This window comes from Streptomyces sp. NPDC042336 (assembly GCF_055581985.1).
Genome location: NZ_JBVJEA010000020.1, coordinates 1 through 54,762 on the forward strand (window position 1 = coordinate 1; position 54,762 = coordinate 54,762).

The 54,762-nt window shown below is 71.9% G+C and carries 52 protein-coding genes and 2 pseudogenes (1 of these 54 only partly in view); 29 read left to right on the forward strand and 25 right to left on the reverse strand.

The features are described from left to right. Nucleotides 1-241: 241 nt before the first annotated feature. On the reverse strand, nt 242-1,417 hold the full coding sequence (locus tag ACZ6IM_RS31610; protein ID WP_469561198.1) for a GntR family transcriptional regulator: 1,176 nt from the start codon (nt 1,415-1,417) through the stop codon (nt 242-244). Nucleotides 1,418-1,808: 391 nt separating this feature from the next. On the opposite strand from ACZ6IM_RS31610, the gene ACZ6IM_RS31615 reads away from it, so the two are divergent. Next, on the forward strand, nt 1,809-3,698 hold the full coding sequence (locus ACZ6IM_RS31615) for a right-handed parallel beta-helix repeat-containing protein (RefSeq protein ID WP_052841023.1): 1,890 nt from the start codon (nt 1,809-1,811) through the stop codon (nt 3,696-3,698). Nucleotides 3,699-3,850: 152 nt separating this feature from the next. Further along, nucleotides 3,851-6,280, forward strand: a complete 2,430-nt coding sequence (locus ACZ6IM_RS31620; RefSeq protein WP_469561201.1) for a glycoside hydrolase family 95 protein — start codon at nt 3,851-3,853, stop codon at nt 6,278-6,280. Between the two features lie 22 nt (nt 6,281-6,302). Here ACZ6IM_RS31620 and ACZ6IM_RS31625 read toward each other — a convergent pair whose 3' ends face one another. Next, nucleotides 6,303-6,827: a diadenosine tetraphosphate hydrolase gene (locus ACZ6IM_RS31625; RefSeq protein ID WP_469561204.1), complete on the reverse strand. Its 525-nt coding sequence runs from the start codon at nt 6,825-6,827 to the stop codon at nt 6,303-6,305. Nucleotides 6,828-6,867: 40 nt separating this feature from the next. Between ACZ6IM_RS31625 and ACZ6IM_RS31630 the strand changes: the two genes are divergently transcribed. Continuing rightward, nucleotides 6,868-7,446 carry a hypothetical protein gene (locus tag ACZ6IM_RS31630; protein WP_052841020.1) on the forward strand — a complete coding sequence of 193 codons (579 nt, stop codon included), beginning with the start codon at nt 6,868-6,870 and terminating at the stop codon, nt 7,444-7,446. Nucleotides 7,447-7,566: 120 nt separating this feature from the next. Here the strand turns inward: ACZ6IM_RS31630 and ACZ6IM_RS31635 are convergent, their stop codons facing one another. Further along, the gene (locus tag ACZ6IM_RS31635; RefSeq protein WP_469561207.1) at nt 7,567-8,133 is read right to left on the reverse strand and encodes a TetR/AcrR family transcriptional regulator; all 567 of its coding nucleotides are present in this window, start codon (nt 8,131-8,133) and stop codon (nt 7,567-7,569) included. A gap of 119 nt (nt 8,134-8,252) precedes the next feature. On the opposite strand from ACZ6IM_RS31635, the gene ACZ6IM_RS31640 reads away from it, so the two are divergent. Continuing rightward, complete coding sequence (locus ACZ6IM_RS31640) at nt 8,253-9,371, forward strand: saccharopine dehydrogenase NADP-binding domain-containing protein (RefSeq protein ID WP_469561210.1); 1,119 nt, start codon at nt 8,253-8,255, stop codon at nt 9,369-9,371. A 67-nt stretch (nt 9,372-9,438) separates the two neighbouring features. Here the strand turns inward: ACZ6IM_RS31640 and ACZ6IM_RS31645 are convergent, their stop codons facing one another. The 4 genes from ACZ6IM_RS31645 to ACZ6IM_RS31660 form a co-directional block, all read right to left on the reverse strand. Beyond that, on the reverse strand, nt 9,439-12,579 hold the full coding sequence (locus ACZ6IM_RS31645; protein WP_469561213.1) for a discoidin domain-containing protein: 3,141 nt from the start codon (nt 12,577-12,579) through the stop codon (nt 9,439-9,441). Between the two features lie 112 nt (nt 12,580-12,691). Then, entirely contained in the window at nt 12,692-13,147 is a 456-nt protein-coding gene (locus ACZ6IM_RS31650; RefSeq protein WP_469561216.1) for an SRPBCC family protein, read from the reverse strand. A 182-nt stretch (nt 13,148-13,329) separates the two neighbouring features. Further along, the gene (locus ACZ6IM_RS31655) at nt 13,330-14,133 is read right to left on the reverse strand and encodes an SAM-dependent methyltransferase (RefSeq protein WP_052841016.1); all 804 of its coding nucleotides are present in this window, start codon (nt 14,131-14,133) and stop codon (nt 13,330-13,332) included. A gap of 67 nt (nt 14,134-14,200) precedes the next feature. Next, complete coding sequence (locus tag ACZ6IM_RS31660) at nt 14,201-14,740, reverse strand: GNAT family N-acetyltransferase (RefSeq protein ID WP_469561219.1); 540 nt, start codon at nt 14,738-14,740, stop codon at nt 14,201-14,203. Nucleotides 14,741-14,919: 179 nt separating this feature from the next. On the opposite strand from ACZ6IM_RS31660, the pseudogene ACZ6IM_RS31665 reads away from it, so the two are divergent. Continuing rightward, nucleotides 14,920-15,609 (forward strand): annotated as a pseudogene (locus tag ACZ6IM_RS31665) (phosphatase PAP2 family protein); the annotation flags it as partial. Here the strand turns inward: ACZ6IM_RS31665 and ACZ6IM_RS31670 are convergent. Further along, a complete protein-coding gene (locus ACZ6IM_RS31670; protein ID WP_052841014.1) occupies nt 15,601-16,281 on the reverse strand; it encodes a response regulator in 681 nt (226 codons plus the stop codon). The pseudogene ACZ6IM_RS31665 and the gene ACZ6IM_RS31670 sit on opposite strands and share 9 nt — an antisense overlap. 7 nt (nt 16,282-16,288) lie before the next feature. Continuing rightward, nucleotides 16,289-17,755: a sensor histidine kinase gene (locus ACZ6IM_RS31675; RefSeq protein ID WP_052841013.1), complete on the reverse strand. Its 1,467-nt coding sequence runs from the start codon at nt 17,753-17,755 to the stop codon at nt 16,289-16,291. Nucleotides 17,756-17,908: 153 nt separating this feature from the next. Here ACZ6IM_RS31675 and ACZ6IM_RS31680 point away from each other — a divergent pair, with 153 nt between their 5' ends. Beyond that, complete coding sequence (locus ACZ6IM_RS31680) at nt 17,909-18,400, forward strand: DUF2975 domain-containing protein (protein WP_469561224.1); 492 nt, start codon at nt 17,909-17,911, stop codon at nt 18,398-18,400. After that, nucleotides 18,400-18,657, forward strand: a complete 258-nt coding sequence (locus tag ACZ6IM_RS31685) for a helix-turn-helix domain-containing protein (protein ID WP_052841011.1) — start codon at nt 18,400-18,402, stop codon at nt 18,655-18,657. The genes ACZ6IM_RS31680 and ACZ6IM_RS31685 overlap by 1 nt, the downstream gene beginning before the upstream one ends. Before the next feature lie 28 nt (nt 18,658-18,685). On the opposite strand, the gene ACZ6IM_RS31690 is transcribed toward ACZ6IM_RS31685, so the two are convergent. Then, on the reverse strand, nt 18,686-19,537 hold the full coding sequence (locus tag ACZ6IM_RS31690; protein WP_052841010.1) for a helix-turn-helix transcriptional regulator: 852 nt from the start codon (nt 19,535-19,537) through the stop codon (nt 18,686-18,688). A gap of 136 nt (nt 19,538-19,673) precedes the next feature. On the opposite strand from ACZ6IM_RS31690, the gene ACZ6IM_RS31695 reads away from it, so the two are divergent. After that, the gene (locus tag ACZ6IM_RS31695) at nt 19,674-19,952 is read left to right on the forward strand and encodes an Atu4866 domain-containing protein (RefSeq protein ID WP_052841009.1); all 279 of its coding nucleotides are present in this window, start codon (nt 19,674-19,676) and stop codon (nt 19,950-19,952) included. Continuing rightward, nucleotides 19,949-21,424 carry an MFS transporter gene (locus ACZ6IM_RS31700; RefSeq protein WP_469561229.1) on the forward strand — a complete coding sequence of 492 codons (1,476 nt, stop codon included), beginning with the start codon at nt 19,949-19,951 and terminating at the stop codon, nt 21,422-21,424. Before ACZ6IM_RS31695 ends, ACZ6IM_RS31700 begins: the two co-directional genes overlap by 4 nt. A gap of 88 nt (nt 21,425-21,512) precedes the next feature. Here ACZ6IM_RS31700 and ACZ6IM_RS31705 read toward each other — a convergent pair whose 3' ends face one another. Then, nucleotides 21,513-22,154, reverse strand: a complete 642-nt coding sequence (locus ACZ6IM_RS31705; RefSeq protein WP_052841008.1) for an MBL fold metallo-hydrolase — start codon at nt 22,152-22,154, stop codon at nt 21,513-21,515. An 88-nt stretch (nt 22,155-22,242) separates the two neighbouring features. On the opposite strand from ACZ6IM_RS31705, the gene ACZ6IM_RS31710 reads away from it, so the two are divergent. Then, on the forward strand, nt 22,243-22,668 hold the full coding sequence (locus ACZ6IM_RS31710) for a MarR family winged helix-turn-helix transcriptional regulator (RefSeq protein ID WP_052841007.1): 426 nt from the start codon (nt 22,243-22,245) through the stop codon (nt 22,666-22,668). A gap of 316 nt (nt 22,669-22,984) precedes the next feature. After that, nucleotides 22,985-23,416 (forward strand): VOC family protein, encoded by a 432-nt coding sequence (locus tag ACZ6IM_RS31715; protein WP_052841006.1) that lies wholly within the window; start codon nt 22,985-22,987, stop codon nt 23,414-23,416. A gap of 45 nt (nt 23,417-23,461) precedes the next feature. On the opposite strand, the gene ACZ6IM_RS31720 is transcribed toward ACZ6IM_RS31715, so the two are convergent. Then, on the reverse strand, nt 23,462-24,433 hold the full coding sequence (locus ACZ6IM_RS31720) for an SDR family NAD(P)-dependent oxidoreductase (RefSeq protein ID WP_052841005.1): 972 nt from the start codon (nt 24,431-24,433) through the stop codon (nt 23,462-23,464). A gap of 62 nt (nt 24,434-24,495) precedes the next feature. On the opposite strand from ACZ6IM_RS31720, the gene ACZ6IM_RS31725 reads away from it, so the two are divergent. Next, nucleotides 24,496-25,071 (forward strand): TetR/AcrR family transcriptional regulator, encoded by a 576-nt coding sequence (locus ACZ6IM_RS31725; protein ID WP_469561235.1) that lies wholly within the window; start codon nt 24,496-24,498, stop codon nt 25,069-25,071. Here the strand turns inward: ACZ6IM_RS31725 and ACZ6IM_RS31730 are convergent. Continuing rightward, nucleotides 25,024-25,689, reverse strand: a complete 666-nt coding sequence (locus ACZ6IM_RS31730; RefSeq protein ID WP_469561238.1) for a sugar O-acetyltransferase — start codon at nt 25,687-25,689, stop codon at nt 25,024-25,026. The two genes, ACZ6IM_RS31725 and ACZ6IM_RS31730, sit on opposite strands and share 48 nt — an antisense overlap. A gap of 202 nt (nt 25,690-25,891) precedes the next feature. On the opposite strand from ACZ6IM_RS31730, the gene ACZ6IM_RS31735 reads away from it, so the two are divergent. Continuing rightward, nucleotides 25,892-26,545: a maleylpyruvate isomerase N-terminal domain-containing protein gene (locus ACZ6IM_RS31735; RefSeq protein WP_052841002.1), complete on the forward strand. Its 654-nt coding sequence runs from the start codon at nt 25,892-25,894 to the stop codon at nt 26,543-26,545. A 37-nt stretch (nt 26,546-26,582) separates the two neighbouring features. On the opposite strand, the gene ACZ6IM_RS31740 is transcribed toward ACZ6IM_RS31735, so the two are convergent. Beyond that, a complete protein-coding gene (locus tag ACZ6IM_RS31740; RefSeq protein WP_052841001.1) occupies nt 26,583-28,091 on the reverse strand; it encodes an FG-GAP repeat protein in 1,509 nt (502 codons plus the stop codon). A 627-nt stretch (nt 28,092-28,718) separates the two neighbouring features. Between ACZ6IM_RS31740 and ACZ6IM_RS31745 the strand changes: the two genes are divergently transcribed. After that, the gene (locus tag ACZ6IM_RS31745; protein WP_052841000.1) at nt 28,719-30,230 is read left to right on the forward strand and encodes a carotenoid oxygenase family protein; all 1,512 of its coding nucleotides are present in this window, start codon (nt 28,719-28,721) and stop codon (nt 30,228-30,230) included. An 84-nt stretch (nt 30,231-30,314) separates the two neighbouring features. Here ACZ6IM_RS31745 and ACZ6IM_RS31750 read toward each other — a convergent pair whose 3' ends face one another. After that, a complete protein-coding gene (locus ACZ6IM_RS31750) occupies nt 30,315-31,313 on the reverse strand; it encodes an aldo/keto reductase family protein (protein ID WP_469561242.1) in 999 nt (332 codons plus the stop codon). A 255-nt stretch (nt 31,314-31,568) separates the two neighbouring features. Continuing rightward, nucleotides 31,569-32,072: a DapH/DapD/GlmU-related protein gene (locus ACZ6IM_RS31755; RefSeq protein WP_052840998.1), complete on the reverse strand. Its 504-nt coding sequence runs from the start codon at nt 32,070-32,072 to the stop codon at nt 31,569-31,571. Nucleotides 32,073-32,350: 278 nt separating this feature from the next. Between ACZ6IM_RS31755 and ACZ6IM_RS31760 the strand changes: the two genes are divergently transcribed. Further along, nucleotides 32,351-33,124, forward strand: coding sequence for a glycosyltransferase family 2 protein (locus ACZ6IM_RS31760; RefSeq protein ID WP_469561246.1), 774 nt, complete (start codon nt 32,351-32,353; stop codon nt 33,122-33,124). Between the two features lie 42 nt (nt 33,125-33,166). On the opposite strand, the gene ACZ6IM_RS31765 is transcribed toward ACZ6IM_RS31760, so the two are convergent. Further along, complete coding sequence (locus tag ACZ6IM_RS31765; protein WP_052840996.1) at nt 33,167-33,772, reverse strand: dihydrofolate reductase family protein; 606 nt, start codon at nt 33,770-33,772, stop codon at nt 33,167-33,169. A gap of 103 nt (nt 33,773-33,875) precedes the next feature. On the opposite strand from ACZ6IM_RS31765, the gene ACZ6IM_RS31770 reads away from it, so the two are divergent. Continuing rightward, entirely contained in the window at nt 33,876-34,469 is a 594-nt protein-coding gene (locus tag ACZ6IM_RS31770) for a helix-turn-helix domain-containing protein (protein ID WP_052840995.1), read from the forward strand. A gap of 14 nt (nt 34,470-34,483) precedes the next feature. Here the strand turns inward: ACZ6IM_RS31770 and ACZ6IM_RS31775 are convergent, their stop codons facing one another. Then, nucleotides 34,484-35,506, reverse strand: coding sequence for an SMP-30/gluconolactonase/LRE family protein (locus tag ACZ6IM_RS31775; protein ID WP_469561251.1), 1,023 nt, complete (start codon nt 35,504-35,506; stop codon nt 34,484-34,486). A 173-nt stretch (nt 35,507-35,679) separates the two neighbouring features. Here ACZ6IM_RS31775 and ACZ6IM_RS31780 point away from each other — a divergent pair, with 173 nt between their 5' ends. Together ACZ6IM_RS31780 and ACZ6IM_RS31785 are read left to right on the forward strand one after the other, a co-directional pair. Continuing rightward, a complete protein-coding gene (locus ACZ6IM_RS31780) occupies nt 35,680-37,488 on the forward strand; it encodes a flavin-containing monooxygenase (RefSeq protein ID WP_469561254.1) in 1,809 nt (602 codons plus the stop codon). A 256-nt stretch (nt 37,489-37,744) separates the two neighbouring features. Further along, the gene (locus tag ACZ6IM_RS31785; RefSeq protein WP_469561257.1) at nt 37,745-38,923 is read left to right on the forward strand and encodes a Cmx/CmrA family chloramphenicol efflux MFS transporter; all 1,179 of its coding nucleotides are present in this window, start codon (nt 37,745-37,747) and stop codon (nt 38,921-38,923) included. Nucleotides 38,924-39,085: 162 nt separating this feature from the next. Here the strand turns inward: ACZ6IM_RS31785 and ACZ6IM_RS31790 are convergent, their stop codons facing one another. Both ACZ6IM_RS31790 and ACZ6IM_RS31795 read right to left on the reverse strand, forming a co-directional pair. Next, nucleotides 39,086-39,517, reverse strand: coding sequence for an RNHCP domain-containing protein (locus ACZ6IM_RS31790; protein WP_052840993.1), 432 nt, complete (start codon nt 39,515-39,517; stop codon nt 39,086-39,088). Between the two features lie 19 nt (nt 39,518-39,536). Next, entirely contained in the window at nt 39,537-39,917 is a 381-nt protein-coding gene (locus ACZ6IM_RS31795; RefSeq protein ID WP_052840992.1) for an RNHCP domain-containing protein, read from the reverse strand. A gap of 342 nt (nt 39,918-40,259) precedes the next feature. Here ACZ6IM_RS31795 and ACZ6IM_RS31800 point away from each other — a divergent pair. The 6 genes and pseudogenes from ACZ6IM_RS31800 to ACZ6IM_RS31825 all read left to right on the forward strand — a co-directional run. After that, a pseudogene (locus ACZ6IM_RS31800) lies at nt 40,260-40,635 on the forward strand (hypothetical protein); the annotation flags it as partial. 49 nt (nt 40,636-40,684) lie between these two features. Further along, the gene (locus ACZ6IM_RS31805) at nt 40,685-41,197 is read left to right on the forward strand and encodes a hypothetical protein (protein ID WP_052840990.1); all 513 of its coding nucleotides are present in this window, start codon (nt 40,685-40,687) and stop codon (nt 41,195-41,197) included. Beyond that, nucleotides 41,194-41,532 carry a transcriptional regulator gene (locus ACZ6IM_RS31810; RefSeq protein ID WP_052840989.1) on the forward strand — a complete coding sequence of 113 codons (339 nt, stop codon included), beginning with the start codon at nt 41,194-41,196 and terminating at the stop codon, nt 41,530-41,532. Before ACZ6IM_RS31805 ends, ACZ6IM_RS31810 begins: the two co-directional genes overlap by 4 nt. 50 nt (nt 41,533-41,582) lie before the next feature. Beyond that, nucleotides 41,583-42,428: an ABC transporter ATP-binding protein gene (locus ACZ6IM_RS31815; protein ID WP_469561430.1), complete on the forward strand. Its 846-nt coding sequence runs from the start codon at nt 41,583-41,585 to the stop codon at nt 42,426-42,428. A gap of 11 nt (nt 42,429-42,439) precedes the next feature. Next, nucleotides 42,440-43,291: an ABC transporter permease gene (locus ACZ6IM_RS31820; protein ID WP_469561263.1), complete on the forward strand. Its 852-nt coding sequence runs from the start codon at nt 42,440-42,442 to the stop codon at nt 43,289-43,291. Between the two features lie 952 nt (nt 43,292-44,243). Beyond that, nucleotides 44,244-44,843 (forward strand): hypothetical protein, encoded by a 600-nt coding sequence (locus ACZ6IM_RS31825; protein WP_052840985.1) that lies wholly within the window; start codon nt 44,244-44,246, stop codon nt 44,841-44,843. 72 nt (nt 44,844-44,915) lie between these two features. Here the strand turns inward: ACZ6IM_RS31825 and ACZ6IM_RS31830 are convergent, their stop codons facing one another. Beyond that, the gene (locus ACZ6IM_RS31830; RefSeq protein WP_469561266.1) at nt 44,916-46,358 is read right to left on the reverse strand and encodes a helix-turn-helix domain-containing protein; all 1,443 of its coding nucleotides are present in this window, start codon (nt 46,356-46,358) and stop codon (nt 44,916-44,918) included. Nucleotides 46,359-46,588: 230 nt separating this feature from the next. Between ACZ6IM_RS31830 and ACZ6IM_RS31835 the strand changes: the two genes are divergently transcribed. Continuing rightward, nucleotides 46,589-47,212, forward strand: a complete 624-nt coding sequence (locus tag ACZ6IM_RS31835; protein WP_052840983.1) for a hypothetical protein — start codon at nt 46,589-46,591, stop codon at nt 47,210-47,212. A 202-nt stretch (nt 47,213-47,414) separates the two neighbouring features. Here ACZ6IM_RS31835 and ACZ6IM_RS31840 read toward each other — a convergent pair whose 3' ends face one another. Together ACZ6IM_RS31840 and ACZ6IM_RS31845 are read right to left on the reverse strand one after the other, a co-directional pair. After that, the gene (locus ACZ6IM_RS31840; RefSeq protein WP_469561270.1) at nt 47,415-48,758 is read right to left on the reverse strand and encodes an MFS transporter; all 1,344 of its coding nucleotides are present in this window, start codon (nt 48,756-48,758) and stop codon (nt 47,415-47,417) included. Between the two features lie 214 nt (nt 48,759-48,972). Then, entirely contained in the window at nt 48,973-49,656 is a 684-nt protein-coding gene (locus ACZ6IM_RS31845) for a GntR family transcriptional regulator (RefSeq protein ID WP_052840981.1), read from the reverse strand. A gap of 107 nt (nt 49,657-49,763) precedes the next feature. Here ACZ6IM_RS31845 and ACZ6IM_RS31850 point away from each other — a divergent pair, with 107 nt between their 5' ends. Next, nucleotides 49,764-50,930, forward strand: a complete 1,167-nt coding sequence (locus ACZ6IM_RS31850; RefSeq protein WP_052840980.1) for a mandelate racemase/muconate lactonizing enzyme family protein — start codon at nt 49,764-49,766, stop codon at nt 50,928-50,930. 153 nt (nt 50,931-51,083) lie between these two features. Further along, entirely contained in the window at nt 51,084-52,436 is a 1,353-nt protein-coding gene (locus tag ACZ6IM_RS31855) for a cation:dicarboxylate symporter family transporter (RefSeq protein WP_052840979.1), read from the forward strand. Nucleotides 52,437-52,476: 40 nt separating this feature from the next. On the opposite strand, the gene ACZ6IM_RS31860 is transcribed toward ACZ6IM_RS31855, so the two are convergent. Beyond that, nucleotides 52,477-52,866 carry a hypothetical protein gene (locus tag ACZ6IM_RS31860; protein ID WP_469561274.1) on the reverse strand — a complete coding sequence of 130 codons (390 nt, stop codon included), beginning with the start codon at nt 52,864-52,866 and terminating at the stop codon, nt 52,477-52,479. Between the two features lie 68 nt (nt 52,867-52,934). After that, nucleotides 52,935-53,942, reverse strand: coding sequence for a LysR family transcriptional regulator (locus tag ACZ6IM_RS31865; protein WP_469561277.1), 1,008 nt, complete (start codon nt 53,940-53,942; stop codon nt 52,935-52,937). Nucleotides 53,943-53,959: 17 nt separating this feature from the next. Between ACZ6IM_RS31865 and ACZ6IM_RS31870 the strand changes: the two genes are divergently transcribed. Then, a complete protein-coding gene (locus ACZ6IM_RS31870; protein WP_052840976.1) occupies nt 53,960-54,451 on the forward strand; it encodes a pyridoxamine 5'-phosphate oxidase family protein in 492 nt (163 codons plus the stop codon). A gap of 9 nt (nt 54,452-54,460) precedes the next feature. Next, on the forward strand, nt 54,461-54,762 hold the 5' portion of the coding sequence (locus tag ACZ6IM_RS31875; RefSeq protein ID WP_052840975.1) for a dihydrofolate reductase family protein. It continues 256 nt past the right edge of the window; only the first 302 of its 558 coding nucleotides appear in the window; the start codon lies at nt 54,461-54,463; the stop codon falls past the right edge of the window.

Genomic DNA, 54,762 nt, shown 5'->3' on the forward strand with positions numbered 1-54,762 from the left:
CTTCGCCGTCAGCTCCTCGCTGCTCAAGTCCCAGGCCACGCCCGAGCGGGTGGCGGCCCTCGCCGCACTCATCAAGGGCGTCGTACGACGGATGGCCGGAGCGGCCTGAGCGCCTCCCGTCCGCCCGCGGCTCACGTCCGTCGAGCCTCACACCACCTACCGACGGGCCCGTGACGGACCGGAGCGGCCTGCGCGGGGCGTGCGGTGACCCGGTGAGCCGGAACCGGTGGCGGCGGTCGTCTCACCGGCCGGGGCCGGCGGCGGGCCCGGACCGGTCCGGAAGGTAGCGGGCGGTCTCGCCCGCGGCGTGGTCGGCGAACATCCGCCCGGCGACGTCCGGGTCACCGCAGCGCAGGACGTCCAGGAGTTCGGCGTGGTGCTCGGCCATCGCGCCCCAGCCACCGGCGTAGCGCGGATCGCCGAGCACGTGCAGGTCCCACAGGCTGGACTCGATCATGCGCCACAGGCGGATCAGCGCCGCGTTGCCGGCCGCTTCGCACACATGCCGGTGAAAGGACATGTCCGCGTCGCGGAAGGCACCGATGTCGTCCTCGGCCGCGGCCCGGCGCAGCCGGGTCACGTCCTCGGAGAGCAGCCGCGTGTGCGCGGCGTCCAGCCGGCCGGCCACCCGGCGGGCCGCGTACTCCTCGAACATCACCCGGATGTCCCTGACGTCCTGCGCCTGCCGCTCGGAGACCCGCGCGACGTAAGTGCCGCGGTGCGGCTGGGAGATGACCAGCCCCTCGTAGGCCAGGCGCTTGATCGCCTCACGGGGCGGTGCCTGACTGGTGCCGAAACCGCGCGCGATCTCCGATTCGACGAGGCGCTGACCGGGCGCCAGCCGGCCGCCCACGATCCAGTCGCGCAGCAGGGTGTACACATGGTCGGAGAGCAACTGCCGCGGCATACGCGGCGTACCCGGCACCGGACCGTCCTGGGCCCCGCTCGCACCCCCGCCCGTCTCCCCCCGCGGTCCGCCCGGGCGCGCGACCGGCGGATCGGGCAGCTCGGCCTGCTGCTCCCGCCAGATCCGGGCGATCGTGGACTGCGACAGACCGAGCGTGTCGGACAGTGAGCGGGTGGAGGGCACCGGGGCACCGGCGCGGGCCTGTTCGAGCACCGCCGCCACCCGGGCCTCCGCCTGCCGCCGGTCCGCGCTGCGGGGCCGTCCCGAGCGAGGCGCGTCGTGCAGACCGGCGATGCCCCGCCGCAGATAGCGCTCCCGCCACTTGGCCACCGTGGCGGGGCTGACCGTGAGCCGCCGGGCCACCTCCGCGTTGGTCAGCCCCTCGGCACAGGCGAGGACGATCCGGCCGCGCAGCCGGAGACCGGCCGGCTGCTGCCGGGCGAGGTCCGTCAGGGCCGCCCGCTCCTCGGCAGCGAGCTGGGGAAACGCGGGCAGGTCGGGATCGGTCATGGCACCGCGCTTCCTGGGATGCGTGAACTTATGACTCACGGGCCGTGCGTCCGTCGCCCCTCAGGTCATCAATTTCAGGTTCAGCCTCGCGTATTGACGACACCACGGCACGAACATATTAACTATCGTTGCTCGATCAGTGACCCACTAGTCACGTACGGCGATGCCGTGCGGGTGCTCCGCCGGAGCGAGCACCCCGGGGGCGGGCTCCGCCCCCTCCGGGCCCCGGGCCCATCGGCGGACGGCGCGAAGCCTCCGGACGGCGCCGACGCCCCCGCACCAGGAACACGAGCCCGCGCGGCACCAGCGCCCGTGACGGCACGGAACACACCGGCCGGCCCACAGGAATCCGGACCACGACATCACGCACTCCACGCGGCAAGGAGACCTCGTGCCAACCACCCAGGTACGACCAGCACGACGAAGGACCAGAAGACTGCCCCTGCTGCTCGCGGCCGGCGCCCTGCTGGTCGGCGGCGCCACCCTGGACACGCCCGAGGCGAGTGCCCAGGCCGCCGGCTGCAAGGCCACCGAACTGTTCGTGTCCCCCGACGGGAACGACCAGGCCAAGGGGACCAGGAGCAAGCCGTTCAAGACCGTCGAGAAGGCCCGCGACCACATCCGCGACAAGGGTCTCAACCGGCCTGGCGGGATGCGCTGCGACATCCACGTCAACCTGCGCGCCGGCGACTACCCGCTGAGCCGCACCGTCGAACTCGACGACCGCGACTCGGGCACCGACGGCCACCAGGTCGTCTACCGCTCCTACGACGGCCCCGGCAAGGCGCGGGTCATGGGGGCCCAGCCCGTCACCGGATGGGAGGAGTACAAGGACGGCATCTACCGTGCCGACGTCGGCACGGACAGCCCCTTCTACACCCTCTTCGAGGACGGCCGGCGCGCCACCACCGCCCGCTACCCCAACCGCAAGTCCGACGACGAATGGGCCCCGTACCTCACCTCCACCCTGCCGGAACCGGAGAAGGAGGCCGTCCACCAGTGGCTGTACTCCAACCCCGGTGACTGGGACGCCACCTGGGACCTCAGCAACGCCCAGGCGGTGGTCTGGTCCGGCGGCAGCTGGAGCTGGTTCACCGACACGGTCCCCGTCCGGGACTGGAACCCCGCCAAGAACCAGATGACGCTCAAGTACTGGACCCGGTACGCGCTCAACAACTCCGGCGGCGGCTCGCGCTACTTCCTCCAGAACTCGCTCGACTTCCTCGACCAGGCCGGCGAGTACTACCTGGACTTCAAGAAGGGGCAGCTGTACTACAAGCCCCGCGGCGACATCGACGACGTCACCGTGCTGCGCCCCACGGTCAAGACCCTGTTCGACTTGGCCGGCGCCGACCCCGACCGACGGGTGCGGGACGTCACCCTGGACGGACTCGCCCTGCAGTACAGCGACTTCGTCGACTGGTACCGCAACGGGTGGATCAGCGACGGCGACTCCGGCGAGGTGCACAAGTACCCGGAGTACGACCGGCAGATCGAGATGCCGCGCAACCGCTTCGGCGCCGTCTCCCTCACCAACAGCAAGGACGTCACCCTGTCCCGGCTGAAGATCTCCGACACGGGCTACCACGCCGTCTACGCCCTCGCCGCCAACGACCACCTGACGGTGCGCGACAGCCTGCTGGAGAACATCGGCGCCGACGGGATCAAGGTGGAGGGCCCCTACCCGGGGGAGGGGAACACCTCCAACGGCCACCTGCTGACCAACAACTACATCTCCCACTACGGTGAGCTGAACCCCGGCGACGCCTCCGGCATCGAGCTGATGAACACCGGGCACAACACCGTCAGCCACAGTCACGTCAAGCACAGCGCCCGCTACGGCATCAGCCTCGAGGTGCGCCCGGAAGTGGCCCTCAAGGACAACTACGCCCGCGGCAACACCTTCGAGTACCTGCGCATCGACGAAGCCGGCCTGGACAGCGGCGACATGGGCGCCTTCTACACCTACGGCGTCAACAACGTCGAGCCGTACCCGATGGACAACCACGTGCGCCAGATGGTCATCGGCGACGTCATCCCGGACGAGTCGATGCCCGACAGCGGCACCCGGGGCATCCACATGGACGCCGGCGGCTGCGGCTTCACCTTCGAGGACATCGAGGTCGGCAGGACCACCGACCAGTCGTACCAGAGCTACCAGTGCAACGACGTGAAGAACGCCAACTGGGAGGACGGGTACGACGCCGCCAAGATGGAGTACGACAAGATCGGCGTCACCGCCGGCTTCCCCTACCCGCTGCCCGACGGGGACACCCAGTGAGCGGTCTCTGACCGGTCGCGATCGATGAGCGCCCCCGGGCAGCGAGCCGTACGAGCCGCTGCCCGGGGTGCGGTGGCGCGGGCCCGAACCCCGCCCGTGCCGGGAGCACCGAGCACCCTCACCGCCCTCAACACGCACCTGGAGGCACAGCCATGCCCGAGTTGTCCCGACGAAACGTCCTGGCCGCGGCCGGAGCGTCCGCGGCGGCGACCGCGCTGAGCGCCGCTCCCGCACCGGCCGCGCCACAGACGGCGGACCCCGCCCCGTCGGCGGCGCGGCGAGGGGACCCCGCCGCCAACCCCATGCGGCTGTGGTACCGCGCCCCGGCAGGGGAGTGGCTGGAGGCCCTGCCGGTGGGCAACGGCCGGCTCGGCGCCATGGTCTTCGGCGGCACCGACACCGAACGGCTCCAGCTCAACGAGGACAGCCTGTGGGCCGGCGGCCCCAACGACTACGCCCGCCCCGAGGCCGTGCGGCACCTGGACGAAATCCGCCGCCTGGTGGTCGAGGAGAAGTGGAACCAGGCACAGCGGCTGATCGACGCCGAATTCCTCGGCAGCCCCTCGGAGCAGGCCGCCTACCAGGTGCTCGGCGACCTCGAACTCACCTTCGCGGGCCAGGGAGAGGTGAGCGACTACGAACGCGAGCTGGACCTGGAGACCGCCATCGCCCGCACCACCTACACCCGGGGCGGGATACGCCACGTCCGCGAGGTCTTCGCCAGCGTCCCCGACCAGGTCCTCGTCGTCCGGCTCAGCACCGACACCCCGGGCGCCGTCGGCTTCTCCGCCCGCTTCACCAGCCCCCAGCGGTCCGGCGACTCGGCGGTGGACGCCCACACCATCGCCCTCGACGGCGTCAGCGGCGACTGGTACGGCCTGCCCGGCTCCGTGCGCTTCAGGGCTCTGGCCCGTGCCGAGGCGGAGGGCGGCCGGGTGCGCACCGACGGCGGGACCCTCACCGTCGAGGGCGCCGACAGCGCCACCCTCGTCATCTCCATGGCGACCAGCTACCGCAACTACCTCGACGTCGGAGCCGACCCCAAGGCCCGCGCCCGCAATCGTCTGACCCCGGCCGCGAAGAAGCCGTACGCACACCTGCGCGAGCGGCACGTCGCCGACCACCGGCGCCTGTTCGGCCGGGTCGCCATCGACCTCGGGCCGTCGGAGCGCGTGAACCTGCCGACCGACGAACGCATCCCGCTGTTCGCCGACGGCAATGACCCCCAACTGGCCGCGCTCTACTGCCAGTACGGCCGGTACCTGCTCGCCTCCAGTTCCCGGTCGCCCGGACAGCCCGCCAACCTCCAGGGCCTGTGGAACGACAGCCTGAACCCGGCCTGGGAGTCCAAGTACACCGTCAACATCAACTTCGAGATGAACTACTGGCCCGCCGGCCCCGGCAACCTCGCCGAGTGCTGGGACCCGGCCGTGCGGATGGTGCACGAACTGGCCGAGTCCGGCACCCGCACCGCCAAGGCCCTCTACGGCGCGCCCGGCTGGGTACTGCACCACAACACCGACGGCTGGCGCGGCACGGCACCGGTGGACGCCGCACAGTACGGCATGTGGCCGACCGGCGGCGCCTGGCTGTGCGTGATGCTGTGGGACCACTACCGGTTCACCGGCGAGACGGGCGCGCTCAGCCGCAACTACCCGGTGATGAAGGGCGCGGTGGAGTTCTTCCTCGACACACTCCAGGTGGACGCGGAAACCGGCCGGCTCGTCACCAACCCCTCGCAGTCGCCCGAGGTCACCCACCACCAGGACGAGGGGGAGAGCGTCAGCATCTGCGCCGGCCCCACGATGGACATGCAGCTCCTGCGGGACCTCTTCGACGCCTTCCGGCAGGCCGCGAAGGTGCTGGACCGCGACCCCCGGCTCGTCGAACGCGTCACCGAGGTCCGCGACCGGCTCGCCCCCACCCGCGTCGGCCACCTCGGCCAGATCCAGGAGTGGCTCGTCGACTGGGAGGAGGCGGCCCTGGTCAGAAGCCGCCACGTGTCCCACCTGTACGGTGTGTTCCCGAGCGCGCAGATCACGCCGAGGGGCACCCCGGAACTCGCCGCGGCGGCCAGGAAGAGCCTGGAGCTGCGTGGCACCGCGGGACAGGGCTGGTCCCTCGCCTGGAAGATCAACATGTGGGCCCGGCTGCTGGACCCGGCGCGCGCCTACCAGCACCTGGCGGACCTGCTGACCCCGGCGCGCACCGCGCCCAACCTCTTCGACCTGCACCCGCCCTTCCAGATCGACGGCAACTTCGGGGGTGTCTCCGGCATCACCGAGATGCTCGTGCAGAGCCACGCCGGCGAGATCGAGCTCTTGCCCGCCCTGCCCGACGCCTGGCCCACCGGAGCCTTCCGGGGGCTGCGGGCACGCGGCGGCTTCGAGATCGACCTGGAGTGGACGGCGGACGGCATCACCCGCGCGCAGGTGCGCTCGCTGCTCGGCAACCCCGTGCGGATCCGCACCCCGCACCCGGTGCGCGTCGAAGGCGCCGACGCCGAACGCCCCGAGGAGCACGTGGTGTCCTTCGCCACCCACCGCGACGGCCGCTACCTGCTCGGCCCGGTCACCTGGTAACGGCGTCACGACCCATCACACCTCACCGCGGCCGTCCCACCGGAACGGGGGCGACCGCGGTGACGTCCACGGAGCCCGCGACATCCTGGTCCAGTTCGCCGCCGATGGCCTCGCGCAGCGCGTCGTGCCGGGGACCGAGCCCGAACTCCTCGGCACTCCACCGCTCACGCGGACAGAGCCACACCGGAAGACCCACCACATCCGCCGGCTCCCACTCGTACCGCGGCCAGACATGCGCGTGCAGGAACGGGTCCTTGTTCCCCAGGATCTCCAGGTTGACCCGCCGGAAGGCAGGGTCCAGCCGCCCGCAGGCCCGCTCGACGGCTTCACCGAGCCGGTCCATGTCCGACAGGAACGACAGCCGCTTGGCCCTCGGCAGGTCCGACAGCCGCCGCACACCCGGCTCGTCCACGAGCAGAACCGAGTAGCCCGGCAGGAACTGCACGTCCCCGATCACCGCGAATCCGGCCGTCAACCGCCGCAGCACGGTCGGGTTCTCGCCCCTGAGCGCAGACCCGATCCGGTCCGTCCGCCAGTCACCTGTCATCGCGACAACCTACAGTGGCCGGGCCGTGTTGGATGGGCGCATGAGCGAGACGACAGCCGCCCTGCGCCTGCGACGGGCGATCGAACGGACCCGGCACGCGACGCGCGAACGCGCCCCCGTCGGACGGCTCTCGGCGGAGGCCGACGACGTGCGGGGCACCTTCGCCACGGACGGGGCACTCGGCTTCGACCCCTTCCCCTTCCTCCGGGCGCTGCACGACGCCGGATCGCACGCGGTGGTCATCGGCCAGGTCGCCGGCATCCTGCACGGCTCCGCCGAACTGACCGGAGACCTGGACCTGCTGTGGGACGGCACCCTTGACGAGGCACGCGCCCTGCGTGACGCCCTCGCCGCCTGCGGCTGCACCGAACCGCCCGACCTCGACCGCGAACAGGTGGGGTACCGGGTCACCGGCGCCGACGGAGACCTGTGCACCCCCGTCCTGCGCTGGGGCGACCTGGACGTCACGCCCTGCCTGGCCCGGGCCGAGACCACCCGCGACCCGATGGGTTTCACCGTCCGCTACGCCGCACTCGACGACCTGATCCGCATGCGGCGGGCCCTCGGCCGCCCCAAGGACCACCGCCGCGCGGACGAACTCGCACGCCTGCGCGCCTGACCGGGAGCGGACCGCTCCCCCGCCCCGCAAGCGCCCGGACGACCAGCCGCACGAGGAGTCGGCCGGGCCGGGCGGGTGAGTCGCCGCGCCCGACGACGCCCGCGGTGGCCGGGCCGCGGCTCACGCTTCGGCGAGGGCCGCCCGCAGCCGGTCGGTCACCTTGCCGAGGCAGTCGGCGAAACTCGTGTGTCCGCCGGCGTCGATCCAGTGCCGGAAGGCGTTGCCGAAAGCCACCGTGGCGAGCTGCGCGACGAGTTCCGCCGTGTCGGCCTCGACCTGCCGTTGGACCAGGGCGTCGCGGACCGCCCGGGTTACCGCGGCCGCCTTGGTCCGTTCGCGTTCCTGCAGCTCGGGGCTGGCGTCGATGACCGCCCGGCGCTCCGCGGTGTCCTGCACCTGTGCGACGAGCTGGGTGCCCACCTGGGACATCGCGTCGAGGACGGCGGTGAGCGGGGCGGTGTCGGGGTCTGCCGCCAGGACGGCTTCCGCCAGTGCCGGGGGCAGGCGCTCCGAGCCGCCGAACAGGACCTCGCGCTTGTCGGGGAAATAGCGGAAGTAGGAGCGCCGGGTGAGCCCGGCCCGCTCGGCGATGTCGGTCACCGTCACGTTGTCGTAACCGTGCTCCGAGTACAGCTCCAGAGCCGCCCGTTTCAGGCGCTGCTCGGCACCCGGATCCCACCTTGCCATGGGCCGACCCTAACAGGTGATGTCTCGCTGTGCCATCAGTGCTAGCCTGAAGTCATGGCACTGTGTGTCATCGCTGGGGTCCGCCCCGGCGCGACCCCGGAGCAGGCAGGGACGTACGCATGACCGAGAACGGCAGGACCAGTGGGACGACGAGCGGGAACAGGACGAACGACGAGGTGTGGATCGTGGGGGCGACCGGCCGTGTGGGCCGACGGGTGGCCGCGCGACTGGCCGCGCGGGGGCTGACGGTCGTACCGGTCGGACGCAGCCGGGAGCGGATGGCCGCCGCCGGCGCCGAAGCCGGTCTGCCCGCGGACACGAAGGTCGTCGTGGCCGACTCGGCCGAGCGAATCGCGGACGAGGTCGTCCGGGGGCGCCCGCGGGTGGTGGTGAACACGATGGGCGCCTACGCCGCCACGGCACCGGTGATCGCCCGCGCCTGCATGTCCGGCGGCGGCCACTATGTCGACCAGGCCAATGACGTCGGCGCCGTGGAGGGACTGCTCGCCCTGCACGACGAAGCGGCGCGGGCGGGCAGCACTCTGGTCACCGGCGCCGGTTTCGGTGTGCTGGCGACGGAGGCGGTGGTGGCGAAGCTGTGCCAGGACCGCCCCACGCCGCGCAGGGTACGCGTCGACTCCGTGGCCTCCGTGGAGCTGGAGGCGGGCGCGCTCGGCACCGCCCTCGCGGCCGGCATCGTGGACGCGCTCGTCACGGGCGGGCGGCGTTACGAGAACGGACGGCAGGTGACCGTGCGCCTCGGCGCCGACCCCCGGCGACTCACCTTCCCGGACGGGACATCGGCCAAGTCGGCAGGTGCCGCGTCCGGGGAACTGGTCGCGGCGCACCTGGCCAGCGGGGCGCCGTTCGTCACCGCCACCTCCGCCCTCGCGCCGACGGCTCCGGGCCTGCGTGCCCTGATGCCGCTGCTGGGCCGCCTGCTGTCCGTCCCGCCGCTGCGACGCCTCGCCGTCGACCGGCTCGGCCGGGTCACGGCCAAGGCCGCGCCCCGGCCGCGCGAGCACTCCTGGGGGCACGCCGTCGTGGAGTGGGCCGACGGCACCCGGCGCGAGGGATGGCTCCGCGCGGGCGAGGGCATGGACTTCACGACGGAGGTCACCGTCACGGTCACCGAACTCCTGGCCGGTGGCGCCGGCACGCCGGGGGCGTGGACGCCGGCGGCCGCCCTCGGGCCCGACGTGGCGACCACCGCCGGTGGCGCCTTCCTGCTGAACTGACGCCCACCGGTTCCCAGTCCGCCGCCGGCCCGGCGGACCCCGGGAGGGCGCGTCGCAGGCGCAGGCCTCAGCCCACGGACAGCCTGACCAGCCCGTCGTGCTGGTGCGGCGCACCCTGCACCGTCACCGCGACGTACCGGACCGAGCCCGCACGGGTGAGCCGGCGTACGCGGCCGCGGCCGTCCAGCGTCCCGGCACGCTGGTAGCGCACCCCGTCGGTGCTGAACTCCACGCGCGCCGCCGGGGCCGCGCCGGTCCGCCACTGCGCCTCCACCCAGCGCACCTCGGTGCGCGCGCCGAGGTCGACCACCATGCGGCCGTCCCGGCCGGGGTGCCACGCCGTGTCCGGGTCGCCGTCCACGGCGGCGTCCGGGCGGGACATCCCGGGCGGCAGCGGACTCGTCGGGAAGGTGCTCCGGCCCAGGGCGTGGTCCTGGTGCGGGAAGGGCTGTGCACCACGCAGCGTCACGCGGGTCTCGCCTCCGTCCCGCACGGTCGCGTCGGCGCTGCGGCCCTGCGCCTCGATCCGCAGCCGGCAGTGCGCGCCGGACAGGAGCAGGGTCGCACCGTCGGCCACCCGGACCCGCAGCCCGGACGGCAGCGTCCGGCCGGACAGCGCGGTGAGGGTGAAGCGCGGCGCGAGCAGTGAAGCCGACGCGGCGCCGAGCCGCGCACGGTAGTCGACGCCTTCCCGGGTCACCGTCTGCTCGCCCTCGTAGACCTCTCGCCGTCCGCCCTGCTGCGGCACCACGACCCGCGTCTCCACCTCGTCCGCCGACAGGTTGAACAGGCTCAGGTACCCGTCCACCCGCGCCGCACGGACCCGGCCGTCCTCGGCGGCGGGCGCGGCGCTCCCGGCCAGGACACGCAGCTCGTCGGCCGACACACCGCAGTGCCCCTCGATCACGAGCGCGTCCCGCGCACCCTCGGCCGGGACGATCGTGTCGCCGTACACGGCCAGCGTCCGCTCGCCGCCGCCGCGCACGACCAGCCCGGCACGGCCGTCGACGTCGAGCCACCCGCCACGGCTGCGCAGCGACGGGGCGGGACCCGTCGTCAGGTCGGTCCACCGGGTGCCGTCGGACGAACCCTGGATGCGGTAGGAACGACCGGCGGCCGCCTCCCAGCGCAGCGTGACCCGGTCCAGCGCACGCTCGGCGCCGAGATCCACCGCCCACCAGCTGTCCGCCCGCTTGCGGTCCTCGCGCGAGACCGCCCAGCGGGTCCCGCCGTTGCCGTCCACGGCCAGCTGCGGCCCCATGCCGGCCGACTGCGAGGAGGCCGTCGCCGTGCCTCCCCGTGCGAGGTCGGGACCCTCGGCCCCGTCCCGCACCTCGACCGCGTACAGCGAGTACCCGTACGTCGGGGCGGGCTGCACACCCAGCATGCGTATGTGCCGCACCGTCGTCCGGGTGAAGGCCAGTTCGTCGACGCGCCCCGCGGCCGAGGGAGTGGCGTCCTGCGCGCGCACCGTGGCCGAGCCCTCCGCGAACCGGTACGTGCGGCTGCCGCCGAGGCCCGCCACACCGGGCATGGTGAGATTGTGCACCTCCAGCCGTGAACCGGCGGCGACCGGACCCTCGCCGGCGTAGACGACCGCACCCGTGGGGAGCGTCGCGTACCCGGCGAAGCCCTCGCTCAGGCGCAGCACCGTGGCGCTGCCGTCGAAGCCGTCGCGCAGCGCGGTGTGCACGCGCACCGTCCTGCCGGTGACCTCGGCGGCGGTGGAGGGCAGGAACATCGGGGTGCCGCCGCCGAGCCGGAACAGCCAGTCGTCGTGCGCCGGCTGCCAGGCGAACTTCACGAACCCGGGCTTCGTGACCGCACCGGCCCACGCGGCGGGGGACTGGTGGGACACCAGACCGGGGCCGGTCCCGAAGTCGATGACCCCGGACGCGTGCGCGAACAACTCCTCGCGCGACATCGGCCGCACCCGCGGCCCCGCGTCCGGCCACACGTGCAGCAGATAGCTGATGGCGAGTTCGGCGCGCGCCTCGGGCTCGTACTTCGGCTCGCCCGAGAACTTCGCCAGCCGGTACTCCGGCGGATACGCCTGGTAGGCCTCCAGCCGCGAGGCCAGCTCCGTCTCCGCGCGGGCCGCCGCCCGGTCTCCCACGACCCGGGAGAGGAAGGCCAGCGGTATGACGTCCCTGCCGTACAGGTGCTCTCGGTCGTCCACCATCGGCATCAGCGGCTCGCCCGCGTCCGACATCACGCCCAGCAGCGTCCGCCACAGCGGCTCCGCGTTGGGCTGCCTGGTCAGGACCTCGGGCAGCGGCCGGCCCGCCGCGAGGAAGTGCGCCGCGTTACGCCCCGAGGTGCGCCACATCTCCTCCTGGTAGTGCGGCCCGAACGAGCCGTGGTTCTCGACGATGAAGGTGTCGTACGTGTTGTGCGCGGTGTTGCGCGAGACCGGGACCCCGTCCACCCGTGCGGGGTTGGCCAGGTCGGCGGGCGGCAGGCCGCCCTCGTTGCGCGACCAGGTGCCGTAGTCGGTCGCCCACTCGGCGCGGCGCCGGTCGTCCGGTGCCCAGGCCAGCGCCGGAGCGAGGGTCTGCGCGTAGAGGCCCATCTCCTCCAGCTTGGTGTCGCCGACGTACCCGCCCTCCAGCCCGTTCGGGGTCCAGTCGCCGGAGGCCGGGTCGTCGCCCGTGCCCAGGGAGTGCGTGTACGCCGCCTGTTCGCGGGTGATGGTGTCCACCGCGGCGCGGGTGGCGGCGTCGAGCTCGTCCCACAACAGGTGGGCCGCGAGGATGAAGTACGACTGGAAGGTGGTGTCGAAGAACAGCGTGCGGCCCCACTGGGTGCCGCCCGTGAGCCGGTTGGAGGCGGCGAAGTGGCGCAGGGTCGCCAGGGTGCGGCGCCTGAGCGTCTCCCGGTCGATACCGGCCGCCTCCTCGTCGAAGGTCCCGTGCGTCAGCAGCACGGCGTGCCCGAGGACGACGGCGAAGCCGAAGTACTGGTCGGTGTACGTCCCCTTGGCCTCGTCCCACTGCGTCTCCGACCAGCGGGTGTGCCGCAGCAGCACGCGGTGGTACGTGGCGGCGACGTCGTCCGGCGGGTCGACGGGCCGGGCGGAGCCCGTGGCGGAGGAGGAGGCGGCGGCCGAAGGGGACCCCAGCGCCGGTTGGAGGGCGGCCGCGGCGCCGGTCGCGCCGAGGAGTCGCAGCAGGAGTCTGCGGCCGAGAGGGACGGAAACGGGGCCCATGATGGTCCTCTTCACCAGACGACAACGTTGTCAACGCGGTCATCCTCGACCGGCCATGAGCGGCGTGTCAATGGGTGCGGGCCGGGGAGGCTCGCCCTCGTGGGGCCCGTCCTCAGCCCTGCCGCGGTGCGCGGTCGTGCTCCCGGACGGCGATCCTGGCGAGCTTGGTCAGCATCATGCCGTTGCGGACCTCGACGAGGTAGTCCACGGGCAGTCCGTGCATCCGGATGCCGGGCCCGCGCAACGCGTGCCAGTCCAGCACGAAGAGCGTGGCGTCGCCCCAGGGCATCAACTTCATGGCGATGCGGGCCGCGCCGAACGGTTCGGCCTTCGCCTCCAGTTCCAGGCGGCGCTCGGGTTCGCAGACGCGGACGACGCAGGTGTCGTCGAGGACCAGCGGGCCCACCCCGACCCTGACGCGCAGCCGGGCGCCAACCTGCGGCCAGTGCGGGTCCGCGGCGAGGATCTGCCGGGTGCCGGTCACCCACTCCCCGTATCGGTGCCCGTCGGACAGCAGGCTCCAGACCTCGGACGGGGTACTCAGGATCAGACGACGGTTCCGGGCCAAGCTGGACACGCTCCCTCAGGACGACGGAACGCCGACACTAGCCCGGTGATCCGGCGGCCCCGGGGAACGCGCCGGGACATGGGTCCGTCCGGAGGAGTACCGCCGCGGCGGGCGGAGCTCGCGGCGTACGGCACCGGTCGGCGGGCACCCCAGGGTTCCCGCCGACTCGGCGGCGGGGGACGTCAGTTCTTGGCCGCGACCCCGCAGACGGACACGTCGGCCGTGGGCTCCTCCGCCTGGTCGGCGTCCGGGCGCCAGGAGGCCGTGGACACGACCCCGGGCTCCACCAGGTCCAGGCCGGCGAAGAAGGCGGCGATCTCCTGCGGGGAGCGCAGGTGGTAGGTGTTGGCCGACTGCCCGTTGTAGACCTCGACCGCCCGGTTCAGCGCCTCGTTGCCGTTGGTGCCGTCGCTCAGGGCCAGGTAGCTGCCCGCGGGCAGCGCCGAGAGCAGCGTGTTCAACAGCTCGGCGGGACGGTCGGCGTCGGAGATCTGACCCATGATCCCGAGTGTGGTCAGCGCGACCGGACGGCTGAGGTCCAGGGTCTTGGCGGCCTCGCCCAGGATCCGTTCCGGGTCCCGGACGTCGGCGTCGACGTAGGCGCAGGCACCCTGCGGGCTGCTGGTGAGCAACGCCTGAGCGTGGGTGAGGACGAGGGGGTCGTTGTCCACGTACACGATGCGGCTCTCCGGCGCGATGCGCTGGGCCAGCTCGTGGGTGTTGTCCGCGGTGGGCAGCCCGGTGCCGATGTCGAGGAACTGGCGGATGCCGGCCTCACCGGCCAGGAAGCGTACCGCGCGGGCCAGGAACCGCCGTTGGAGACGGGCGACGGCGGCGAACTCCGGAAACGTCGTCAGGATGACCTCGCCGGCCTCGCTGTCGACGGGATAGTTGTCCTTGCCTCCCAGCAGGTAGTTCCAGACACGGGCGGAGTGCGGACGATCGGTCTGCAGTCTCGCCCTGAGTTCTTCACGCGGCTGAGTCATAGGCAAAGCTTCACACAGGGTTGCGTCATGGTGGGCCGGGTACGGAACTTCCCGGTGAGGCGCCCGCTCATGCGGACGGTGTGACCGGTGACCGCAGGCCGAGCCACTGCTCGGCGTCCCAGGCCCAGAACCGCTCCACCTCGATGAACCCCAGCTTGGCCGCGAGGCGCATCGAGGCGGAGTTGGCGGTCTGGGTGGCGAGCACCACCGGCTCGCCGGGAAGGACGCCGTCGAGCCAGTCCAGTGCCGCCGCGCACGCCTCGGCGGCGTACCCGTGTCCCCACACGCGCGGCAGGAACAGATAGCCGAGATCGAGCTTTCCCGCGGCCGCCGGACGAAGGTGCTCCGTAGCCCTTCTGAGCAGGATCTGGCCGATCATCGCCCCGTCGAGGTCGACGACGAGACTCCCCGGCCACCGCTCGGGCACCACGGGAAGCTCGCGCTCGAGCTCGTCGCGCCGACGGGGCCCGCCGAGGTACGCGTGCACCTCCGGCGACGCCAGCAGTTCGACGAACACCGCACGGTCCCGGGCCTCGGGGGCACGGAGCACGAGTCTCCCGGTCGTGATCGGCGCGGGCGGCCAGGCGACGGGCCCCAGGTCTGACATGCGCGGAGGCTAACAGCCTTGGAGGCGCCGCACATCGGCTTCCCCGGGACACGAGCGTCGTGCGGCCCCCGGGCCGGGGCCGACGCCCCGCTACCGGCTGTCAACCCCGACGATGGTCAAGGGCCGGTGTGGTCCTTCGGCTCGGGTGTCCGGCTCCGCCCGCTTCTACGTTCGAGCCCATGGAACGAGAACCGCGAATGAAGGTCCGGGCCGGTCGGACGCTCGGTGTGTCGGCCGTCCTCGGTGGGGGAGCGGGGACGGTCGCGTGGCTGTCCCCCGGCGGGCTGGGCGAGGCCGGTGCCGTCGAGGTGACCGGCGGTGCTTCGGCGTCCGTGTACCGGTCGGTGACGGGGGCGTTGGCGGATGCGCCGTTGTGGACGGGCTCCGTTCTGGAGGTGGCCACCGAGGGCACGCTCGTGATCCTCGGAGTGATGCTGCTCCTGGTGTGGTGGACGGCGGTCCGCCGCAAGGACGCACGCGTGGTCGCCGGGACGGTACTGACCGGACTGGGCACCGTCGCGGCCTACGTGGTGAGTGAAGCGCTGAAGCTCGTGGTGGACGAGGAGCGGCCGTGCCGGGCACTCGGCGCGGGGGCCGAGGCGGTCGCCGCGTGCCCGGGGGTGGGGGACTGGTCCTTCCCGAGCAACCACGCGACGCTGGCCGCCGGGCTGGCCGTCGGTCTGGCCGTGCTGCGCCCCCGGCTCGGTGTGATCACGCTGCCGCTGGCCGGGGCCGCCGCGCTGCTGCGCGTGCTGGTGGGAGTGCACTACCCGCACGACGTGCTCGCCGGTGCGGCGCTGGGCGGCGCCGTCGTGGCGGCGGTGCTCCTCGCGTTGCTGCCCCTCGCCCAGGGCCTGGCCTCACGGCTGGGAAGGCCGCGGCGGAATGATGCCCGCCTCGTGGGCCACGACCGCGGCAGCGGCCCGGTTGTCGACGCCCAGCCTCGCCAGGATGGAACTCACGTGGGCCTTGACCGTCCCCTCCACCACATGGAGTCGCCGGGCGATCTGCCCGTTGGACAGGCCGCTGCCGAGCAGGGCCAGTACCTCGCCTTCCCGGGCGGTGAGTGCGGCGACCCGGCTCCGGGCGCCGGCACGTCGGGCGGCCGACGTGCCGGCGCCCGTGGCGGAGAGGTGCGCGACGACCCGGGCCGCGACCTTCGGTGACAGGTAGGCGGCGCCCTCGGCCACCGAGCGGACCGCGGCGATCAGTTCCTCCGGCTCGCCCGACTTGATCAGGAAGCCCGCGGCGCCGCGGCCGAGCGCCTCGAGGATGTAGTCGTCCTCGCCGAAGGTCGTCAGCATGACGACGCCCGTGCCCGGCACGGTGGCGCGGATCTCCGCGGCGGCGTCGATGCCGTTGACGCCCGGCATGCGGATGTCCAGTACGGCCACCATGGGCCGGTGGCGCCGGACCAGCTCCACGGCGTCGTGCCCGTCGGCGGCCTCGGCGACGACGTCGATGCCCGGATCGGTGGCGAGGACGGAGCGTACCCCGGCACGGATCATCGGCTCGTCGTCGGCGATCAGCACCCGGATCATCGCGCGCTCACGGGGCGACCGTGCCCAGGGACACCAGGGTGTCCTGCCGGAAGCAGAGCCGGTAGGCGTCGCCGGAGCGGTCGTCGAACCGGTCGGCCGTCATCGCGTAGTACTCGCACGTCGTGCCGTCTCCCGTCGGCTCGTCGGTCAGCGGCCGGTAGTCGGTCTGCCGCTCCGGCAGGAGACGCCGTACCTCGGCACGAGGTTGCCCCACGTGCAGGCGGGCATAGTCGCGAGGGTCCAGGACCGACCGGGCCGCCGACATCGTCTCCCGGATCATCAGCGCTCCGCTCAGCAGGGCCCCCGTCACGAGCGGCACCATGACCGCGGCGACCAGGGTCCGGCCCACCCGGCGCCGGGCGCGGCGGTGTTCCATCGGCAGTGTGTCACCGCGCAGGCCGGGGGGCGCGGGCGGCGACGCTGCGGGTGGCGGGGACGAGGGCGTGTGCGGGATGCGCGCGACGACCGCGTAGCCTCCGTCGCGCGGTCCGTGGTCGAAGGCGCCGCCGGTCAACCGCACACGTTCGTCGAGCCCGATCAGGCCACGCCCGCCGCCGCCGGGCCGGGGCCGCTCTCCGGCCGTGTCCGGCGGCGGGCCGTTCTCCACGACGACCTCGGTCGCCGTCGCCCCATGGGTCACATGGACGGTCGCCCGCGCGCCGGGCGCGTGTTTGGCCACGTTGGTGAGGGACTCCTGCACGACCCGGTGAGCCGCCCGCTCGGCCACGGGCGGCAGGTCGTCCGCCTCGCCGTCGACGCGCCACTCCACCGCGAGCCCGGCGTCGGACGCCTCGGAGATCAGCCTGGTGAGGCCGGAGCCCTCGGCGTCGAGCGCGCTGGGACCGGTCTCCTCGCGCAGGACACCGATCACCTCGCCGAGCCGGTCCACCGCGGCCGCCGCTCGGGCGCGGATGTCCGCCGCTGCCCTCTGGTGGTGTTCCGCGAGGTCCGGCGCCAGCTTCAGGGCGCCGGCCGCCAGCGCGATCAGGCTGAGGTCGTGGCCGAGAACGTCGTGCATGTCCTGCGCGATGCGGGCCCGCTCGCGCGACCTGGCCTGGTCGGCGATCAGCCGCTGCTCGCGCTCCAGTTGACCCGCACGCTCCCACCCGGCCCGGACGAGCTGCCGGTACTGGCACCAGAACCGGCCCGCGAACCAGGGCAGCATCATGGCGGCGACCACCACGGTCGCGAACCGGCCGGCCGGCGGGAGCCAGGCGGGAACGACTGACAGCGCCGTCACACCGGCCGCGAGGATCGCGACCAGGGCGAGCGCCGTCGGAGCCGTCCGCCCGGGCCGCCGCCCCGCGAGGAACGCGGTGACGGCGGTCGGGACGGTCCACCACAGGTTCGTCGCGCTCAGGCCGGCGGTCAGCGTGGTGGCCGCCGTGAGCAGGGTCCCGGGATCACGTGCCCACCCGGGAAGGGCGGTTCCGGTCCTGCGTCCGGTCCGGCCGTCGGTCGTTGTGCTCTCCACGGAGGCGACGGTACGGACCGCGCACGCCTGCCGGCCACTGCCGAAAGTCCAATCCGCTGCGTAAGGCCCCGCGCGACTCCTCCCTGCCGCACCTTGCCGACCCTATCGAAAAACGATAGATTCCCATCGTAGTTCGATCGAGGAGGAGTGGCGATGGGAAAACTGACCGTGCTCGCGCTGCGTGCCGTGCTCGTGGCCTTGCTCGCCGGCTCGGTGGGAGTGCAGACGGTGATGGCCGTGCTGCTGGCCGCCGACGTCGAGGACAGCGCCCTGTCGGGCCGGGTCGTCCCGATCCTCACGATCGTGGTCCTCGGCGTCATGGCGGCCCAGGTCGTCCTGGTCTGCGTGTGGCGGCTGGTGACGATGGTGCGGCGCGGCACCGTCTTCTCCCTCGCCGCGTTCCGGCACGTGCACCTGATCATCGGCGCGTTCCTGGCCGCCGCCCTGCTGGTGTTCGCGCTCGGGGTCGTCCTGGCGCCGGGCGAGGCCGTGGCCCCGGGCATCGTGCTCCTGCTGGGCGGAGCCGCGTTGGCCGTCTTCGGGGTCGCTCTCGTCGTCCTGGTGCTGCGGGTGCTGCTCGCCCAGGCCGTCGCGCGGGACGTGGAGGCCTCGCGGATGCGGGCCGAACTGGCCGAGGTGATCTGATGCCGATCGTCGTGGACATCGACGTGATGCTGGCCAGGCGGAAGATGTCCGTGGGCGAGCTCGCGGACCGGGTCGGCATCACCCCCGCCAACCTGGCCGTGCTCAAGAACGGCCGCGCCAAGGCGGTGCGGTTCACCACGCTCGCGGCGCTGTGCGAGGTACTGGAGTGCCAGCCGGGGGACCTGCTGCGCTGGGAGGACGGAACACCGGCTCGGGCCGTACCCTCCGGGACGGCGTCGGCCGGGCCGGGCTCCTAGCTCCCGCACACCTCGACGGCGGCGGGAGTCACTGTCCGGCGGAGCCGGGCGCGGTCTGCCGTTCGCCGGCGTACAGGGAGCCGAGGAGGGTCAAGGCGTGGGCCGACGGGCTGCCCGGCTCGGCGTGGTAGATCACCAGTTGCTGGCCCGGCGCGTCGCGGACGTCGAAGGACTGGTACGTCAGTGACAGAGCACCGACGTCCGGGTGGAGCAGCTGCTTGGCGTCCCGCGTCTTGCCGCGCACGGAGTGCTCCGCCCACAGGCGCCGGAACACGGCACTGTGCTCGGTGAGCGTGTCCACGAGCGGCCCCAGACGCGGGTGTTCGGGATCGAAGCCCGCCGCCTGGCGCAGGTTGGCGACGACGGCCTGGGCGGCCCGCTCCCAGTCCCGGTAGAAGTGCCGGCCCGCCGGGTCGAGGAAGGTCATGCGGGCCAGGTTGTCCGCGGGCGTGAAGGCGGCGTAGAGCGCGTCGGCCAGGGCATTGGAGGCCAGCAGGTCGAGGGTGCGGCTCATGACGAAGGCGGGGGTGTGGGCGTAGCCGTCCATCAGCTGACGCAGTGCGGGACTGACCCGTTCGGTGACGTGCAGCGAGCCTCCGGCGGCCGGTGCCACCCCGGCCAGACGGTGCAGGTGGGCCCGGGCGTCCGGGCCGAGGAGCAGCGCGCGGCCGAGGGCGTCGAGCACTTGCGGTGACGGGTGCCGCTCGCGGCCCTGCTCCAGCCGGGTGTAGTAGTCGGCGTTGACCCCGGCCAGGACGGCGACCTCCTCGCGGCGCAGTCCGGCGACCCTGCGCACGCCGTGACTCGCCATGCCGACGTCCTGCGGCCGCAGTCCGGCGCGACGGGCGCGCAGGAACTCCCCAAGGTGGTTGTCGTCCATGCCCCCAGGCTAGGCGGTGGTCCTGCGCGCTGCCTGGGTGCGCCGCACCCAGGCGGAGAACGCCCTGGTTCCACCGGGCTGACCTGCGCAGACTCGGTCGGGCAGACACCACCGCTCACCGAGGAAGGCAATCTTGATGCCAGCGAACGCGCGGGGTCACCGAAGCCCCGGCAACGCCGACGTGGTCGGCATGTGGGTGACCGCGGACGGCCACATCCGTCAGGAGTTGCGGCCGGACGGGCGCTACGACGAGGCCCGGGGGAACCGGCGCAGCGCGTACACGGGCCGGTACACGGTGACCGGCAACCACCTCGACTACGTCGACGACACCGGCTTCACCGCCACCGGAGACCTGCGGGACGGCGTGCTCCACCACGAACACCTCGTGCTGTACCGCGAGGAGGAGCCCTCATGAGGGAGCGCGGAGGCGTCCCCGCCGCAGGCGCCCGTGAGGCCGCCGACTCCCCGAGGGCCGACGCCACGCCGAAGGCGTCCCCGTCCCCGTCCCCGTCACCGACGCCCGGAACTGCGGCCCTGCTGGTCCTGTGCGCGGCTCATTTCATGGACGCCATCGACTTGTCCGACGTGGGCGTCGCCCTGCCCGCCATTCAGCACGACCTCGGCATGGCGTCGGGCTCCCTGCAGTGGGTCGTCTCCGCCTACGCCCTCGGCTACGGCGGCTTCCTGCTCCTGGGCGGCCGGGTCGCCGACCTCTTCGGACGGCGACGGGTCTTCCTGACCGCGGTCGCCGTCTTCGGGGCGGTGAGCGTGCTGGGGGCGCTCGCTCCGACCGGGGGCCTGCTGATCGCGGCGAGGCTGGCGAAGGGCGTCGCCGCGGGCTTCCTCGCTCCGGCGGCCCTCTCCCTGATCACCACCGGCTGGCCGGAGGGCTCGAAGCGCGGCCGTGCTCTCGGGTGGTACGCCACCGCGGGAGCCTGCGGCTTCGTCGGAGGGCTCGTCCTCGGCGGCGTACTCACCGAACTCTCGTGGCGCCTGGTCTTCGCGCTCCCCGTGCCCCTCGCCGCGGCGGCACTTGTCGCGGGGCGCCGCCTGCTTCCGGCGGACCCGCGGGGCGGCACCCGCGAGAGGATCGACGTTCCCGGCGCGCTGACGGCCACCGGAGCCCTCGTACTGCTGGTCTACGCCCTCGCGCAGGCCCCGTCGCACGGCTGGCTCTCCGTCCGTACCCTCGTCCTCTTCGCCGCCGCGGCCGGTCTGCTCGTCCTGTTCCTGCGGGTGGAGTCCCGCTCGCGCAGGCCCCTGGTCCCGCTGTCCTTCCTCGCCCGGCGCGCGACCGCGGGCACCAACCTGACGATCTTCGCCATGTGGGGCGCCTACACGTCGTTCGCGTTCCTCGCCACACTCCACCTGCAGAACGTGCTGCACTGGACGCCGCTGCAGACGGCCGGGGCCTTCGTTCCGCTCGGCCTGGCCAACGGCGCGCTGGCGCCGTTCGCGGGACGGCTCGCCGCCCGCTTCGGCGTGCACAGGATGATCGCCGCCGGAATGCTGCTCCTCGCGCTGTCCTACGGCCTGCTCTTCCGTATCGGAGCCGACAGTTCCTTCCTCACCGTGGTCCTGCCGGTCATGGTCGTCAACGGGATCGGCACCGCGGCGACGTTTCCCGCGCTGAACATGAGCGCGGTGTCCGGGGTGCCCGACCGGGACCAGGGGCTGGCGGGAGCCCTGCTCAACACCTTCATGCAGATCGGCGGTGCCGTGGTCCTCGCCCTCGTCACCGCCGTCGTCGAGGCCGGACAACGGGCGGACCGGGCCGACCCGCTGGCGGGCTACGACGCCGGGACCGCCGTCATCGTCGCCACCGTGCTCGCCGGCCTGGGCGGCACCCTCCTCATCCGGCACCGACCCGACCGCCGAGACCACTGACGACGTGGCCGCTCGCGCCACCCGCGGCCGGCCGTCACCGCGAAGAACACGCCTTCGTCACGGCCCCGCGGGACCGGCCCCGCGGGGCTCAGCGGATCCCGACGCTCGCGCCCGGGGCCAGCCGGTGGTAGCGGGCGGGGACCCCGGGGCCCCGCTCGCCGAGGAAGCCCTCGATCATCGCCGTGCCGACGTCGTTGAGGGCGCCGTCGTGCACCGCGTAGGCATCGTGGGGAGCGACCTCGCGCACGTAGTCGATCAGATCGCCGACGGTGGACCAGGGGGCGTGCACGGGCAGCAGCAGCGTGCCGACCGGAGTACCGGGGACGGTCAGGGCGTCACCGGGGTGGAAGAGGGATTCGTCCACCAGGAAACCGATGTTGGGGATGCGCGGGACGTCCGGGTGGATGACCGCGTGCCAGGTTCCGTGCACCCGGATGTCGAAGCCCGCGACGCTGAAGGCGTCCCCGTCCCCGGTGGTGGCGAGCTGCGGGCCGAGGCCGTCCAGTCGCTTCGCGACCGAGGTGTTGGTCCAGATGCGCAGACCCGGGCGCGCCGCGGCCGCCCGGCGCAGCACCTCCTCCGAGAAGTGGTCGAAGTGCTCGTGCGTGACGAGTACGGCGTCAGCGCCGTCCAGCGCCCCGGGGTCGGTCAGACCGCCCGGGTCGATGACCAGGCGGCTTCCGTCCTTCTCGAGCCGCACACAGGCATGACCGAACTTGGTGAGTTCCATGACCGCGATGTCCCTCCGCTTCCACCGACCATTTTTTGTACAACTCAACTGTACAACTAGGTGATGAAGATACGGCTAGGATGGCCCCATGGACGAAGACGCGCTGGCCGAGGAGCTGCGGCGATCGATCGGGGAGCTGGTCCGGGCGGTGCGGGCCGTGGACACCATGCCTCCCGGTGAGGCCGCCATCCTCGGATTCCTCGACCGCGACGGCCCCTTGACGACGGCCGACCTCGCCCGGCTGCGCGGCGTCACACACCAGTCGGCCGCCAAGTCCGTCAAGGACCTCTCCGCCGACGGCCTGGTCCACAGCGAGCGGCACCCCGACGACGGCCGCAAGTTCCTGCTGCGCCTCACCGACGCCGGCCGCTCCCGCCTCCGGCGGGAACGCGCCCTCCGCGCGGGAGCCCTCGGCGCCGCCCTCCGCGAGACCTTCGACCCCGACGAGAGACGGCGACTGAGCGAGTCGGTGGCCCTGCTGTCCCGCCTGACGGCCCACCTCACGGGACACTGACGGGGCGGGGCGGGGCGGGTCGAGGCGGTCGGTCGGCCCGTCGGCGCCGCGAGTTCCGCGTCGGCTCGCTCGGTGACCAGGGTGAGGACGCGCCCGGCGGCGGCCAGGAAGTGATGTTGCCCCTCGCCTGTCACGGCCACTAAGGTCGCTCGGGTGACTGCCGGGTCGGCCATGGGCCACGTACGAGTGAGGTTCCCGGCCTCGGCGTGAGCGCGAGGCGGGCGAGAGCCCCGCCCCCCTTCTCCGCGTCCGAGTTCCCGGCGCCCCCGTGCGGCGCCTCGTTCCAGCGGTATCCCAGACCGGAGACACATCCCTGATGTCCACTGACCAGCAGTACCCGCTCGCCCCCGAACCGCCGACGACCGGCGTGCAGTTGAACCACACCGCCGTCTACGCGCACGACCGGAACCTGTCCGCCGAGTTCCTCGCCGCGGTCCTGGGCCTGGAGGCCGGCGCCCCGTTCGGGCCGTTCCTGCCCGTCGACCTCGGCAACGGCGTGACGCTCGACTTCTACGAGAAGAGGGACGAGCCGGTCCAGTCGCAGCACTACGCCTTCCTCGTCCCTGACGAGCGGTTCGACGCCGTCCTCGCCCGTCTGGAGACGCTCGGGGTCACCTACTACGCCGACCCCGGTCACACCGAACCCGGCCGCATCAACCGGCTGTTCGGGGGGCGCGGCGCCTATTTCGACGACCCGGACGGCCACAACATGGAGGTCATGACCCGGCCTTACGCCCGTCCTCGGTAAGGGTCACGACCAGGCGGGCGTCGCGGGACGAAGCGGTGACGAGGGTCAGCGGCGGAGCAGATCGGTGGAGACGGTCCACAGACGCTCGGCGGCGGTGGGGTCGAGTGCCCACTCCTTGACACCGTGCGGGTGGCGTGCGAGGTCGGCGTCGTCCGGCACGGTGTAGGCCTCTCGCGCGTCGTCGAGGTAGTGGCCGCCGGAGCGGGCGAACTCGGGGGCGGCGGCCGCGACGATCGTGGTCGCCGCCCCCTGCTCAACCGTCTTGTAGGTGAAGACTCCGGCGGCCTCGGCCGCGTCGAGCGACGCCTTCTGCTCCGGTGTGAAGTTCCGCTGCAACCCCGTCGCGACGCCGCCGGGGTTCACCGCGTTGGCGACGATGCCGTCGCACGCCCACAGGCGGGTCGCCTCGACCGCGAAGAGGGAGTTCGCCGTCTTCGACTGCGCGTAGGCGATCTGCGGGTGGTAGCCGCGGCGTTCGAAGTGGAGGTCGTCGAAGTCGATGCCGGACCGCATGTGCGCCGTCGAACTGACCGCGACGATCCGTGCCCCGTCGCGGTCGGCCGCTCCCCGGGCCAGGGCGTGGTGCAGTCCGGTGGCCAGGGCGAAGTGGCCGAGGTGATTCGTCGCGAACTGCAACTCCCAGCCCTCAGAGGTCCGTTCGAGGCCACCGGTGACCACGCCGGCGTTGTTGACGAGCAGGTGGAGCGGGCCGCTCCACGCGTCGACGAACCGGGTGACGGTGCCCCTGTCGGCGAGGTCGAGCCGGGCGACGCGCGGACGGACCCGGCCGGTCGCCGTCCCGATCCTCTCGGCGACGGTGTCACCCGCGGCCGTGTTCCGGACGGCGAGTGTCACGTCCGCCCCGGCGGCGGTCAGCGCACGGGCCGTCTCGATGCCGAGTCCTGAGGAAGCTCCCGTGACGATCGCGCGGACACCGGTGAGGTCGATGTCCTCCAGCACCTCGTCCGCCGTGCTGGAGGAGGTGAAGGGCGTGGAGATGAGCCGGCGAGTGTCCATGCCGCCACTATACGAACTAGACGGGAATTGTATAGCGCGGCTGGTGCTCGTATGCTCGACCCATGAACGCTCCCGCTGCCGGCCGCCCGACCTCGACCGGTGCTGACGCCGACCGTCGGACCACGGTCCTGGAGTCCGCGATGGCCACGTTCGCGCGGTTCGGCTACCGGAAGACGTCGATGGAGGAGGTGGCGCGGGCGGCGCGCATCTCCCGCCCCGGGCTCTACTTCCTCTTCTCCTCGAAGGAGGCCCTGTTCCGCGCCGCGGTCACCCAGGCCCTGGACCGCGACATCACCGCGGTCGAACAGGTCCTGGCCGACAGCGGCCGCCCCCTGCCGGAGCGTCTCGTCGAAGCGTTCGACCAGTGGGCGGGCCGCTACATCGGTGGGCCGCTGGCGCACGATGTCGCGACGGTCGTCGCGGACAACCCCGACGTCCTCGGAGACATCGTCGAGACCGCACCGCGACGCTTCGAGCAGCTGATCACGGAGGCGGTCGCCGCCGAGTCGGGACCAGAGGCGGCCCTCCCGGTCGCCCAGACACTGATCAGCGCATCGATCGGCCTCAAGCACCAGGTCGCGTCGCGGGAGTCATACCTCGAACGTCTGGCCGTCGCCGTCGGTCTGCTGGTGCGCTGAAGCGCTCCCCGCTGTCAGGGTCCCGGCCGTGCGTGTGGTCAGGTCCTCGTCCGTGATGGTACGGGTCACCCGGCAAGGTGTTCCGACCGCGATGGACATCGGCGGAATGTCGCGGCTGACGACGCTGCCGGCGCCGATGACCGACCCGTAGCCGATACGGACGCCGGGCAGTACCACGGCGTTGCTCCCGATCCACACCTTGTCCTCGATCACGATCGGTTCCGAGAACCCCCCGAAGTCGACGCGCCGGGAAGGGTGCACCGGATGCCCCGTCGTGGTCAGGGTCACGCTGGGGGCGATCATCACTCCGTTGCCTATGCTTATCCGCACGTCGTCGACGAACGTCAGGTTCACGTTGCCGAAGAAGTCGTCGCCGATGTGGACGTTGCTGCCGAACCCGGCGTGGAACGGCGGCAGGAGCACGGTCCGTTCGCCGACCGAGCCGAAGATCGCGGTGAGGAGCGACCGGCGCTTCTCCGTCTCGCCCGGCGGGGTGTGGTTGTACTCGAAGATCTGCTCCGTCCGACGCAGAGGGGCCTGGAAGGCCGCTTCCGACTCGGTGTAGACGAGCCCCTCGGCGATCCGGGCCAGAACTCTTTCCTCGTGACTGTCCGTCACAGTGAGCCGCTCCTTCCGCTCCACTGCCCGGGACGAGCGGACCCGTCCCGGCCGACCGCGCGGCTGTCCGCGCGTCAGCCCCTGACGATACGTACCGGGCGCCCGGCAGCCGACGGCCTCGGCCCGCGACCGTCCGTCTGTCCGGCCGGGATGTGATCAAACGGAAGTGCCTGACCCCTCCCGGCCGCGGTACGGTCACGTCATGCCACCACCTGCCCCAGCCCGAGCTCTCGTGACGGCGGACGATCTCGCCCTCGCCGTACGCCTCGTGGTGGAGGTCCTCCGCCAGGCACCCCCGGCCGCGTGGGAGGCCAAGGCCGGTTCGCTGGAGTGGGACTGCTGGGAGACGGTGGAGCACCTCGGCGACGACTTCTTCGCCTACGCCGTGCAACTGGGCCCCGCGGTACCGCCCTTGGACGGCGAGGTGCCCTTCGTCTGGGAGAGCCGGCGGCCGGGCGGCCCGGCGAACGCCGTCCACGCGGACCGCGGGGCGGGCCCCGCCGGTCTGTTGCAGGTCCTGGAGGCGAGTGGTGCGCTGCTGGTCGCCATGGTGCGCACGTCCCCGCCGGAGACCCGCGCCCACCACGTCTTCGGGGCCTCGGACCCCGAGGGCTTCGCCGCCATGGGGATCGTGGAGGCCCTGGTGCACACGCACGACCTGGCGCGCGGGCTCGGACTGGCCTGGGACCCGCCCGCCGGACTGTGCTCGCGCGTGCTCGACCGGCTGTTCCCCGACGTGCCCTCCACCACCGACCCCTGGCCCACCTTGCTGTGGGCCACCGGACGCGCCGAACTCCCTGGCCACCCACGCCTTTCGACATGGCGCTGGGACGGCGCGCCCCGGCCTCGTACCTGACGTGCCGCGGCGGGTCTCGCCCGCCGCAGCGGAGCTGCTACTCGTCGATTGCGGATCCGAATCCCGCGTCGGCCGTCGGTGCTCCGAGACGTGCCCCGTCGTAGGTCCACGAGCCGCGGGCGACGAGACCCGACGACGAAGCGGGCAGGACCCAGACGAAGCCGTCGCCGGTGTTCTCGCCCGGCGCCGCAGCCAGCAGGCCGAAGAGACCGTCCTTGTCGGCGTCGATCAGCCGGACCTGCCCGCCCCAGCGGTCGGACTTCTCCGCCGTGCCGGGGATGTCGGCGAGCTGCTGGTCGAAGCTCCGCACCCCGGTGTCGCTGAACCCGGTCCGGTCGCCGCGCAGCACCCACACGGCGCCCGCGTCGGGCACGGTGCCGATGTCCTCGCCGGGCGCGCCCACGGCGAGGTCCGGGTGGCCGTCGCCGTCGGTGTCCCCGGCCGACAGTTCGGCGCCCCACTGGTCACCCGCTTCCGCGGTCCCGGGGACGCCGGGGGAGTCCTGGGTCCAGTACTGCGCCGGCTCGGGCTCGAGTCCGGACAGGTCGCCGCGGCCGAGATAGAGGGTGATGCCGCCGCCGGTCGGTGCGCCGGCCGCGGTGTCGCCGATGACGAGGTCGTCCTGGCCCGTGCCGTCCCAGTCGCCGGAGACGACGGCCGGGCCACCCGGGAACGTGCCCCCGTCGCCGAGACCGGCGACGTCCGGTGCGCCGTGCAGGACGTGCACCGTGCCGGCACCCGGCTGCTCGTCGGTGGTGACACCGGAGACGGCCAGGTCGGCCCAGGAGTCCTCGTTGTAGTTGCCGTGGGTGAGGCTGCGGAACTCGAAGCCGCTGCCCGCCGGTGCGAAGTCGCTCGCCCGCACGCGGTGCTCCGACAGTGTCGGGCGCCGTGCCGCCAGGCCGGGCGTGAGAGTGAAGAACAGCAGGGCGTCGTCCTCCAGTACGGCGACGGAGTCCCGCGGGTCGGCGTCCGGGTCCGCCGGATCGGGGGCGAAGTACCGGGCCGCTTCGACGGCCCGCCCGAAGTGGGCGTCCGCGCGCGGGTCGCCGTCCTCCAGCCAGGTGCTGTCGGAGCCGTGCAGGCCGGTCGGCGAGCCCCAGAAGACGACGGCACCGCCCGCGTCGGGCAGTCCGGCGAGGTCTTCGCCCGGGATGCCGACGACCGCGTCGTCGTACCCGTCGTTGTCCAGGTCCCCGGAGGCGACGGCCCCGCCGAAGCGGTCGCCGGTTTCGGCACCACCGGGTACGCCGGAGAGGTTCTGGTGCAGCACGCTCTTCTTCGTCGTGCTCAGACCGCCGGACGAGCTGTACTGCACGGTGACGTAACCGGCGCCCGGGGCACCGTTCACCGTGGCGCCGGGGGCGCCGGTCAGCACGTCGTCGAAACCGTTGCCGTCGTAGTCACAGTTGCGCTGCTGCCATCCGATGGACGGAAAGGGCACGGCGGCCGGGGCCGCGGGCGCGGCGGGGGCTGCGACGACCGCGCCGCCCGCGAGGGCGAGGAGTGCGGTGGCCGTGACGGCCGCTTGTCTGAGGTGATGCACGGGAGGACCTCCCTGGTCTCCGAGTGCCCACGGCCGCCCGCCGTCCTCGGCGGGCGCGGCCCGTGCCGCGCTCACCGAGTAGACATCCGTACGCCGTCGAAGGTTGTACGTGCCCGGTGTGGAGTCCCGCCCAAGCGTCAAGGGAGGCCGCCCTGCCGGGCTCAGCCCCTGTTCAGGGCCGTGAGCACATGATGCAACTCATCGGGCAGCACAGCGACGAGAAGGGCGCCCTCGGCAGAGTGGCACTCGACGATCCTGGACCCACCGTTGATCCGGAGCGCCTCACGCCATGACGGCGACCGCACGCCGACCTTCCGCAGGCCCTCGGGGAGGGACACTCCCGCCCCGGCTCTGGTCCGTGGCTCCCAGCCCATTCCAGAGGGGCGGGCCGGGTTCACCATGCCCCGAGGGCCGGTGACGTGCCGGCGGCGCGACCAAGGGAACCAGCCGGTCTGAGAGAGCTTCGCGGCGGCTCAACTCGCCGTGGCGGTCGTGGGGGTGGTGCCGGCACCACTCGTGATTCGGGGTCTGGGCCACCTGTTTCACCGGCGACCGGGGAGGAGAGTTGGTCCCGTCACCACGCGTCCCGGTCACGGCCGGACACCGATCACGGAGCGAGGAAGCATGATGGCCAGTCACACACGGCGGAAACTACTCAAGGGCGCCGCGGTCGCGGCAGCGGGCAGTGTGGTGGGGAGCGGCCTCGGGCCCGGCTTCTTCACTGCCGCGGCGCAGACGACTCCCGAAGCCCCGTGGAGCTGCGAGACGGGGGCCACCCCGTTCCTGGAAGGGGCCTTCGCGCCGGTCACCGAGGAGCTGACCGCCTTCGACCTCCACGTCATCGGCCGCATCCCGCGCGACCTGGACGGCCGCTACCTGCGCAACGGCCCGAACGCGCTGGGCGTCGAGGACGTCCGTGCGCACCACTGGATGATCGGTGACGGAATGGTGCACGGGGTCCGGCTGCGCGGCGGGCGCGCGGAGTGGTACCGCAACCGCTGGGTGCGGTCCTCGCAGGTGACCGCGAAGCTGGGGGAGACCTACCCGGGCCCGGTGCCGCCGGACGACTTCGCGTGCAACACGCACGTGATCCCGTACAAGGGCCGCGTTCTGGCGATGCAGGAGGGCGGGCCACTGCCGTACGAGCTGGACGGCGAACTGGGCACCGTGCGCCCGTTCGACTTCCGCTCCACGCTCGAGGGCCCCCTTGCCGCGCACACCAAGTACGACCAGGCGGCCGACGAACTGCACGCGATCGCGTACTACCCCACCTGGGACCATGTGCGTCACATCGTGATCGATGGGACCGGCAGGGCGAGGCCCGCGACGCGGATCCCCGTCGCGGACGCGCCGATGATGCACGACTTCGCGCTCACCGAGAAGTACGTCGTGATCGTGGACGTTCCGATCACCTTCGACGGTGCCGCCGCGGAGGCCGGCGCGATCGTGCCGTACGTGTGGAACGACAGGCATCCCATGCGCATAGGGCTGCTGCCGCGCACCGGTGGAACCACGCGCTGGTTCGAGATCGATCCCGTGTACTACTCGCACACCCTCAACGCCTACGACCACGGCGACACCGTCGTGTTGGAGTACATCGGTTTCCCCGCGCCGTTCCACGCCGCCGGGCGCGGCATGGGCGGGCCCTCCGCGACCGGGTCCCCCACACTCGACCGATGGACGATCGACCTGCGCGCCGACCGAGTCCGTTCCACTCGGCTGGACGACCGGCCGCAGGAGTTCCCCCGCATCAACGAGTCCCTGGTCTCGCGACGGCACCGCTATGCCTACACCGCGAGCGCGGCGGAGATGTGGCGCGCCTACGAGGCCGTGGACGGGGCGTGCCCGGACGAGAAGCTCGGCAACTACCTGGTGAAGCACGACATGCTGCGGAGCCGCAGGCAGTTCCACCGGTTCCCCGGGGGCGCGGCGGTCAGCGAGCCGGTGTTCGTCCCGCGGCGCGGAGCGCGGGACGAGGACGACGGTTACGTCCTGGCGTACGTGAACGACCCCGACCGTGGCGCGACCGACCTGGTGATCCTGTCGGCCCAGGACTTCGACGGTCACCCGCTGGCGCGCGTTCAGCTGCCCGGCCGGGTTCCGCTGGGATTCCACGGCAGCTGGATCGCGGACGCCTGAGCCCCGGGAGGCCACACGCCCCCGGCGCCAGGCGCCCCTCTCCCGCCTCACCATCCCGTACGGACGCCGCTGCCGAGGGCGACCTCAGCGGCGCCGGATCCCGGCCCGGGCGCCGGGGGCGAGCGTGGGCTCGGTCAGGGGCGCGTCGCCGAGCGCCCGGTCGACGGCCGACAGCAGGTCGTCGGACAGCGTGACGCCGGAGGCGGCGGCATTGGCGTGGACCTGCTCGGGGCGGGAGGCGCCGGTGATGGCGGAGGCGACCTCGCCGCGGCGCAGGACCCAGGCGAGTGCCAGGGTGGGCAGGCTCATCCCGGCCTGCTCGGCGATCGGGACGAGGCGCTGGACCGCTTCGAGGGTGGCGTCGCTGTAGACCAGGTCCTTCGAGACCCCCATGTCGGCGGAGGCGAAGCGGCTGCCTTCGGGGACGGGCTGTCCGGGCTTGTACTTGCCGGTCAGCACGCCCTGGGCGAGCGGGGACCACACGATCTGGGAAATGCCGTTGGCGGCGCACAGGCCGAAGACCTCGGCCTCGGGGGCCTGCCACAGCATCGAGTACTGCGGCTGGGAGGAGACGAACAGTTCGGGTCCGGCGATGTCGATGCCGGCCTGGATCTGTTCGGGCGTCCACTCGCTGAAGCCGATGTAGCGCGCCTTGCCCTGCTCGACGACCTTCTGGAACGCCTCGACGGTGTCCTCGACCGGCACGGACGGGTCGAAGCGGTGCGCCTGGTACAGATCGACGTGATCGGTCCTGAGGCGGGTGAGGGAGGCATCGATCTGCTTGGCGATCTGGGCCGGGGACAGGCCCTGGTCGGCCGGGTCGTCCGACATCGGGAAGTAGACCTTGGTGGCCAGGATGTAGGAGTCGCGGCGGTGGGCCGAGAGGATCTCACCCCAGGCCGTCTCTGCGGCGCCCTGTCCGTAGACGTTGGCGGTGTCGAAGAAGTTGATGCCCGCCTCGAAAGCCGCCTCGGTGCAGGCGCGGGTCCGGTCGGCTTCGATGCCGCCCGAGTAGGTGAGCCAGGACCCCAGGGAGATCTCCGAAACCTCGAGGTCCGAGCTGCCGAGCTTGCGGTGGCGCATGATCACTCCTGGTGTCAGTGGGTCGCTTCTCAGGGAGGGAGCAGCAGGTCAGCGGCGGAGTGCGGTTGATCGAAGGACAAGGCCGGGGAGGTGCCGCCGGCCGGGGCGACGGCTGTTCCCGAGCGGCGAGGTCGTCGGTGCGGTCCACACCCTCCGGAGCAAGGATCACGTCGGCGGCGGACGATCGCTACTCAGGCAGGAGACCGGCGGCTCCAGGCAGCGAAGTCAGGGTGTGTCGCAGGTCGGCGTCGGCGGTCAGGGGATCTTCTTGATCACCGTCGCCGGTACCCCAGCGACGACGCTCCGGGCGGGAACGTCACGGGTCACGACGGCGCCGGCGGCGACCACGGCGTCGGCGCCGATGGTCACCCCCTGAAGGATCATGGCGGACGCCCCGATCCAGACGTTGCGTTCGACCCGGATCGGGGCCGAGGTGATCCCGGTGCGTCGCCGTGCCGGGTCCAGCGGGTGCCCGGAGGTGATCAGACTGACGTTCGGGCCGAGCATCACGTCGTCGGCGATCTCGATGCCGCCGATGTCGTTGAAGCGGCAGCCCTGGTTCACGAAGACGTTGCGGCCCACCCGGATGTTCACACCGTGGTCGCTGTAGACGGGCGGGATCAGGTGGAAGGTCTCGTCCACCGCCTGCCCGGTGAGCTCGCTCCACCGCTCACGAATCTCCTCCTGCTGGGCGTAGGCGAGCGTGTTGATCCGCTCGGTCATGCCGATCGCCCGCTGCACCCTCTGCACGAAGCCCATGTCGTCCTCCCTGTGCCAACCATCCCGTGACCACTCCGAGTGAACCAACGCCCTGACCTCCCGGCAAACAACCTCCAAGGCGCTGGCTACAACCTCTGGTTGTATCGAAGGAGGTCCGAGCATCAGTCCACGACCCGCACTTGATACGGTGCAGTCCATGTCGTAGCCGACGTACGGTGGCCGCCTCGGCGGCGCGCGCGGACAGAGCCGGGCCCACTCGACCGTGGCCGGCGGCAACGACGTCCCTGACGACTCCGACCTGGGTAAGGAGCACGGCAGTGCCCCTGGTTTCCGTGGTGATGCCGGTACACAACTCGGCTGCCACTCTTGGCGCGTCGGTGCGCTCCGTACTCGCGCAGACCCACACGGACGTGGAGCTGCTGATCACCGACGACGCGTCCACCGACAACTCGATGGACCTGCTGCAGGACTTGGCGCGCCAGGACGAGCGAGTGCGCCCGCAGGCGGCGCCCGAACAGGGCGGCGCGGCCAAGGCCCGCAACCTCGCCCTGGCACGGGCGCGGGGGGAGTACGTGGGGTTCCTGGACAGCGACGACATGTGGCTCCCGGAAAAGCTGGAGCGACAGCTGGCGTTCGCCGCCGAAGGTGACGCTCCGCTGACGTTCACCTCCTACTACAAGGTCGCGGGCGACTTCACGGGCGAGGCCCGCGACTTCACACCGAACGGGCGCGTGGTCGCGGCAAGGGAACGTGTGACGTACAAGGACATGCTGGTGCAGGACCACATCGGCGCCCTGACCGCCATGTACGACCGGACGGTGCTGGGCACGAGGCTGATGCCGGACATGCCGAAGCGGCAGGACTACGCGCTGTGGCTGTCGATCATGAGGGACGGGCACCCCGCCCGAGGGCTGCGGGAACCGCTGGCGGTCTACCGCGCCGGCCGGGCCGGGTCGCTGTCCTCGAACAAGCTGTCGCTGGTGGAGCACAACTGGAGGCTGTACCGGGAGCACGAACGCCTCTCGGTGCCGCGGTCCACGCTGGCGCTGTCCGGGGCGGTGTGGCACTCACTGCGCAAGTCCCGGATCTAGACCTGCCGAGTGGGTGGCCCCCGGGATCGGAGCCCGCCCCGCCTAGTAGCTGTCGTAGCTCGGCTTGCCGTTGGGCCGGTACACGCCGACGACGGTCCCGCCCGGCGTCGTCGTGACGCTGACCGGCTCCAGCGCGGTGGGGACCGCACCGTCGGCGAACAGCCGCTTGCCGATGCCGATGATCACCGGATGGATGGTCAGCCGGTACTCGTCGACGAGGTCGTGCCGCATGAGGGTCTGGGCCAGGTCGCCGCTGCCGACGACGTTGATGTCGCCGCCGTCGGTCGTCTTCAGCTTGCGCACGGCATCGACGACGTCGCCCTCCAGCAGGGCGGAGTTCTGCCAGTCGACGGACGTCAGGGTCCGGGACGCCACGTACTTGTCCATGCTGTTCATGCGGTGCGTGAACGGGTTTTCCGGATCGGCGGTCGGCCAGTACGACGCGAAGATCTCGTACGTCTTGCGGCCGAGCAGCATCGCGTCGCAGTCCTGGTACCAACCGGCGATGGCGGTGCCGACCTCGTCGTCGTCCACCGGCTTCTGCCAGCCGCCGTGCCGGAAACCGCTCTCGGCGTCCTCGTCCGGACCGCCCGGCGCCTGCATGACGCCGTCCAGCGTCAGGAAGGTGCAAACAATGACCTTGCGCATGGTGCGCTCCCTTCGTCGAGAGGTAAGACCGCGCGACCACCTGAAACTCATCGGCGGAAACCGGGTCGCTCCCGCCGCCCGCGCGTCCGGGTACTCTCTCGGGGTGACGCAGCACCGTGTTCCCGAGGAGCGGCGGCCCGCCAACGAGGGGCGCAAGGCCACCGCCCGCAACCGGGCGGCTCTGGTCGCCGCCGCACGGGCGGTCTACTCGGAGTACGGCCTGGACGCCCCGCTCTCCGCCATCGCGCGTCGCGCCGGGGTCGGCCAGGGAGTTCTGTACCGGCACTTTCCCGACCGGGAGGCCGTGGCGACCGCGGTGCTGGAGGAGAACGTCCGGCAGGTGGAGCGGACAGCCGCGGCGCAGGACACGGACCTGCCTCGCGTGCTCGGCGTCCTGACCTGGCATCTGACGGAGTCGGCGGCGTTCATCGGCATCCTGCACGCCGACGGGGCCGGCAGTCCCTCCAGCGTCCCCTCGTACGCGCACGACCTGTCCGAGCGGGTCGAGCGTGCCCTGCGGGCCCATCTGCCGGACGGCCACCGGCTGGCCTCGGCGGACGGCGACCTCATGATCGCCGTAGCCATGGTCTCCGGCGCCGTCACCGGCCCCACCCGCGAACAGCGGGAACGCCGGGCACGGGCGGCATGGCGGCTGCTCGGCGTCGAGGTGGGGCCGGTGCACCCCTTCGAGGAGTGAGCGGAGCGCAGGCCTCAGCCGCCGTTGGACTGGCGGATGCCCTCGCCCAGTGCGTCGAAGCCGTAGAGGTAGCCTCCGTCGGGCCCGCTGACCGTCATGTACGCCCTGGTTCCACCGGGCGTGATGGCCACGTTGGTCGCCGATTCGAGTCCCCGGGCGGCGCGGGCCGGAACCTCGACGGTGGCCAGGCGCTCACCGTACTTGTCGTAGACCGCCATCGCGGGGCGGCCGTGCAGGCCCTGGTACAGGTTGCCGTCCGCGTCCACCGCGATCGAGTCGGTCCGGGCGATACCGCCGTCGACCCGGATGGCGGTGTGCCGCGAAGCCACCCGGCCCCTGCCGTCCAGGAGGAGGTAGGAGACACGGTTCTGCGTCAGCTCGCTGAACCACAGCCCGCGGTAGTCCGTGTCGAAGGAGATGCCGTTCGGCGACGCCAGGCCGTCCGCCAGGACGGTGGCCTCCTTTCCCCCGCGGTCGATCCGCACCACGCGGCCCTTCGCCTCGCCCTCGGACATGCCGCGTGAGTCGCTGAGGTACAGGTTTCCCTCCCGGTCGAAGGCGAGGTCGTCGGGGTTCATCCGTGCTCCGTCGACCTCGCCGGAGAAGAAGGTCCGCGGATCGGCGCCGTCCGGGGCCAGGCTCACGATGTCCCCGTGGGAGAAGTCGGTCAGATAGATCCGTCCGTCGTACGGGCTGAACTGGGCGGAGGTGTAGGCGCCGCGAGCGTCCGTGTGGACGGGCTCCGAGGTCTTCTTCCGGACATTCACGCGCAGGAGCTTCGGCTCGCCGGCCGGCGCGGTGACGTCGACGACCAGCAGTTCGCCGTCCTCGTCGAAGACCGGGCCCTCCAGCAGGGTCATCCCGGTCTGCTCGTGCACCTCGGTCAAGCGCATGACCTGTTGCGCGTGGATGGTCCGGTCACCTCCGGTGGTGCCCGGGTCCCGTGGCGCACCGGCCGTCTGCGTGCCGCACCCCGCAAGGGCCAGCACGCCGATCGTGGCGACCGGGACGAGGGGCCGGATCGGGAACCGTCGCATGGGCATCACTCTTCCTGTCCGAAAGTATGCGGAAGCAACCCGCAGCCAACCGGACACCGTTGTCCGGGTCTTGCTACCGTAATGCATGGCTGCTCAAGTCCCTTTGCATCTGGCCAGGTTCACGGCCGAGTGGCTTCCTGACGGTGAAGCGGAAGGAACAAGGTCCCCCCCACATGGCACATTCACAGGAGCTGACACCTGAGGCCCTCGCCGAACTCAGGGAGCGTTACCGGCACGAGCGGGAGCGGCGCGTACGCCCCGACGGCACCCGGCAGTACCTCGGTGCGGACGCCGAGTTCGGCTACTACGCCGCCGACCCCTACGCGGCGGAGACGGACGGGCGCGACCCGGTGCGGGACCGGGTGGACGTAGCGGTCGTCGGAGGCGGGTTCGGCGGCGTCCTCGCGGGGGCGCGGCTGCGCCGGCAGGGGGTCGCTCGCGTCCGCGTCATCGAGAAGGGCGGCGACTTCGGGGGCACCTGGTACTGGAACCGCTACCCCGGCATCCACTGCGACGTCGAGGCGCACGTGTACCTGCCGATGCTCGACGAGACCGGCTACGTACCGGAGTGGAAGTACGCCCCCGGCGAGGAGATCCGCCGGCACGCGGTGCGGATCGGCGAGAAGTTCGACCTCTACGCGGACGCCCTGTTCTCCACCGCGGTCACCTCGCTCTCCTGGGACGACACGACCGGCGCGTGGATCGTCGGGACCGACCGGGACGACGAGTTCCGGGCGACCTACGTCATCACGGCCACCGGAACCCTGTCGGAGCCGAAGCTGCCGGGCATCCCCGGCATCGAGCGGTTCAAGGGCCACACCTTCCACACCTCGCGGTGGGACTACGCCTACACCGGCGGCACCCCGGACGGTGGCCTGACGGGGCTCGCCGGCAAACGCGTGGGCGTGGTGGGCACCGGCGCCACCGGAATCCAGGTCGTCCCGAAACTGGCCGAGGACGCCGGGCATCTCTACGTCTTCCAGCGGACTCCGTCCACCGTGGACGTGCGCGCCAACCGCCGCACCACGGCTCGGGACGTCGGCGCCGACCGTCCCGGCTGGGCGGGCGAGCGCCGCGACAACTTCCTGCGCATCGTCTCGGGCGAAACCGCGGAGCAAGACCTCGTCGCGGACCGGTGGACCGCGACCGCCGGTCTCCTGGAGAAACTGCTGCCCAGCTTCCGCCGGCAGGGCGACCGGGCGGCGTTCGAAGCGGCCTACGAGGTCGCGGACGCCGCCAAGATGAACGAGATCCGGGCCCGCGTCGACGACGTCGTCACCGACCCGGACACGGCGGAGAAGCTCAAGCCCTGGTACCGGTACGCGTGCAAGCGCCCGACCTTCTCCGACCTGTACCTCCAGACGTTCAACCGGGACAACGTCACCCTCGTCGACACGGCGGACACCCACGGCATCGAGCGGATGACCGAGCGCGGTGTCGTGGTCGGCGACACCGAGTACCCCCTGGACTGCCTCGTCTTCGCCACCGGCTTCTCCGTCGGGGTCTCCGGCATCCACTCGGGCCGACTCCCCGTACGGGGCCGCGGCGGCGTCCTGCTGCGGGACGCGTGGTCCGCGCGTGGACCACGCACGCTGCACGGATTCACCAGCAACGGCTTCCCCAACCTGATCCAACTGGGCGGCGTGCAGAGCGCGAGCAGCGTCAACTACACCCACGTACTGGACGAGCACGCCGTCCACGGCGCGGCACTCGTCGCGGCCGCCGAGGCGAAGGGCGCCCTCATCGAACCGTCCCGCGAAGCCGAGGACGCCTGGATCGCCGCCCTGACCCGGCACGCCCCCGACCACGCCTGGTTCCACGCCGAATGCACCCCCGGCTACTACAACGCCGAGGGCCGCGGCAGGCCCAACGGCCCCACCGCCTACCCTCACGGTGCCGTGGCCTTCCACGAACTCCTGGAGCGATGGCGCGAGGAGTCCATGGACGAGATCCTGATCCCCAGGACAGCTGCGGGACGGTAGCTTCCTGACCGTCGTCCCGATCCGCTCGTGGGCGAAACCGAGGTGCCTCGACCATCCTCGGTCGGGTAGCGTGCGGGCCATGTCGAGTCCTGAGTCGGACGAGGTGGGGGCTTTCGGTCACGCCGTCAGCCCCCTGAACCACTGAGCGCACAGCCCTGTCGTCGCGCCGCATTCCGCGGTGGGACGCATACCCATGGGGGCTGACCGCGGTGACGAGACGACCTTCTCGTGCCTCTCCTCACCTCGGAGCCACTCGATGCCTCTCCCGCTCTACCTGCTTGCCCTGGCGGTCTTCGCCATGGGCACCTCGGAGTTCATGCTCGCCGGCCTCCTGCCGGACATCGCCTCGGACCTCGACGTCACCGTCGGGACAGCAGCCACGCTGACCTCGGCCTTCGCGGTCGGCATGATCGTCGGTGCCCCGCTGGTGGCCGCGCTCGCCCGCAACTGGCCCAGGCGCTCCAGCCTTCTGGGGTTCGTCCTCGCCTTCGCGACAGCCCACGCCGTGGGCGCTACGACCGCCGACTTCCCGGTCCTGTTCACGACCCGGGTCGTCGCCGCGCTCGCGAACGCGGGGTTCCTCGCCGTTGCTCTCACCGCCGGCTCCGCCCTGGTCCCGCCCGACAAGAAGGGGCGGGCGCTGGCCGTGCTGCTGTCGGGCACGACGGTGGCCACGGTCGCCGGCGTCCCCGGCGGATCGGTACTCGGAGCGCTGCTCGGCTGGCGGGCGACCTTCTGGGCTGTCGCCCTCCTCTGCCTGCCCGCCGCCCTCGGCATCCTCGCCGGGCTCCCCGCGCACCGCGCGCGGAACGACGCGGCCGACGGGCCGGCCCTGCGAACGGAACTCGCCCAGCTCACCAGGCCGCGGTTGCTTCTGGTGATGCTGCTCGGCGCGCTGGTGAACGCGGCGACGTTCGCCGGCTTCACCTTCCTCGCCCCCGTGGTCACCGGCACCGCCGGACTGGGCGAGCTGTGGATCTCCGTCGTACTGGTGCTCTTCGGCGCCGGTTCCTTCGTCGGCGTCACCGTCGCCGGGCGGCTTTCCGACCAGCGCCCCGGCCTGGTCGTCACAGCCGGTGGCCCGCTGCTGCTCCTCGGCTGGCCGGCCCTGGCCGTGCTGGCCGACGAGCCGGTGGCCCTGCTCACTCTCGTGTTCGTGCTGGGCGCGCTGTCGTTCGCGTTGGGCAGCACACTGATCACTCGGGTCCTCTACGAGGCCTCGGGAGCCCCCACCATGGCCGGCTCGTACGCGACCGCGGCCCTCAACACCGGCGCCGCCGTCGGCCCCCTAGTCGCCGCGACCACCCTCGGCACCGCGGCCGGGGACGTCGGGCCGCTGTGGACGAGCGGGCTCATGGTCGCCGTCGCACTGCTCATCGTGTTCCTCCTCCGCGCCGTGGACGCGGCCGGCCGAAGCCCCGAGGTGCTCCGGTGACGCATGCGGACGCCCCTTGAACCACTGGCGGGGGGCGTCGACCGCGGCAGGCGGCACTCACAGTGCTCCGAGACCCGGAGAAGGGGCGAAGCACGCCGAACACGTCGGCGCTCGTACGCTTCGCCCCTTCTCGCGGCACGATGCCGTGAGGTGCGGCTCAGGTCACAGCCGGAGCAGCGTTCGGTGGGCGAAGCCGCTGTCCCGCAGCGGCTTCAGCGCGAGGCGCACCAGGGCCAGTGCGTTGTCGTCGCCGGCGATCCGGTTGGCGCTGAGTTCACCGCAGGACCGGCACTGGTGGATGATCATCCACTCACCGTCGGTCCGCACGGACATGCTCAGTGCTTCCATCCGCCCACGGCAGGCCGCTGCCCGGTCACCCGGGATCCGGCGGTCGACGTGCAGGCTGGCCAGGCAGTTCGGGCAGTGATTGCGGTGGGTGGTGCCGGGCGCGTCCAGGGACACGTCCAGCCGGCAACCCACGCACCTGAAATCGTGTCGCCGGTGCCCTCCCTGGCGGTGCAGGACGTCCTTGCGCCGCTGTGGCCGTCGCGTTCCCTGCGTACGTCTGCCGGAGTTGTTCGCTCGTTTCGGCACGGGGTCTTCTCCTTCCGGTCTACAGGTCGCCGAACGCTTCGAGCGGGAACGGTGGTTGGGCCAGCGGCCGCACGGCCATGCGCATCAGGATGAGCTGGTTGTCGTCGGTGCAGATGGGGTTGGAGGTCAGTTCGTCGCAGCGCACGCAACGGTGGATGACCATCCAGTCGCCGGTACGCAGCACGGCGACGGAGATCGGCGACATCCGGCCCCGGCATTCGCTGGGACCGCCCTCGACATGGTCGAGAACGTGCCGCGAGTGCAGGCACGACGGGCAGTGGTTTCGCCGTGTGCCGTCGCCGGTGGCGGCGGATACCGTCAGGCCGCACCACGCACAGGTGAAAGTGCCGGCCAGAACGGTGTTCGGAGTGTGGGAGTGAGTCTTGTCGGTCCTGGACACCCGGAGGCTCCTTGCTGAGAAGTCGATCATGACAGCAAGAGCAGGCCGAGCGGCCTCGCCGAAGACGCGCCCCCCGTATGCCGCAGCGCGCGGGGACTACGGGGTGAGCGGGCAGGTCACAGCACCGGAAATCCGCGTCCGGCGACCGTCCGAGTGGGACGGGTCAGCAGGACGTGATGGCTGGAGCCGTGCGGCGAGACGCGCGCGGCAAGGGCCGGGGCACAAAACTCACTCCCTTCCGGGGCACAGCGGGCACGAGTAGTCCGACGGAATGCCCGACAGTAGCAATGACCCCTGAGCGGGCGTCAACGCATTATCGGACCCGCCACCGCGGCGAACGTTGGCTCGGGTGAGGTGCTGTGCACCTGGGCCCGCGACCTGGGCTTCACGGGCACCGGAGCGGACCCAACTGCTCCAGCGCAGCCTTGGCCCGGAGGATTGATGCTGATCGGCGAACCCTTCTGGCAGCAGACCCGTCGTGGAAATGACGCTGGCCGACCAGAACAGCTGGGACCGCTACGCCGCGGCCCAGTGGCTCAGCATGCGCCGCCGGCTCGACCGGAACCCGGGAGACGAACTCGCCCCCGAGGTACGGGAAGAACTCACCACCGAGCCCGCCCACTACGCCCGCCATGGGCGTGAGTACCCGGGCTGGGGCGTCTTCGCCCTCATGAAGCGCACCCAAACACGACTTGCCTACTGGGAAAGTCATGAGTAACTTTCCCAGTAGGAAAGTACGGCGGGACGGACCCACACACGGGGAGGCGGTGGCCGTGAGCACACCGGTCGATGCGGAACAGGCATGGAGGGACCTGCAGCGCATCCGCGTGCCGCAGGAGCGGGTGTACGACGAGGTCGAGCGGTCGGCGGCCGGTGGGCCCGGCGCGACCTACGCGACGGCCGCGAGCATGTGGGTCTTCCTGGTCGTCACCGGTCTGGATCTGCCCAGGTGGGGTGTCTGGCTGGCGCTCGCCGGATATCTCGTGGTGCTGGGTGCGCTGGCCCGGGCTCACAGCCGCAGGAGCCGGGTGCGGCTGCACCACTCCCGCTGCGACTGGCGGATGTTCGCGAGCCTCGTCTCGGGTGCGGTGGTGACCGGCGGGACGGTCGTGCTGTCGGGCCGGCTGGTCGAGCCGCTGGAGCCGATGACGGGTGCGCTGGTCCGGGCCACGGTCTCCGCGGCCGTGTTCGTCCTGTTCGTCGGGCCGGTGAGCCGGTGGTCGACCAGCTCCCTGCGCGGCCGGGCGGGACGGCCGGCCGGCGAGGGGGCCGGCCGGTGAGCGTTCCCGCAGGCTTCGACGAACTGATCCATCCCGCCACCCGGCTGTCGGTGGTCGCGCTGCTCGCCGCCACCGAATGGGCCGACTTCGCCTTCGTGCGCGACAGCCTCTCACTCAGCGACTCCGCGCTCTCGAAGCAGCTCCACACCCTGGAGGAAGCCGGATACCTGGAGCTCCGCAAGGAGGGCGGCGGCCGCAGGCGGCGTACGAACGTACGGCTGACGGACCGGGGACGCGCCGCCTTCGAAGGGCACGTCGCGGCGCTCCGGGCGATCGTCGAAGGCGCCGGTACACCGGCGTCGCCACGGCACCAGCCGTCGGAGGCCGCACGGTGACGCGGCGGCACACGTCCGAACGGTGCGTCGTCGAGGCCCGCGGTGTGACGATGACGTACGGCGGTGTCGACGTCCTGCGCGGCGTGGACCTGGACATCCACCGCGGCGAGGTCTTCGCCCTGCTGGGGCCCAACGGCGCAGGGAAGACCACCACCGTCGAGATCCTCGAAGGCTTCCGGCGGCGCTCCGACGGTGACGTCCGCGTCCTGGGCACCGACCCGGAGCGGGGCGGCGACGACTGGCGCGGCCGGATCGGGCTGGTCCTGCAGTCCTGGCGCGACCACCCCCGCTGGCGGGTCGCCGAACTGCTCACGCACTTCGCGACGTACTACCCCGACCCGCGCGACCCGGCCGAGCTGCTGGCGCTGGTCGGGCTCGACGAGCAGGCCGGGCGGCAGGTGAACCGGCTCTCCGGCGGTCAGCGTCGGCGGCTGGACGTCGCGCTCGGCATCATCGGCCGCCCCGAGCTGCTCTTCCTCGACGAGCCGACCACCGGCTTCGACCCCGAGGCGCGGCACGAGTTCCACCTGCTGGTCGAGCGGCTGGCCCGCGACGAGGACGTCACCGTGCTGCTGACCACCCACGACCTGGTGGAGGCGGAGCGGCTCGCCGACCGCATCGCGATGCTGGTCGGCGGCCGTATCCGCGCCTGCGGCACCCCGGCCGAGCTGGCCCGGCGGGCCGCTGCCGAGGCCGAGGTCCGCTGGACGGCCGACGACGGGACGCCTCGGCGCGAACGCACGGCGGACCCGTCACGGCTGGTCTTCGAACTCCACCGGGACGCGGGCGGGCCGGTCCCCGGCCTGGAGGTCCGCCGCCCGACGCTGGAGGACACCTACCTGCACATGGTGCACCGGGCGGCCGACGGCCCGGAGAGGAAGACGCGGGCCGCATGAAGGGAACACACATGACGGGACACTGGCGTGCCGGGCTCCAGCGCGGCGGCATCGAACTGCGTCAGCTGCTGCGCACTCCGAAGGAGCTGTCCGGGCACCTGACCAACGTGTTCGTCGCGCTGGTCGTCGCCGCCTTCGTCGGCGACGACGTGCCGGGCACCGGGACGCCGATGGCCCACCTGGTGCTGGCCGGCTTCGCCGCCTACCTGCTGTTCCAGATCGGACTGGTCAGCCTTCCGCAGATCCTGGTGACCGAGCGGGAGGAGGGCGCCCTGCTGCGGCTGCGCGCCACCCCCGGCGGGATACGGGCCTACCTCGTGGCCAAGTGCGTGCTGGTGGTCGTCACGGCGCTCGGCACCCTGGCACTGCTCCTGCTGGCGGCGGCCGTGCTCGTGGACGGGCCGCTGCCGCACGGACCGACCGGCTGGTTGACGCTGCTGTGGGTCACCACGCTCGGGCTGCTCGCGGTCGTGCCGCTGGGCGCGGCGATCGGCGCCGTGCTGCCCAACCCGCGCGAGGCACTGGCGCTCATCATGCTGCCGGTGATGGGGCTGCTGATCACGTCCGGGACGGTCTTCCCGATCACCTCGCTGCCCGGGCCGGTCCAGCAAGCGGCCTCGGTCTTCCCGCTCAAGTGGATGGCGCAGGGCCTGCGTTCGGCGCTGCTGCCGGACGCCGCGCGAAGCGCCGAGGCCGCGGGTTCCTGGGAGCTGGCCACGGTCGCCCTGGTCCTGACCGCCTGGACCGTCCTCGGCTTCCTCCTCGCCGTCCCGCTGCTGCGCCGCGCCGCCCGCCGGGAATCCGGTTCCCGGCTGAGCGCGCGCCACCGCAGGGCGGAACAGAGCGGGGCACTGTCCGCGTAGGCGCGGGTGCGGAGCCGACGGCCGCAGCCCGGAGACCGTGTCCGGGCCCCGACGAGCCGCACCCGGGGATCGTCCAGGGCCAGGAACCGGGTCTGCGCCGGGGACGCGGCCCCGGCTCCGGCGCGGGCGCGTACCGGCACCAGGGGGTGGCCGGTGACGGCGGCGACGCGCACGGCGAGTTCGTCGGCCCGGGCCTTGCTGGACGAGCGGGGCGTCGGCCGTCGTCGGCGCCGCGTGGTGGGCGCCGTCACTCAGGCTGATCCAGCGCCGGACGGCACGCATGTGGGCCGCGGAACCCGGCACGGTCTCGCGGTCGGTACCCAGGACGCCGCCCGTGGCCTCCGTGTGCACGGCGGGGTCGTCGAGGGCGAAGGGGAAGGTGAAGAAGGCACTCCTTGGTGAGGGTCGCGTCCTTGTCGATACGGTTCTCGAAGTCGACGCGAGCCGCGTCGTGCGGCAGGCACGCGCACCCGGAGCCGACTCGTGCCGGCCGGGGCGTACGGACTCGGCACCCGGCCCCTGTGGCACGCGAATCCGCCGCGAGAGCGCCTGCCGGTGGAATGACCGATGTGCGGGGGCCGGGGGAGTGGCCATAGTCCTCGGGAGATCGTTTCCCGGGCGGCCGTGCTGCGCCCGGTGAGGGAAGGGACCTCGCCAAGCTCGGCTTCCCCAACCGCGCGGCCGCCGCCGCCCGGGCCGTCGCCTGGGGAATCACGGACGGGGCATCCTGCTTGCCGTGCCGCTGACCGGCGGCAACCGTGGCGGGATCTTCCTGCCGGCGGCGGCGCTCGTCGTCGGCAGGGCCGCGATCCCCGGGGTCGGGCTGCTCCGCGTCGAAGGGCAACGGAGCCCCGCCCCCGGCCCGTCTCTATGATCTTCAGCAAGGACGCGGGCGGGGTGCGGCCGGGGGCAAGCCCGGAGACCTGACTGTCCGAGGCGGGGAGGAGGAGCCGTGGGGCAGACCTGGGGCGCGCTCGCGGTGGCTGTTGTCGGTGTCATCGGCACCCTGGGCGCGGCCCTGCTGACCCAGAGCAGAGCAGACCGGCTCAAGCGCCACGAGCTGGACATGACCGCCCGTCAGCAGCGCGAGGACCGTGCCCATGCCGAAGAGGTACGGCGCCAGGAAGCCCGCAGCACGGCTCGACGCGAGCTGATCGATCTGCGCCGGACTTGCTATATCGCGCTGAACACCACGGCACGTCAGTACCAGACCGCGCAGATCAATCTGGTGCACGCGCTGCGGGCCCGGGACGAGTCGGAGATCTCCGTCTGTGTCGGGCAGCTCGAGGAACGCCGCCTGGCCCTGCGTGACAGCTACGCCGAGGCACAGATGATCGTGCCTGCTGCCGTGCTGTCGGACGCCCGGGCGGCCAACCAGCAGCTCAACAGCACCTATGGCCTGCTGAAGCGGCTGGTGGCAGGCGGCCGTCCCGGCGACGAGGCACTGGATGCCCTGGAGATCGAGACGGAGATGTCGTGGGCTCTGCTGTCCGATCTGAGAGCCGCCATGCGGCACGATCTCGGGGTCGACGAGGCATCCGAGGAGGAGTAGAGCCCCGGCCCGGCGCCGGTTCGCCGTGCGGAGGCGGCGGTCGACGGCATCGGTTCCTTCGCGTCCTGGCCTTCAGACGTAGGGCCCCCACCGGCGTTCCAGGGTGTCGTACGTGTACCGGGGCAGGCCCTCGATGGCGCTGGTGCGGAACGGGCGGCCGTCGTCGTCGATGCGCACGGTGCCCGTGCGGCCCTGCGAGGACCAGTCCAGTTCCAGATACCAGCGGCAGTCGCACGAGCTGGTACCGGCCGTGACCAGCAGCACCTCGGGGTCCTTCGCCGAGACGCGGTAGGGCATCCGCACGGCCGGGATCGGCGTGCCGGAGTCGTTTCCGGCGAGCGCGCGGGCGATGGGGCGGTCCTTGTCCAGGTCGACGGCGAAGTACCGGGGAGTGATCGAGCCGCCGCAGCCCTGGTCCATGGCGTAGGCGTTGCCCTCGGCCGGCGCCGTACGGCCGACCACGCGCACACGCAGCGCCTCCAGCACGACGGCCGTGTCGCTGCGCCCCTGCACCGACAGCTGCACGAGTGTCTCGCCACCGTGCACCGCGCTCTGCGTCGCCGCCCAGGGCGCCGCGTCCTGCGGGGCTGGGGGAGGAGGAACCTGACTCGGGGGTTTGGCGATGACGTAGTCGTGGCCGCAGCCGAGTTTCCAGGCCTGGGAGTTGACGGACCAGGTGAGCGGCAGCCCGGCAGGCTGTTCGCCGCGAGGTGAGGCGGATGTCGCGCCGGGCGGGCGGGATGCGCCTGGTTTCGTCTTCGGGGTGGCGGAGCCTGGCGTCCGCTCGGAGGTGCCGGAGGTGGGGGTGTCGCTCGGGGCGGATGAGAGGCTGGGTCGCTCGGGTGCCCCGGGCTCGGCCGTACGGGACGCCGTCGGGCCGGCGTTCTGGACAGGACCGCCGCCGGACGCCCGCGGCTCGTCCGGCAGTGCGGACAGGGTCCCGAGCGTCGCGAGCACGGCACAGACGGAGGCCGCCCCGACCACGAGACGTCCGCGGCGGTACCAGGGGCGGCGCGGGAGCGGAGGCGCGGACGCCTCGGGCGGCCTGGGCGCGGGGTCCGTTTCGGCGGCCGGGCTGCTGGGGGCCTTCGGTGCCGGGTCCGGGGTGACGAGTGGGCCGCCGTCGGCCGTCGGCGCCGTGTTCGGCCCGGTGGTGCCCTCCACCGCTGTGTCCGGTCCGTCCGCCGCGTCGTTCACGGCTTCCGCCGCCGCGGGGCCGGGCGCGCTCTCCGCCGTACGGGGCCGGTGGCGCGCTGATACGGCCAGGAGCCAGTGGCGGTGGAGCTCCAGACGTTGCTCCGGGGTCGCCCCGCACAGGGCGGCGAAGCGTTCCACGGGGGCGAAGTCGAGCGGCACCGCGTCGCCCGCGCAGTAGCGGTGCAGCGTCGAGGTGTTCATGCCCAGGCGGCGGGCCAGCGAGCCGTAGCTGCGGTCCGTGCGCTCCTTCAACGCCCGCAGCAGCGCCGCGAACTCGGCCACCTCGTCGACGCCGTCGCCGCCGTCCTGTGCCGTCACAGGTCCCACCCGTCCTCGTACACCCCGACCGGCCCGGGACGGTATCCCAGGCACCCCATGTACCTGCACGTCAGACGGGCTGGGATGGTTCCACCCCGGTCGATCGGCCGTCGGCTGTTGCGCCTGGCCGCCGTGACCGCTGATGCTCTTGGTGTCGCACCGACCAAAGCCAGGGCCGACCGGTCTCCCTGCGGCATCCGCGTCCACGCATCATCCACGGGGGAACGCCCATGTCCATGCGCACCCGAACGAGCGCGCTCACCGCGCTCACCGTCGCCGCCGTCGCGGTGGGCACGGCCCTCACCGCACCGGCCGCCGGCGCCGCGCCGAAGGTGGCCGCGCCCACGTTCCTGTCGGCGTCCCAGCTGCCGCCGCATCCGACGTCGTCCTGGACCGCCGGGCCGGTCACCGAGGGGTTCCCGGAGGAACTCGGCCTGTGCGTGAGCACGGAGGGCGTGCCCTCCTACGACTACCGGCACCGGCACTTCCGGACCGACCTGGACACCAGTGCCGTGCAGTTGACCGTCGTCGCGGGCACGGCGGCCCAGGCCAAGGCCCTGGCGAAGCACTACGACGACCTGATCCGCACCTGCGCCGACCGCATCGAGGAGACTTCGCCGGACGTCGAGGCGGAGGGCCGCGACTACGGCTCGCTGCCGGTCGAGGAGGGCGCCCGCGTCCGCGGCCTGCACACCGAGACGTCGTGGGGCGCCACCGACATCGCTCTGCTGTCGGTCGGGCGGGACGGCAGGACCGTCACCGTCGTGAAGTGGTCACAGCTGGGCGACTTCGGGGACGCGCCCGTGGCCGCCTTCAAGAAGACCACGAGGACGGCCGTCGACAGGCTCTACTGACCAGGCGGCTGCCGAAAGACCGGGCCGTCCTCCCGCCACGGGGGTCGGGAGGACGGCCCCGGCCTTTCGGCGGCCGCCGCCGTCCCCACTGCCAGGACAACAGCGGTCCGGCCAGGCGGGCCGACGCCGGATCCGCCCTCCTCAGTGACGCTGCCGGCCTGGGCAAGCCGCGAAGGAGGAGACGTAGGGCGCTGAAGGGCGGTCAGGCCGAGCCGCTGGGGCGGCCGGTGCGAGCGGGGAGCCATCGTGCGGTCGCGGCGGCTGTGAGGAGGTAGAGGGCGGCGGCGGTTGCCGCGATGTGGTGCAGGCCGGTGATGAAGGCGCCCGTGTGGGAGGGCGGTCCGGCGAGGGAGCCGAAGAGGGCGATGCCGAGGGCTCCTCCGGTCTGGCGGGCGGTGTTGTTGACGGCGCCGGCCAGACCCGCGCGCTCGTGGGGCGCGGTGGAGACGGCGGTGGCGACCAGCGGCGTGGTGAGCAGTCCCAGGGCGATTCCGAGAAGGAGCAGGGTGGCCAGGAGCCCGGGGTAAGAGGTGTCCGCCTCGACGGTGGCGAGGAGGGCCATGCCGGTCGCTCCGAGGAGAAGCCCCGTGGTGGCCGGCAGCCGGGGGCCACAGCGGGCGGTGATGCGGCCGGTGAGCGGGGCGAGGCCGATCAGGGGGACGAACATCGGCAGCAGCCCCGCGCCCGCGAGCAGGGGCGCCAGGTGCAGGACGTCCTGGAGGTAGAGGGTCGTGATGAAGATGGTGCCGATCCCGACCAGGTTCATGACGAGGGCGGCGCCGTTCGCGGTGGAGAAGCTGCGGGTTCTGAAGAGGGACAAGGGTACGGCTGGTTCGGGGTGGCGGCGCTCGGTGAACAGGAACGCGCAGGCCAGGACCAGGGTCGCGAGGCAGGCCACGGCGGTGGCCGAGGTCAGCCAGCCCGAGTGGCCACCCTCGATCAGGGTCAGTGTGCAGCCGGTGAGGACGAGCGCACCCAGGACGGTGCCGGGAATGTCCAGTCGCCCTGCCGTCGCTTCGCGGCTGGGCGGGATCGCCTTGAGCACCGGGACGAGGGCAGCGGCGATGATGGGCAGGTTGATCAGGAAGACCCACCTCCATCCGGGCCCGGCGACCAGCAGGCCGCCCAACAGGGGGCCCAGCGGCAGGGAGAGGCCCGCGATCGCGGCCCAGATGCCGATGGCCTTGGCGCGCTCCTTCTTCTCCGGGTAGGCGTGAGTGATCACGGCCAACGTCGCCGGGAGCAGAGCCGCCGCCCCCACGCCCTGCACCGCCCGGGCCGCGATGAGGACACCATCTGTCGGGGCGAGACCGCAGGCGGCGGAGCCCACGCCGAAGAAGGCCAGCCCCCACAGGACCAGGTGACGATGGCCGTAGCGGTCCCCGAGGGTGCCTCCGGCCAGCAGCAGCGAGGCGAACGGGACCGCGTAGCCGTCCACGACCCACTGCAGTCCGCTCACCGAGGTACCCAGACCGGCTCCGATCGTGGGCAGCGCCACGTTCACGATCGTCACGTCCAGCTGCACCAGGAACAGCCCGACGCACATGGTGATCAGGATGACGCCCCGTCTGCCTGATGGCCGTGGTGCCTGCCACGAACGGTGAGAAGCCATACCGGCCACGATAGGTGCCGGTTGATCCGTTTCGCCGTCACGCCGGAATGCGTTGCGGAACGGGAGTTCAGGCACCGAACACCTCAGAACCCAGGTCACGTTCCAGTGCCCGGACAGCCTGGAAGAACGACGGCTGCGACTCGGCGCCTCACACGGTACGGGCGCCTTCGCGGTTCTCCAACGCGCTGATGGCGGTGGCCGTGAGGCTGTGGGTGATGTGGTCGCGCATCAGCTGGGCGGCGTCCGCGGCCCGTCCGTCCTCGACGAGGTCGACGAGGCGATGGTGTTCCTGGAGGTCGCGGGTGCGGGGCTCGTCGCCGGGCGGCAGTTCTAGACCGAGGCGCCGGTAGCGGTCGGACTTGTCCCACAGGTCGTCCAGGAGGCCGATGAGGACATCGTTGTGCGAGGCGCGGTAGAGCGCCTGGTGGAAGGCGCGGTGTGCCGCGAGCGCTTCCTCGCCCCACTGCCGGGTGACGGGCAGCAGCCGTGCGACGGCGGACCGCATGACGGCGATGTCCTCCCCGGTGCGGCGCCGGGCGGCGAGTTCCGCGGCCGTGGGATCCAAGGACAGGCGCACCTCGAACAACTGCCTGGCCTCGTCGGAACTCATGGGGGACACCCGGACGTCGCGGTGGGTCTCCACGGTGACCAGACCCTCGCTGCTGAGGCGGCGGATCGCCTCGCGCAGCGGTGTGATGCTCATGTTCAGCGACTCCGCGAGGTCGTACTGCGCAAGCCGCGCCCCGGCGGGAAGCGCTCCCGACAGGATCTGTCCGCGCAGCTCCGCGTAGGCGTAGTCACTCTTGCTGACGAAGAGATTCGTGCCGGCCATCGCCCCCGCACAATCCTTCCCGGGTGCTCGCACCCCTCTTGACAGCCTGTGTGATGTCGGCCGAGTCTAACACCGACGCAACTTATAAGATATGAGGAAGGCGCTTCGTGGAGATCACCAACGTGTACGAGGGCGTGGTCCCGATCAGCTCCTCGATCCGCAACGCCTGGATCGACTTCAGCTCCATGGACTGCTCGATCGTCGCGATCGAGAGCGACGTCATCCGCGACGGCAAACCCGTCGTCGGCTACGGCTTCAACTCCAACGGCCGCTACAGCGCCGGCGAGATCCTGCGCCGCCGGATACTGCCCCGCCTGACCGCCGCCGAGCCCGGCAGCCTCCTGGACGAGCAGGGCCGCTTCGACCACGCCAAGGCGTGGGACGTCATGATGAACAACGAGAAGCCCGGCGGTCACGGCGAGCGCTCGGTCGCGGTCGGCGTGGTGGACATGGCCCTGTTCGACCTCGCCTCCAAGATCGAGGGCAAGCCGCTCTACCAGTACCTGTCCGAGCGTTACGGCGACGGACAGCCGGATGACTCCGTCTTCGTCTACGCCGCAGGCGGCTACTACGCACCCGGCAAGACGCTCACCGACCTGCAGGACGAGATGCGCGGTTTCCTCGACCTGGGCTACGACGTCGTCAAGATGAAGATCGGCGGCACCGGCCTCGCCGAGGACCTCCGCCGCATCGAGGCCGTCCTCGACGTCCTCGGCGGTGACGGCTCCCGCCTCGCCGTCGACGTCAACGGCCGCTTCGACCTCCGCACGGCCCTGGAGTACGGCCGGGCCATCGAGCCGTACGGCCTGTTCTGGTACGAGGAGATCGGCGACCCGCTCGACTACCACCTCAACGCCACCGTCGCCGAGCACTACGCCGGTGCCATCGCCACCGGCGAGAACCTCTTCTCCCTCCAGGACGCCCGCAACCTGATCCGCTACGGCGGCATGCGCCCCGACCGCGACACCCTCCAGTTCGACCCCGCACTCTCCTACGGCCTCGTGGAGTACCTGCGCATCCAGGACATGCTCCGGCAGCACGGCTGGTCCTCCCGGCGCTGCATCCCGCACGGCGGCCACCAGTTCTCCCTGCATATCGCCGCCGCCCTCAAGCTCGGCGGGAACGAGTCCTACCCGGGCGAGTTCCAGCCCACCGGCGGCTTCGCCGACGACGCCGTCGTCGACAAGAGCCGCGTCGGCCTGACCGACACCCCCGGCATCGGCTTCGAAGGCAAGGCCGCCTTCTACAAGGTGCTGCGCGACCTGCACAGCTGACCAGCGGCACGGCTCTCACGGACCCCGTGAGCCGTGATCCCGGCTGAACGCGAGCGCCACGTACGACCCAGGGGGACGCGAGCCGTATCGCGTCCCCCGCGCACCCCCACGGGACAGGGCACTACACGATCGTCGTGCAAGGGAGCACTTACGATGACAAGCACCACCCCCGCTGCCGCCGGCCGCCCGCAGCGGCCGCGGCTGAACCGCCTGATGCGTGAGCTGTGGTTCCAGGTCGTGCTGGGCGCGGTCCTCGGCATCGCTGTCGGCGTCCTCGCCCCCGGATTCGGCGAGGAACTCAAGCCGCTCAACGACTGGTTCATCGACCTGGTCAAGATGATCGTCGTCCCGGTCGTCTTCTGTGTGGTCACCACCGGCATCGCGTCCATGGACAACCTGCGCAAGGCGGGCCGGATCGGTGTGAAGGCGATCGGCTACTTCCTGGTCCTGTCGCTGCTGTCCATGCTGATCGGGCTGGTGGTCGCCAACATCTTCCAGCCCGGTGCCGGGCTGGACGTCGATCCTTCCTCGCTGAACGCGGCAGACGTTCCCGAGACCGCCACCGAGCATGCCACCTTCACTGGTTTCATCTCTTCCCTGATCCCCACCTCCCTGCTCGGCGCGATCACCGGTGACGCCATCCTCGCCGCGCTCATGGTCTCCATCGTGTTCGGCGTCGCCCTGAACATGTCCGGCGAGGACGGTGCACCCCTGACCCGCGGCATCAAGGCGCTCTCCGACGTCGTCTTCCGCATCGTCGGCTGGGTGATGCGCCTGGCACCGCTGGGCACCTTCGGCGCCCTGGCCACCGTGGTCGCCACCTACGGTGCCGAGAGCCTCAAGCAACTCGGCTACCTGATCATCCTGTTCACCGCGACCTGCGTCGTCTACGTCCTGGTCGTCCTCGGGGCCATCATGCGAGCCTGCCGCCTGAGCCTGTTCGGCCTGATGCGCTTCCTCAAGGCCGAGCTGCTCGTCGCCCTGAGCACCTGCTCCAGCGAGGCCGTCCTGCCGCAGCTCGTGCGCAAGCTGGAGACGCTCGGCGTCGGCAGGCCGGTCGTCGGCATCGTCATCCCGTCGGGGTTCTCCTTCAACCTGGACGGATCCGCGGTCTACCTCACCATGGCCTCCCTCTTCCTGGGGCAGGCCATGGGCATCGACCTGTCCTGGCAGCAGCAACTGGTCATGGTCGGCGTCATGATGCTCACCAGCAAGGGCACCGCCGGCATCGCGGGCGGCGCGTTCATCGTGCTGGCCAGCACCGTCACCGCCGTCGGCCACATCCCTCTGGCCGCCCTCTCCCTCATCGTCGGCGTCGACCGCATCCTCAACGAGGGCCGCGTCTTCATCAACGTCCTCGGCAACGCCGTCGCCACCATCGTGATCGGGAAATGGGAGAACGACTTCGACACCGACAAGGCCCGAAAGATCCTGCGATCCGGCAAGGAGCCCGAAGCGCCCGCGCCGCCGGCCGACACCGAGAACAAGATCAGTGCCGACGCCTGACCCGGCGGAGGCCGGCGGCGGCACGCGGCAGGATCCGCGGTCAGCGGCCGTCGGCGACTTCGGGGTGCGTGAACCGCACGGGCTTGCCCAGCGACCGGGCGTAGGCGATCTCGGCTCGGGTGCTGTCCCCGATGTAGTCGCCGACCACGAGCACCTCATCAGCGAGCCGGATCTTCGCCCGATGCAGATCGTCGAGTCGAACCTTCAGCGCCTCGGCCTCGACAGGATCGGACCAAAGTGCGTGCGGTGACTTCATGTCACAGCCCGGCTTGACGACGATCCTCCCGGCCTTGGTCTCCCGCGCCTCGGCCTCGGTCATCTCGGTCATGAAGCGGGTGGAGCCGCAGATCACGACGACACGCGGGAGGCGCAGCCGCTCCTTCGCGTCGGCGAGCTGCTCCTCGGGAGTGAGCAGTTGGGGGTCTGACACCGGCGTTCCTCCTGGTGGCGTGGTCCAAGTGTGTCTGCGGAGACCAGAACAGGTGGTCATTGCTGAACTCACTCCCCATGAGGCGTGCACGAATTCTGCGTCGATCCCTGGGAGGAGCCGCTTCCGTTGGCGGCGTGATGGACGAAGGCGGATGCGAGAGCGGTCAGGCCGCCGGTGCGCCAGACGACGGCGTAGTCGAAGGTGGGACCCTCGGCGAGCGGTAAGCAGGTCAGGCCGGGGCGTGGGTAGAGCTGTTCGGTCTGGGCGCCGACGATGGCCACGCCGTGGCCAGCGGTGACGTAGGCGAGCATCTCCTGGAAACCGGGCAGCCGGGTGATCGTGGGCGCCGGCCGCCTGAGTGGCAGGTGGTGCTCGATCCAGTAGTCGGGAAGATCCTGGGCGAACAGGAAGGTCTCCTGAGTCAGGTCCTCGGGGGTCACTTGGCCGCGTCGGGCCAGACGGTGGTCGGCGGGGACGGCGAGCAGCGCGGCTTCGGACAGCAGCACGGGCCCCACTGTGAGATCCGGTTCGGCAACGGGCAGCGGCAGGATCGACAGGTCGACTTCGACGCGGCGCAGCGGCCCGTGGAGGTCGTCCAGTGCGGTCTCGCGGATGGTGACCCGGCAGCCCGGCGTACCGGCGTGGAAGGCGTCGACCAACGGCAGGACGCGGCGGGCGACGGCGGCGGACATGTAGCCGAGGCGGAGGTCACCTGTGGTGCCGTGGCCGGTGGCGATCGCTCGCGCGATCGCCGTCTGGACCTGTGCGTAAGCCGGGCCGAGATCGTCCAGGAGCTGCCGGCCGAGCGGGGTCAGTTCCACCCGGCGCGTGCTTCTGGCGAACAGTTGCGCCCCGAACCGGCGCTCGAGCTTCTTGATCGTTTGGCTGACCGAGGCAGGCGCGAGCCGCAGCCGCTCCGCGGTGCGGGTGAAATGCAGTTCCTGAGCCAGAGCCAGGAACACCTCGATGTCCTGCCGTTCCATCCTCCCATTGTTCACCCTGGCTGAACGATTGTTGGCAAAACCGCCGTTGGTGGCGAGGTCGCCGGCGTTCCAGGATTGCCCCCATGCCACCACGAACCGGAGGACTGACGATGTGGGAAACGGTACCGCGGCTGCTGGCTCAGCAGCGCTACCTCGTCCTCGGCACCGCGGACGCCGAGGGCCGGCCATGGGTCAGCCCGGTGTTCTTCGCCGCCGACGGGCCACACCGGGTTCTGTGGGTGTCCTCGCCGGACAGCCGGCATTCACGGAACATCGCGGTACGCCCGGAGGTGGCGATCACCGTCTTCGACACGGCTGCGCCCGTCGGCGGGGCGGAAGCGGTCTACCTGGAGGCAACCGCGGGGCAGGCTGCCGACCACGCCCGTCCGGCTGACCTCGCCTCGCTCAACACCCGGCTGCCGACCGGTCACCGGCTCGTGCCGGAGGACCTCGGACCGGCTGGGCCGCTGCTGGTCTATCAGGCCGCGGTCTCCAGGCATTCCGTGCTCATCCGTGGAGGGGACGCCCGTTTCGACAACGTCACCGATGCCCGGCTCGCGGTGCTCCCACCCGACGCCGAGCACACCACCCACACCACCTGAAGGAGACCCATGGCGAAGCTCATCTACTCGATGATCACCTCGCTCGACGGCTACGCAGAGGCGGCGGACGGAAACCTGGGCACTGGGGCGGATGATCCGGAGGTGCACACCTTCGTCAACGACGTCTTCCGTCCCGTCGGCACGTACCTCTACGGCCGGCGGATGTACGAGACGATGGTCTTCTGGGAGACCGCGCACGCCGAGGCCGACCTGCCGCCGCACATCCTGCAATACGCCCGCGACTGGCAGGCCGCGGAGAAGGTCGTGTACTCCACGACGCTGGAGTCGGTGTCCAGCGCAAAGACCAGGAT

Excerpts from the sequence above, each read along its gene's own strand:
- ACZ6IM_RS31610 (WP_469561198.1), bottom strand. The coding sequence starts at position 1,417 with ATGACCGATCCCGACCTGCCCGCGTTTCCCCAGCTCGCTGCCGAGGAG.
- ACZ6IM_RS31620 (WP_469561201.1), top strand. The coding sequence starts at position 3,851 with ATGCCCGAGTTGTCCCGACGAAACGTCCTGGCCGCGGCCGGAGCGTCC.
- ACZ6IM_RS31625 (WP_469561204.1), bottom strand. The coding sequence starts at position 6,827 with ATGACAGGTGACTGGCGGACGGACCGGATCGGGTCTGCGCTCAGGGGC.
- ACZ6IM_RS31630 (WP_052841020.1), top strand. The coding sequence starts at position 6,868 with ATGAGCGAGACGACAGCCGCCCTGCGCCTGCGACGGGCGATCGAACGG.
- ACZ6IM_RS31635 (WP_469561207.1), bottom strand. The coding sequence starts at position 8,133 with ATGGCAAGGTGGGATCCGGGTGCCGAGCAGCGCCTGAAACGGGCGGCT.
- ACZ6IM_RS31640 (WP_469561210.1), top strand. The coding sequence starts at position 8,253 with ATGACCGAGAACGGCAGGACCAGTGGGACGACGAGCGGGAACAGGACG.
- ACZ6IM_RS31645 (WP_469561213.1), bottom strand. The coding sequence starts at position 12,579 with ATGGGCCCCGTTTCCGTCCCTCTCGGCCGCAGACTCCTGCTGCGACTC.
- ACZ6IM_RS31655 (WP_052841016.1), bottom strand. The coding sequence starts at position 14,133 with ATGACTCAGCCGCGTGAAGAACTCAGGGCGAGACTGCAGACCGATCGT.
- ACZ6IM_RS31660 (WP_469561219.1), bottom strand. The coding sequence starts at position 14,740 with ATGTCAGACCTGGGGCCCGTCGCCTGGCCGCCCGCGCCGATCACGACC.
- ACZ6IM_RS31670 (WP_052841014.1), bottom strand. The coding sequence starts at position 16,281 with ATGATCCGGGTGCTGATCGCCGACGACGAGCCGATGATCCGTGCCGGG.
- ACZ6IM_RS31680 (WP_469561224.1), top strand. The coding sequence starts at position 17,909 with ATGGGAAAACTGACCGTGCTCGCGCTGCGTGCCGTGCTCGTGGCCTTG.
- ACZ6IM_RS31685 (WP_052841011.1), top strand. The coding sequence starts at position 18,400 with ATGCCGATCGTCGTGGACATCGACGTGATGCTGGCCAGGCGGAAGATG.
- ACZ6IM_RS31690 (WP_052841010.1), bottom strand. The coding sequence starts at position 19,537 with ATGGACGACAACCACCTTGGGGAGTTCCTGCGCGCCCGTCGCGCCGGA.
- ACZ6IM_RS31695 (WP_052841009.1), top strand. The coding sequence starts at position 19,674 with ATGCCAGCGAACGCGCGGGGTCACCGAAGCCCCGGCAACGCCGACGTG.
- ACZ6IM_RS31700 (WP_469561229.1), top strand. The coding sequence starts at position 19,949 with ATGAGGGAGCGCGGAGGCGTCCCCGCCGCAGGCGCCCGTGAGGCCGCC.
- ACZ6IM_RS31705 (WP_052841008.1), bottom strand. The coding sequence starts at position 22,154 with ATGGAACTCACCAAGTTCGGTCATGCCTGTGTGCGGCTCGAGAAGGAC.
- ACZ6IM_RS31710 (WP_052841007.1), top strand. The coding sequence starts at position 22,243 with ATGGACGAAGACGCGCTGGCCGAGGAGCTGCGGCGATCGATCGGGGAG.
- ACZ6IM_RS31715 (WP_052841006.1), top strand. The coding sequence starts at position 22,985 with ATGTCCACTGACCAGCAGTACCCGCTCGCCCCCGAACCGCCGACGACC.
- ACZ6IM_RS31720 (WP_052841005.1), bottom strand. The coding sequence starts at position 24,433 with ATGGACACTCGCCGGCTCATCTCCACGCCCTTCACCTCCTCCAGCACG.
- ACZ6IM_RS31725 (WP_469561235.1), top strand. The coding sequence starts at position 24,496 with ATGAACGCTCCCGCTGCCGGCCGCCCGACCTCGACCGGTGCTGACGCC.
- ACZ6IM_RS31735 (WP_052841002.1), top strand. The coding sequence starts at position 25,892 with ATGCCACCACCTGCCCCAGCCCGAGCTCTCGTGACGGCGGACGATCTC.
- ACZ6IM_RS31745 (WP_052841000.1), top strand. The coding sequence starts at position 28,719 with ATGGCCAGTCACACACGGCGGAAACTACTCAAGGGCGCCGCGGTCGCG.
- ACZ6IM_RS31750 (WP_469561242.1), bottom strand. The coding sequence starts at position 31,313 with ATGCGCCACCGCAAGCTCGGCAGCTCGGACCTCGAGGTTTCGGAGATC.
- ACZ6IM_RS31755 (WP_052840998.1), bottom strand. The coding sequence starts at position 32,072 with ATGGGCTTCGTGCAGAGGGTGCAGCGGGCGATCGGCATGACCGAGCGG.
- ACZ6IM_RS31765 (WP_052840996.1), bottom strand. The coding sequence starts at position 33,772 with ATGCGCAAGGTCATTGTTTGCACCTTCCTGACGCTGGACGGCGTCATG.
- ACZ6IM_RS31775 (WP_469561251.1), bottom strand. The coding sequence starts at position 35,506 with ATGCGACGGTTCCCGATCCGGCCCCTCGTCCCGGTCGCCACGATCGGC.
- ACZ6IM_RS31780 (WP_469561254.1), top strand. The coding sequence starts at position 35,680 with ATGGCACATTCACAGGAGCTGACACCTGAGGCCCTCGCCGAACTCAGG.
- ACZ6IM_RS31785 (WP_469561257.1), top strand. The coding sequence starts at position 37,745 with ATGCCTCTCCCGCTCTACCTGCTTGCCCTGGCGGTCTTCGCCATGGGC.
- ACZ6IM_RS31815 (WP_469561430.1), top strand. The coding sequence starts at position 41,583 with ATGACGTACGGCGGTGTCGACGTCCTGCGCGGCGTGGACCTGGACATC.
- ACZ6IM_RS31820 (WP_469561263.1), top strand. The coding sequence starts at position 42,440 with ATGACGGGACACTGGCGTGCCGGGCTCCAGCGCGGCGGCATCGAACTG.
- ACZ6IM_RS31835 (WP_052840983.1), top strand. The coding sequence starts at position 46,589 with ATGTCCATGCGCACCCGAACGAGCGCGCTCACCGCGCTCACCGTCGCC.
- ACZ6IM_RS31840 (WP_469561270.1), bottom strand. The coding sequence starts at position 48,758 with ATGTGCGTCGGGCTGTTCCTGGTGCAGCTGGACGTGACGATCGTGAAC.
- ACZ6IM_RS31845 (WP_052840981.1), bottom strand. The coding sequence starts at position 49,656 with ATGGCCGGCACGAATCTCTTCGTCAGCAAGAGTGACTACGCCTACGCG.
- ACZ6IM_RS31855 (WP_052840979.1), top strand. The coding sequence starts at position 51,084 with ATGACAAGCACCACCCCCGCTGCCGCCGGCCGCCCGCAGCGGCCGCGG.
- ACZ6IM_RS31870 (WP_052840976.1), top strand. The coding sequence starts at position 53,960 with ATGTGGGAAACGGTACCGCGGCTGCTGGCTCAGCAGCGCTACCTCGTC.